The sequence below is a fragment of the Pseudomonas sp. UBA3149 genome (genome assembly GCF_002364655.1).
Lineage (GTDB): Bacteria > Pseudomonadota > Gammaproteobacteria > Pseudomonadales > Pseudomonadaceae > Chryseomonas > Chryseomonas luteola.
On record NZ_DEYV01000005.1, the window covers coordinates 226,044 to 283,714 of the forward strand.

The 57,671-nt window shown below is 57.8% G+C and carries 46 protein-coding genes and 2 pseudogenes (2 of these 48 cut by a window edge); 16 read left to right on the top strand and 32 right to left on the bottom strand.

Going from position 1 to position 57,671, the window contains the following annotated elements; all coding sequences use genetic code 11:
* Positions 1-470: the 5' portion of a methyl-accepting chemotaxis protein gene (locus B3729_RS24690; protein WP_404627791.1), read on the bottom strand. The gene continues 235 nt to the left of window position 1, outside the view; the window shows 470 of its 705 coding nt (coding positions 1-470); the start codon lies at positions 468-470; the stop codon falls past the left edge of the window.
* Between the two features lie 150 nt (positions 471-620).
* Positions 621-1,649: pseudogene (locus B3729_RS24695) on the bottom strand (HAMP domain-containing protein); the annotation flags it as partial.
* A gap of 355 nt (positions 1,650-2,004) precedes the next feature.
* On the opposite strand from B3729_RS24695, the gene B3729_RS02835 reads away from it, so the two are divergent.
* Positions 2,005-2,394 carry a hypothetical protein gene (locus tag B3729_RS02835; RefSeq protein WP_286786989.1) on the top strand — a complete coding sequence of 130 codons (390 nt, stop codon included), beginning with the start codon at positions 2,005-2,007 and terminating at the stop codon, positions 2,392-2,394.
* 621 nt (positions 2,395-3,015) lie between these two features.
* Here the strand turns inward: B3729_RS02835 and B3729_RS02840 are convergent.
* The 12 genes and pseudogenes from B3729_RS02840 to B3729_RS24705 all read right to left on the bottom strand — a co-directional run.
* Positions 3,016-3,888, bottom strand: coding sequence for a DMT family transporter (locus tag B3729_RS02840; RefSeq protein ID WP_286786990.1), 873 nt, complete (start codon positions 3,886-3,888; stop codon positions 3,016-3,018).
* A 107-nt stretch (positions 3,889-3,995) separates the two neighbouring features.
* Positions 3,996-4,124, bottom strand: a complete 129-nt coding sequence (locus B3729_RS02845; RefSeq protein ID WP_286786991.1) for a hypothetical protein — start codon at positions 4,122-4,124, stop codon at positions 3,996-3,998.
* Positions 4,125-4,196: 72 nt separating this feature from the next.
* Complete coding sequence (locus B3729_RS02850) at positions 4,197-6,161, bottom strand: hybrid sensor histidine kinase/response regulator (protein ID WP_286786992.1); 1,965 nt, start codon at positions 6,159-6,161, stop codon at positions 4,197-4,199.
* A 272-nt stretch (positions 6,162-6,433) separates the two neighbouring features.
* Positions 6,434-7,381, bottom strand: a complete 948-nt coding sequence (locus B3729_RS02855) for an ATP-binding protein (protein ID WP_286786993.1) — start codon at positions 7,379-7,381, stop codon at positions 6,434-6,436.
* 83 nt (positions 7,382-7,464) lie between these two features.
* Entirely contained in the window at positions 7,465-9,621 is a 2,157-nt protein-coding gene (locus B3729_RS02860) for a PAS domain S-box protein (RefSeq protein ID WP_286786994.1), read from the bottom strand.
* A 307-nt stretch (positions 9,622-9,928) separates the two neighbouring features.
* Positions 9,929-10,588, bottom strand: coding sequence for an ion channel (locus tag B3729_RS02865; protein WP_010797490.1), 660 nt, complete (start codon positions 10,586-10,588; stop codon positions 9,929-9,931).
* A 90-nt stretch (positions 10,589-10,678) separates the two neighbouring features.
* Entirely contained in the window at positions 10,679-11,602 is a 924-nt protein-coding gene (locus B3729_RS02870) for an SdiA-regulated domain-containing protein (protein ID WP_010797491.1), read from the bottom strand.
* Positions 11,603-11,719: 117 nt separating this feature from the next.
* A complete protein-coding gene (locus B3729_RS02875) occupies positions 11,720-12,598 on the bottom strand; it encodes a lipid kinase (protein WP_286786995.1) in 879 nt (292 codons plus the stop codon).
* Between the two features lie 201 nt (positions 12,599-12,799).
* Positions 12,800-13,216: a hypothetical protein gene (locus tag B3729_RS02880; protein WP_019366649.1), complete on the bottom strand. Its 417-nt coding sequence runs from the start codon at positions 13,214-13,216 to the stop codon at positions 12,800-12,802.
* Between the two features lie 76 nt (positions 13,217-13,292).
* Positions 13,293-14,297 carry an alpha/beta fold hydrolase gene (locus tag B3729_RS02885; RefSeq protein WP_286786996.1) on the bottom strand — a complete coding sequence of 335 codons (1,005 nt, stop codon included), beginning with the start codon at positions 14,295-14,297 and terminating at the stop codon, positions 13,293-13,295.
* Between the two features lie 130 nt (positions 14,298-14,427).
* Positions 14,428-15,198: a methyl-accepting chemotaxis protein gene (locus B3729_RS24700; RefSeq protein WP_404627792.1), complete on the bottom strand. Its 771-nt coding sequence runs from the start codon at positions 15,196-15,198 to the stop codon at positions 14,428-14,430.
* A 117-nt stretch (positions 15,199-15,315) separates the two neighbouring features.
* A pseudogene (locus B3729_RS24705) lies at positions 15,316-16,053 on the bottom strand (HAMP domain-containing protein); the annotation flags it as partial.
* Positions 16,054-16,243: 190 nt separating this feature from the next.
* On the opposite strand from B3729_RS24705, the gene B3729_RS02895 reads away from it, so the two are divergent.
* Positions 16,244-16,426, top strand: coding sequence for a hypothetical protein (locus tag B3729_RS02895; protein WP_010797496.1), 183 nt, complete (start codon positions 16,244-16,246; stop codon positions 16,424-16,426).
* Positions 16,427-16,480: 54 nt separating this feature from the next.
* On the opposite strand, the gene B3729_RS02900 is transcribed toward B3729_RS02895, so the two are convergent.
* The 10 genes from B3729_RS02900 to B3729_RS02945 form a co-directional block, all read right to left on the bottom strand.
* The gene (locus B3729_RS02900; protein WP_286786998.1) at positions 16,481-17,188 is read right to left on the bottom strand and encodes a DUF3053 family protein; all 708 of its coding nucleotides are present in this window, start codon (positions 17,186-17,188) and stop codon (positions 16,481-16,483) included.
* A gap of 156 nt (positions 17,189-17,344) precedes the next feature.
* Positions 17,345-18,079, bottom strand: a complete 735-nt coding sequence (locus tag B3729_RS02905; RefSeq protein WP_286786999.1) for a hypothetical protein — start codon at positions 18,077-18,079, stop codon at positions 17,345-17,347.
* A gap of 198 nt (positions 18,080-18,277) precedes the next feature.
* Positions 18,278-19,519, bottom strand: a complete 1,242-nt coding sequence (gene fucP / locus B3729_RS02910; RefSeq protein WP_286787000.1) for an L-fucose:H+ symporter permease — start codon at positions 19,517-19,519, stop codon at positions 18,278-18,280.
* Positions 19,520-19,537: 18 nt separating this feature from the next.
* A complete protein-coding gene (locus tag B3729_RS02915; protein ID WP_286787001.1) occupies positions 19,538-20,872 on the bottom strand; it encodes an MFS transporter in 1,335 nt (444 codons plus the stop codon).
* Positions 20,873-20,928: 56 nt separating this feature from the next.
* The gene (locus tag B3729_RS02920; protein ID WP_286787002.1) at positions 20,929-21,282 is read right to left on the bottom strand and encodes an L-rhamnose mutarotase; all 354 of its coding nucleotides are present in this window, start codon (positions 21,280-21,282) and stop codon (positions 20,929-20,931) included.
* Positions 21,279-22,055, bottom strand: a complete 777-nt coding sequence (locus tag B3729_RS02925) for an SDR family oxidoreductase (RefSeq protein WP_286787003.1) — start codon at positions 22,053-22,055, stop codon at positions 21,279-21,281. The genes B3729_RS02920 and B3729_RS02925 overlap by 4 nt, the downstream gene beginning before the upstream one ends.
* On the bottom strand, positions 22,052-22,927 hold the full coding sequence (locus B3729_RS02930; protein WP_286787004.1) for an amidohydrolase family protein: 876 nt from the start codon (positions 22,925-22,927) through the stop codon (positions 22,052-22,054). The genes B3729_RS02925 and B3729_RS02930 overlap by 4 nt, the downstream gene beginning before the upstream one ends.
* 100 nt (positions 22,928-23,027) lie before the next feature.
* On the bottom strand, positions 23,028-24,314 hold the full coding sequence (locus B3729_RS02935; RefSeq protein WP_286787005.1) for an L-fuconate dehydratase: 1,287 nt from the start codon (positions 24,312-24,314) through the stop codon (positions 23,028-23,030).
* Between the two features lie 150 nt (positions 24,315-24,464).
* A complete protein-coding gene (locus B3729_RS02940; RefSeq protein ID WP_125888767.1) occupies positions 24,465-25,313 on the bottom strand; it encodes an ureidoglycolate lyase in 849 nt (282 codons plus the stop codon).
* A gap of 39 nt (positions 25,314-25,352) precedes the next feature.
* Positions 25,353-26,093 carry an SDR family oxidoreductase gene (locus tag B3729_RS02945; RefSeq protein ID WP_286787006.1) on the bottom strand — a complete coding sequence of 247 codons (741 nt, stop codon included), beginning with the start codon at positions 26,091-26,093 and terminating at the stop codon, positions 25,353-25,355.
* A 180-nt stretch (positions 26,094-26,273) separates the two neighbouring features.
* Here B3729_RS02945 and B3729_RS02950 point away from each other — a divergent pair, with 180 nt between their 5' ends.
* Complete coding sequence (locus B3729_RS02950) at positions 26,274-27,041, top strand: FadR/GntR family transcriptional regulator (protein WP_286787007.1); 768 nt, start codon at positions 26,274-26,276, stop codon at positions 27,039-27,041.
* A 6-nt stretch (positions 27,042-27,047) separates the two neighbouring features.
* Here the strand turns inward: B3729_RS02950 and B3729_RS02955 are convergent, their stop codons facing one another.
* Positions 27,048-27,785 (bottom strand): SDR family oxidoreductase, encoded by a 738-nt coding sequence (locus B3729_RS02955; protein WP_286787008.1) that lies wholly within the window; start codon positions 27,783-27,785, stop codon positions 27,048-27,050.
* A 200-nt stretch (positions 27,786-27,985) separates the two neighbouring features.
* Between B3729_RS02955 and B3729_RS02960 the strand changes: the two genes are divergently transcribed.
* The 6 genes from B3729_RS02960 (at position 27,986) to rmuC (ending at position 42,568) form a co-directional block, all read left to right on the top strand.
* Positions 27,986-29,050: a glycosyltransferase family 4 protein gene (locus B3729_RS02960; RefSeq protein WP_286787009.1), complete on the top strand. Its 1,065-nt coding sequence runs from the start codon at positions 27,986-27,988 to the stop codon at positions 29,048-29,050.
* 20 nt (positions 29,051-29,070) lie between these two features.
* Positions 29,071-31,215: an amylo-alpha-1,6-glucosidase gene (locus tag B3729_RS02965; RefSeq protein ID WP_286787010.1), complete on the top strand. Its 2,145-nt coding sequence runs from the start codon at positions 29,071-29,073 to the stop codon at positions 31,213-31,215.
* A gap of 205 nt (positions 31,216-31,420) precedes the next feature.
* Positions 31,421-34,912: an exodeoxyribonuclease V subunit gamma gene (gene recC, locus B3729_RS02970; protein WP_286787011.1), complete on the top strand. Its 3,492-nt coding sequence runs from the start codon at positions 31,421-31,423 to the stop codon at positions 34,910-34,912.
* A complete protein-coding gene (gene recB / locus B3729_RS02975) occupies positions 34,909-38,610 on the top strand; it encodes an exodeoxyribonuclease V subunit beta (RefSeq protein ID WP_286787012.1) in 3,702 nt (1,233 codons plus the stop codon). The genes recC and recB overlap by 4 nt, the downstream gene beginning before the upstream one ends.
* A 131-nt stretch (positions 38,611-38,741) precedes the next feature.
* Positions 38,742-40,736 (top strand): exodeoxyribonuclease V subunit alpha, encoded by a 1,995-nt coding sequence (gene recD, locus B3729_RS02980; protein ID WP_286787083.1) that lies wholly within the window; start codon positions 38,742-38,744, stop codon positions 40,734-40,736.
* 245 nt (positions 40,737-40,981) lie between these two features.
* Entirely contained in the window at positions 40,982-42,568 is a 1,587-nt protein-coding gene (rmuC, locus tag B3729_RS02985) for a DNA recombination protein RmuC (RefSeq protein WP_286787013.1), read from the top strand.
* A gap of 42 nt (positions 42,569-42,610) precedes the next feature.
* On the opposite strand, the gene B3729_RS02990 is transcribed toward rmuC, so the two are convergent.
* Together B3729_RS02990 and B3729_RS02995 are read right to left on the bottom strand one after the other, a co-directional pair.
* The gene (locus B3729_RS02990; protein WP_074827716.1) at positions 42,611-43,924 is read right to left on the bottom strand and encodes an MFS transporter; all 1,314 of its coding nucleotides are present in this window, start codon (positions 43,922-43,924) and stop codon (positions 42,611-42,613) included.
* A gap of 620 nt (positions 43,925-44,544) precedes the next feature.
* Positions 44,545-46,467, bottom strand: coding sequence for an AAA family ATPase (locus B3729_RS02995; RefSeq protein ID WP_286787014.1), 1,923 nt, complete (start codon positions 46,465-46,467; stop codon positions 44,545-44,547).
* Between the two features lie 432 nt (positions 46,468-46,899).
* Between B3729_RS02995 and B3729_RS03000 the strand changes: the two genes are divergently transcribed.
* The 5 genes from B3729_RS03000 (at position 46,900) to B3729_RS03020 (ending at position 50,280) form a co-directional block, all read left to right on the top strand.
* A complete protein-coding gene (locus B3729_RS03000; protein WP_286787015.1) occupies positions 46,900-47,685 on the top strand; it encodes an SIR2 family NAD-dependent protein deacylase in 786 nt (261 codons plus the stop codon).
* A gap of 269 nt (positions 47,686-47,954) precedes the next feature.
* Entirely contained in the window at positions 47,955-48,584 is a 630-nt protein-coding gene (locus tag B3729_RS03005) for a helix-turn-helix transcriptional regulator (protein WP_019366625.1), read from the top strand.
* Between the two features lie 4 nt (positions 48,585-48,588).
* Entirely contained in the window at positions 48,589-48,981 is a 393-nt protein-coding gene (csgE, locus tag B3729_RS03010; RefSeq protein ID WP_125888758.1) for a curli production assembly/transport protein CsgE, read from the top strand.
* Entirely contained in the window at positions 48,978-49,400 is a 423-nt protein-coding gene (locus tag B3729_RS03015) for a curli assembly protein CsgF (protein ID WP_122043174.1), read from the top strand. The genes csgE and B3729_RS03015 overlap by 4 nt, the downstream gene beginning before the upstream one ends.
* Before the next feature lie 28 nt (positions 49,401-49,428).
* Entirely contained in the window at positions 49,429-50,280 is an 852-nt protein-coding gene (locus tag B3729_RS03020) for a CsgG/HfaB family protein (RefSeq protein ID WP_010797523.1), read from the top strand.
* Between the two features lie 41 nt (positions 50,281-50,321).
* Here the strand turns inward: B3729_RS03020 and B3729_RS03025 are convergent, their stop codons facing one another.
* The 4 genes from B3729_RS03025 to pobA form a co-directional block, all read right to left on the bottom strand.
* Entirely contained in the window at positions 50,322-51,395 is a 1,074-nt protein-coding gene (locus B3729_RS03025) for a glycoside hydrolase family 5 protein (RefSeq protein WP_312124441.1), read from the bottom strand.
* 484 nt (positions 51,396-51,879) lie between these two features.
* Positions 51,880-52,677, bottom strand: a complete 798-nt coding sequence (locus tag B3729_RS03030) for a hypothetical protein (RefSeq protein ID WP_150347813.1) — start codon at positions 52,675-52,677, stop codon at positions 51,880-51,882.
* 66 nt (positions 52,678-52,743) lie between these two features.
* Positions 52,744-53,592 carry a carboxylating nicotinate-nucleotide diphosphorylase gene (gene nadC, locus B3729_RS03035; RefSeq protein ID WP_286787016.1) on the bottom strand — a complete coding sequence of 283 codons (849 nt, stop codon included), beginning with the start codon at positions 53,590-53,592 and terminating at the stop codon, positions 52,744-52,746.
* A 98-nt stretch (positions 53,593-53,690) separates the two neighbouring features.
* On the bottom strand, positions 53,691-54,875 hold the full coding sequence (pobA, locus tag B3729_RS03040; protein WP_286787017.1) for a 4-hydroxybenzoate 3-monooxygenase: 1,185 nt from the start codon (positions 54,873-54,875) through the stop codon (positions 53,691-53,693).
* A 169-nt stretch (positions 54,876-55,044) separates the two neighbouring features.
* Here pobA and B3729_RS03045 point away from each other — a divergent pair, with 169 nt between their 5' ends.
* Entirely contained in the window at positions 55,045-55,941 is an 897-nt protein-coding gene (locus tag B3729_RS03045) for a helix-turn-helix domain-containing protein (RefSeq protein WP_286787018.1), read from the top strand.
* Positions 55,942-55,986: 45 nt separating this feature from the next.
* Entirely contained in the window at positions 55,987-56,844 is an 858-nt protein-coding gene (locus B3729_RS03050; protein WP_010797529.1) for a LysR family transcriptional regulator, read from the top strand.
* 41 nt (positions 56,845-56,885) lie between these two features.
* On the opposite strand, the gene B3729_RS03055 is transcribed toward B3729_RS03050, so the two are convergent.
* A protein-coding gene (locus B3729_RS03055; protein WP_286787019.1) for an HPP family protein crosses the window boundary here: on the bottom strand, positions 56,886-57,671 show its 3' portion. The gene runs 393 nt beyond the window's last position; only the last 786 of its 1,179 coding nucleotides appear in the window; the start codon falls outside the window, past its right edge; it ends in the stop codon at positions 56,886-56,888.

Genomic DNA, 57,671 nt, shown 5'->3' on the forward strand with positions numbered 1-57,671 from the left:
ACGTACGCCTGATCGGCATCCGCCACGCTGCGTTCAGCGAGATGACGGCTGTTGTCCATCCGGCTGACTGCATCCTGTGTTACACGCAACAGATTGCTGATAGTCGTCTGGATTTCCTGGGTAGACGCCTGGGTACGTTGCGACAGGGTCCGCACCTCGTCAGCCACCACCGCAAAGCCGCGACCCTGCTCGCCCGCCCGCGCCGCTTCGATCGCTGCGTTCAAGGCCAGAAGGTTGGTCTGTTCGGCGATACTCTGGATGCTGGTCAAGACGCTGGAAATGGACTGGGAGTGCTGGCTGAGCTCAGTGATGACCTGGGTTGTTTGCGCCACTTCCTGGGCAAGATCGGTAATGGAGGTCTGGGTCTTGCGAACCAGCTCCAGACCTTGCTGACTGCTTTCGGTAGACTGCTGCGCCGATTGCGCCGTACGTTCGGCATTGCCCGCAATTTCCTGGGTAGCCGAAGCCATTTCGGTGACTGCTGTTGCGACCAGCGTCAGCTCCTGCTGGAGACGACCCAGATCAGCGACCGACAGTGTGCTGTTGTTTAGCACCGTCGTGGACTCCTGGCCGATTTCCACCGCCTGATGGCGAATATGCGTAACCAGTTCATGCAGACTGGCCACGAACTGGTTGAAGTGCAGGGCCAGATGGCCCACCTCGTCCTGGCTCTGTTGAGGGATGCGCTTGGTCAGGTCACCATTGCCATGGGCGATTACCTGAAGTCCCTGGGAGACCACACCCAGCGGGCGTAGCAGCCAGGCGCACAGCATGTTGATGGCGATCAGCGACAGAACCAGGATAGCGCCGAATGCGCCCAGACTCACCCACAGTTGCTGATAGAGCGGGGCGGTCAGAACAGCGTCGTCCAGCGTCATGATGAGAATCTCTCCATCATGATCGATCGGGACAGCGTACAAACGCTCACCGTTATGGTCCAGCAAGTGCTGCGTACCCTTGCTGGCAGCCAATGACGCCAGGGTGGCAGGGGTGAGCTCCGTCATCAGGTCGCTGACCTTCTTGTCGAGCAGGGCCGTGTCCGTGTGGCCCAGAATAGTGCCGTCCTTGTCTACAAAGAAGGCCGAGCCATTGCCAGGAAGCTTGATCTGTTTCAGCTGCTCAAGGATCTCGGTCATGCTGACGTCAGCGCCCACCACCCCAAGCGTGTTTCCGCTCTGCTGCAGAGCGCGGCCCAGGGACAGCACGTGGCTGCCAGTAGCCGCTGCAATAGTCGGCGTCGAGATGTAGACCTTGTTTGGTGCGACCAGCGCCTGCTGGTACCACTTCCATTTGCGAGGGTCATTATTGTCTGGCGGCAGGGTTACACCGTTGGCGTTCACCTGGCTGCCATCGGCCCGAGCAAAAAAGACGTTGTCGAAACCGCCGGAAATCTTGGCCTGATTAAGAATCGACAGCATGGCAGACGGGTCGTCAGTGGCCTTCACAGCCTGGAGCACCACCTCCTTGCTTTGTAGCCAGTAACGCACGTTGGCGCTGAACGTCCTGCTGGCATTGCTGACCTGTTCTGCAATGTGGATTTCCAGGCTTTTCTGACTGTTCCAGAAGTTCATACCGGTCAGGCTGGCGCCCACCAGCAGTACCGCAGTGCTGGAGGATAGAGCAATCTTTTTACGCAAAGACCATTTCATAAAGACATCAAACCGACAGAGACAAATACGACACGGCAACCAATTGCCGCGGACTGATAGGAGGCTATCGGCCCAGCTTGATAAATCTGGAGCGCTATGCTCGTCTAGGTATCAATGGCCGATGATCGGTTGTACAGAGAGGCGCGGACATGGCAGGGCACTGCAGCAGTGCGGGCTGGATATGGCGACTCGCTCGTCTTTTTGGCTCACGAGAATGCTGGATCTGCTTGAGGATTCGACGTTGCCAAATGTCTGTGTCGCAGGCGGAGCCGACAGCTTATCTGCCAAGTTCAGCCTGTTTGAAGCAGCCAGCTATGCTTTAAGTAGTACAGCATTGCCCTGATGGAGTAACAGTATGGCTTTAGAAACCGACAGCGATCCGTTTGATCAGCGCCAGCAATTGACTTTGGCGGCCGAAGCCCTAGGTTGGAAGGTAATCGATTGGGCGCAGGACATACCCATCGTCAGGGATGAAAACGGCGAGAGCTTCCAGTGGCTGCCCCATCTCGACGATGGTGAGTCACGTCGACTTCAGATACGCCTGGGGATTCACCTGTCCTACAACCCCCACGAGAAAACCATGTGCGTCAGTTGTCCCCTGTGGGATGTAGAGGACCTTACCTTGGATTGCGAGGAGGCGGACGCTTTGGAAATGGCGCGCTACATGGTAGTGCTCTTCGCGGCGCTGTCCACCGGCGTGGAGATAAGCAGTCTGGATGCTGCGCAGGGGCTGTTGGGCTATTGACCTGAACACGTCTGAAAATAGATGTCTCAGTGAGAGAAGGGGGGCAAAAGAGCATGCGCCGCTTGTATACCCTCCTGTTTCGGTCCTGCCTGCCAGGGCCGGCTCTTTCAAAACCCTCGCTTCATGCAAAAACTTGCAAACATCTCTCGCTCTCTCTGCTCTGAAAAGTTTGATATATCTATGCGCCGTGCAGGAAGACAGGCGTCCTGAACCGTGACGCTTGCTTGTAGAGCCATCCTTGCATGAACGCTATGGCTCGCCGTTTGGCTTCATCTACCCGTGAAATCGTTGACGGGCAACTCTATTATTCAGTTTGAGAGACATGAACTCAGAATCTGCATATCCAGCTGTTTCAAAAACAAACCGCGGATATCCTCGTAAAAGACCCAGCTCTACGGCTTGGTTTGCCACACTTTCCACCTTGTTCGGTATCTTGTTGGTTGTCACGATCGCAATGCCCAACTAATGCTAGGCCGTCCTGCCGTTATTGAGTCTGATGCGTCGCATCCATTGCTTGTAAAGAGGAATGGAAAATACGCATCAGACCTGTTTATTACGAAACCTCAATGAATAAATCTGTGCCAGAAGGGCGATAGAGACCGTTCTTCTGGCACAGTTGCATCAGCTGTCGGCAGGCTTATTTTGACGGAATACCAATACCAGCCCTAAAAGAATGGCCACCATTCCCATTCCACCTTGTGCGTCGACCCGGTGACCAAGAATCAGGTAATCCAACAGCGTTGTCACAAGTGGCACCAGATAAAACAGACTGGTTACGTTTACCAGATTGCCGGTTTGTACGAGTCGGTAAAACAGGAGTTGTGCAAAAACAGAGATGACGACCGCCATCCAGAGAGCGGATGTCACAAGCTCCGAAGACAGCTCAAACGTGATGGGCTGGAAGGGGACGAAAAGCAGGCAGAGTACCAGGCTGATACCGACCTGCAACGGCAAGACGTCCGCTGGGGGCTGACTCAGGCCTTTCTGCAGAATGGCACCAATCGACATGCACAAGAGCGCTGCCAGCGCATACAGAATTCCACTCAAGGATAGATGCGCCATCGCCAGGCTGCGGTAGACGAGCAGAGACAGTCCACCCAGGGCCAACAGCAGGCCCGCTAGCCGACGGGGTGATAATCGTCTTTCAACCAGCACCAGGGTAAGAATGGGTTGTACACCCAGAAGGGTAGCCAGGACTCCCGGCGTAACGCCTTTATCCAGAGCCAACAGATAACAAATGCTGTAGCCGCCGATAAGCAGCGCTCCGGTGAGGGCTACCCGGCTGCGAGAGCCCGGCGATGGCAACCAGCGCCGCCGCCAGAGCCCCATTAGCAAGAGCACTGTAAACGCAATGAAGAAGCGTAACAGCAGGAACGCGAATGCGGGGGCGTGGGTAACACCCACGTGAGCGAATAACGCGCCGCTGCTCCAGAGCAGCACGAACAACCCTGTGGCGCTATTGGCCACAAGCAGGTTTCTTAATGAACCTAACATTGTCATTTCACCTGTCAGTACGAAAAGCAGGCTCCAGCCAACGGCCTGTGGTAGGCAGTTCCGATCAAGACTGGAGAAAGAAAACGGCTGTAATCAGCCGAGCGTCATCAGGCAGCGACTACTGCCACGACAGCCGGAGGGGATACGACAGGTGGTGCGAGGGAGAAACGCGCATGCAGGCACGCCACGTCCGGTGCGGACGAGGAGGAGAACTGGCCTGTATGCAGATGATTCATGGTAGCGTCAGCCAACAGCTGGCAAATGATTAAGAAACATTAGCGCCTCCGCTGGCAGAGCGCAAGCCATAATCAATCTTCCAGAATAATTTCCTTGATCCGGCTGGCCAGCAACTCCATTGGGAATGGTTTGGTCATGACGTGCATGCCTGCCTCAAGGTTGCCATTTCCCACGGCTGCATTTTCTGCATAGCCGGTGATGAACAGTATCTTGAGATCAGGGCGCGCCTGGCGGGCCGCATCGGCCATCTGCCGCCCGTTCATGCCGCCGGGCAGGCCCACGTCCGAAATCAGCAGGTCCAGGTGCATATCGGAGAGCAGTATCTTCAGCCCCGAGGCGCCATCGGCCGCTTCGATGGCGGCATAGCCCAACTCTTCGAGCACTTCGGTGATAAGCAAGCGCACCATCGGCTCATCGTCAACAACCAGAACGGTCTCGCCGGTGCTTGCACGTGGGGCGCGCATCAGTTCAGTCTGCTGAGGCTCTGGTTTGCTCTCTTCCAGATGGCGCGGCAGATAGATCCAGACCGTGGTGCCTTTGCCAGCTTCGGAATAGATGCGTGCTTGCCCGCCGGACTGCTTGGCAAATCCGTAAATCATGGACAGGCCCAAGCCGGTCCCCATGCCGATGGGCTTGGTCGTAAAGAACGGGTCGAATGCCCGCGCTACGATTTCTGGGGTCATGCCAATGCCAGTGTCCATGACTGCTATGGCAACGTATTGCCCAGAGAGCATGTCCTGTTCATGGGCATCACGCTCATCGACCCAGATATTGGCGGTACGGATTGTCAGCTGGCCGCCGTCCGGCATGGCATCCCGTGCATTGATACATAGATTGAGCAGGGCGCTTTCCAGTTGGTTCGGATCGCACAGCGTTGACCAGAGGTCAGCGGACAGGCTAGTGGTTACCGTAATCTCCGGGCCTACCGTCCGGTCGATTAGATCCTGCATGCTCTCGATCAGCATATTGGCCTGGGTCGGCTTTGGATCGAGCGTCTGGCGACGAGAGAAGGCCAGCAGCCGGTGGGTCAGGGAAGCCGCGCGGTTGGCGGCCGTCTGGGCGGCGGTAATATACCGATCGATATCCGTAGCGCGACCCTGGGCCACACGCATCTGGATCATCTCGAGGCTACCGGAGATGCCTGTTAGCAGATTATTGAAGTCATGAGCGATACCGCCAGTAAGCTGACCTACGGCTTCCATTTTCTGGCTGTGTCGCAATAATTCTTCGGCGCGGTTGAGTGCTTCGCTTTGCTCTTTTTCGGATGAAATATCGCGCACGGTGGCATAAATCTGATCCCCTCGAGCCACGGCATTCCAAGACAACCAGTGATAGGTGCCATTCTTGTGTCGGTAGCGGTTCTCAAAGCGAAAGACCGTGTCGCCCCGTTGCAGCATGTGCAGTGCCTGGGCGGTGCGCTCTACATCGTCCGGGTGGACAAATTCACTGAAGGGCTTGGAATGCATCTCCTGGTCGGACCAGCCAAGCGTTTTGGTCCAGGCCGGATTAAGGCTTACAAAATAGCCAGCAGCGTTAGTTGTACACACCAAGTCAGGCGTTGTTTGCCAGATCTGGTCGCGCTCACGGGTACGTTCCTCTACGCGACGCTCTAGCGTGTCCATCAGATCGTTCAGGCGAATCAGGTTCTTTCTGAGTGCAGCGCACACCGCCACGATGCCGAAGTTAACCAGGATGAACAGGGCGTTGGCTGCCCACTGAAGCAGATCGAGATCGAACGTAAAGGGTGTAGAGACAAACAGATAGGCCGCTGCAAGGGCAGCAACAACGGTGGCGAACAGACCAGGCCCCAGGCCCAGCGTGAAGCCGATAATCATCAGAAGCGGAATGAACAGCAGGTACGGCAGGCCCAGGACAGGCAGGGCCAGACGAATGCCCGCACTGACAATGACAGCCGCCGCTGCAACAGCATAGCGTAGGGGAGTAGGCCATTCATGGCGTAACACCCACTGTTGCAGGCGATCGAAGAGCGTTTCTTTCTTTTGCTGCAAGGTTCCGGTACCTGATAACGGCTTCAAGCTCAAGTCTATGGCTCGGGCTTGCCACGCTAAGGATATAGAACGGATGTTACGGCGTGTGAGGGCACGCTCGTAAATGATCCGCAGTCACTCGTGTTGGACACACCGATTGCGATAAGGTCCCGACTCGTTCAGGTTGAGGCCGTAGCGTAATCCTGACAAGTGACAGAACGCTCTACCCAAACTGCAAAACGGTCAGGCATTGGCATATAGCGATTAGCGCCTCATTTTCTTGGGGTCGCGCTCAGGATAGTGCCTTTGGACGCAACCTTTCACCGCTTCTTGAGGATAGTGTCCAGGCGGGTTGCCAGCAACTCCATGGAAAAAGGTTTGGTCATGAGATGCATGCCATTCTCCAGATTACCATTGCCTACTACCGCATTTTCTGCATAGCCGGTAATAAATAGTACCTTCAGGTCCGGACGTTGATGGCGAGCGGCATCGGCCATCTGGCGGCCGTTCATGCCTCCTGGCAATCCTACGTCCGAAATCAGCAGATCGATATGTGCAGCGGAGGAAAGGATGGCAAGCCCTGACGCGCCATCAGCCGCTTCGATTGCCCTGTAGCCCAGCTCTTCGAGTACCTCTTTGATGAGCATGCGTACAGTGGGCTCATCATCGACGATAAGTACGGTTTCACCCTTTCCCGTGCGTGGTGCCTCCCCTGATCTAACTTGCTCCGCACCGGCCTCGACCGCACCTGCATAGCGGGGCAGGTAGATTTTCATGGTGGTACCCTTGCCCGGCTCCGAGAGGACACGTACCTGACCGCCGGACTGCTTGGCAAATCCATAGATCATGGACAGACCCAGCCCGGTACCCCTGCCGATAGGCTTGGTTGTAAAGAACGGGTCGAAGATACGCTCTATGATTTCCGGCGACATGCCTGTGCCCGTGTCGGATACTTCCGTCACGATGTACTGACCCGGATTCATGTCGCGCTCATGGGCGCTGGTCTCATCCAGGTAGCGATTTTCGGTTCGAATGAGCAATCGGCCACCATCCGGCATGGCATCTCGTGCATTGATACACAGGTTCAGCAGGGCGTTTTCAAGCTGATGGGGGTCACAGAGCGTGGGCCAGAGTGTTTCACTGAGATCGGTCGTGATACACACGGCTGGTCCTACGGTACGTGTAATCAATTCACGCATGCCTTCGATCAGCTGGTTGGCCTGGGTCGGTTTGGGGTCGAGCGTTTGGCGACGGGAAAAGGCCAGCAATCGGTGGGTCAGGGCCGCGGCTCGATTGGCAGAGTCCTGGGCGGCGGTGATGTATTTGTTTACATCGCTCAGGCGTCCTTGGGTCAGGCGCGTCTTGAGCAGGTCCAGGCTACCGAAATTCCGGTGAGCAGGTTGTTGAAGTCATGGGCTAGACCGCCGGTGAGCTGGCCCACAGCTTCCATTTTCTGGCTATGGCGCAACCGTTCTTCCGTCTGATGCAGGACTTCGGCCTGCGCCTTTATCGTGGTGATATCGCGTGCAATGCTGTGGAACAGCCCATCACGACGCTGGGAGTTCCAGGATAACCAGCGATAGCTGCCATCCTTGTGCCGGTAGCGGTTCTCGAAGTTTGACAAGACCTGGCCGTTGGCGAGTAGCCGCTTGGTTTGCACGGTATGTTCCAGGTCGTCTGGGTGGAGAAAATCCTTGTAGGGGCGTGCTTTCAGCTCTTGCTCCGACCAGCCTAGGGTTTCGCTCCAGGCAGGGTTGAGGTTGAGAAAGTAGCCTTCCGGACTGGCGGTGCAGACCAGATCTGGCGTGGTGCGCCAGATTTGATCGCGCTCGCGGGTACGTTCCTCGACACGTTGCTCAAGGGTCTCGTTCAGCTCCCTCAACTGGCTCTTGCTGGCCTTGAGCCGGTCTTCAGCTGCCTTGCGAGCCGAGAAATCAATGGTTACGGCAATAATAGAGCGGGGATTGCCTTCATCATCGTTCAGACAGGTCAGATTGCTATTGGCCCAGACGATAGTGCCATCGGGTCGGAGGTAGCGCTTGTCGAGGCGAGTCGGCTGTCGGGTGGCCAGGACATGTTGAAGCGCCTCGAGCGTCCTGGGCTGGTCTTCAGCCAGGGTAACGGTCTTTGCGGTTGTGCTTAGTATCTCTGTGCGAGAGCGACCCAACAGGCGGCAGAGCTCGTCATTGACCCGTAGAAAGCGGCCGTCGAGGCTGATCTCGGACAGGCCTACCGAGGCTTCGTCGAAAATAGAAGCCAGGCGGGTTTCGCTTTCCTTCAGCGCCAACTCAGCGCGGGTGCGTTCGGTGATGTCGCGGCCAATGGAGAGCAGTTTTTCAGGCGTGCCGTCTGCACCTGGTATGCAGGAAATGGCAATATCCCACCACTTGGGTTTTCCTGTGTGGGTAGGGCAGTAGCCCTGGAAACGTCCTGTCCCTCCGGCACGAGCACTTGCGATGGCGTTGCGTGCTGCCTCCAGATCCGCGTCTTTCCATACCCGGAGCCACGGCTTGCCCAGTACGGAAGAGAGGTCCGTAATCTCCATGGACTCTATACCGCCGGGGCTCACGAACTGGGTATGCCCTTCGAGATCCATGATCACGATGCAATCCTGACTCGAATTGAGAATAAGGCTGTTCATCTGGCGAGAGATGCGTAGCGCATTCTCGATAGAGTGATTCGCAGTAATGTCCCGCGAAATGGAGAGCAGCTTTTCAGGCCTCCCATGAGAGCCGAGGATAGGCGTGACCTGTACATCCCACCACTTAGGGGTTCCTGCCAGGGTATTGGCCTGCCCGATGAACCGGCCAACCTGACCCGCGCGGGCCAGCGTCATGGCCTCTTTCGCTTCCTGGCTCCCCTTGTCTTGCCAGAAAGTCGGCCAGGGGCAACCCGCAATGGCATTGAAGTCGCTGACTTCCATAGCGTCCTGGCCGTTTGGGCTCATGTAAAGCAGTTTGCCGTCAAGGTCGAGCACCTTGATGCAGTCATCAGAGGAGGCCAACACGCTGCGCAGGAACTCGGCATCGGCCTGCTGAGCTTCAATTACTTTTTGCTGCCGGGTCTGATCGCGCAGGATTTTCAGAAAACCCAGGTGGGCTCCATCGGCTGCCCGGAGCGGCATCATCTCGCCATTGGCCCAGAACAGGGCGCCGTCCTTTTTCTGGTGCCAACGTTCATCACTGGCGCGACCTTTTTCCAGGGCGCGTTGCATCTCGCATTCGGCGCGCTGCTGGAGTTGGTCCTCTACGGTGAAGAGGCGATTGATGGAGGTCCCTAGTATACTTTCGGCTGTCCAGCCAAAGACCTGCTCTGCGCCAGAGTTCCAGTGAGTAATGCGACCGCACTGGTCGGTTGTGATGATCGCAAAATCGACAGCACTGTTCAGAATATCCTGATGGCGCTGGTTCTGTTGGTAAGTCGTTTCGGCAACGGCCTTGAGCGCCGTATTTTCGGCTTCGAGTTCGGCGATACGCAGACGCAGATGTTCGTTTTCGATGGTAGTCATGCCGGTATAAAAAGAAGGGCGCGGTACATAAGGTACCTAGCGGTAGGGGCCAATGCCTTGCCATGAATCCGGCAGCGCACAGGCACAGCTTCGCTCACGATCAGGTCACGAATGAATGAGGTTGGAAAGGTAGGGGATTAGTGAACGACCCAGTCTATCCAGCACTTGAGAGACTGTCTATCACGCCGGCTGTCCAACCGTCGGCCTGTCTGGGTAACAGGTATGTAGGCGGGATGATATCGATGGGCTATCGGGGTGTCAGGTGCTAAAAGCCGGACTGTCATTTGCAAGGGGCGACCGGTTGGTTCTAGCGTTTGATGACTGTCAGGCTGATCAGGCGAGCCACTACCAATGTGATATACATGACGCCTGCAAACTCTTCGAGCATTACCAGCCCGCGGGCAAGCGGTGAAATAGGCAGAACATCACCCAGCCCTACGCCGGAAAGCGTGGTAAAGCTCAGGAACAGCAGTTCCATCCAGGTCCGTGGTGCCTCAGGGTTCTGCATGGCGGTAAAACTGCCTGGCAGAAGCAACTGGCAAACGGTAAAGGCATAGGCAAACGCCCAGGCCAGCAGAGTAAAGGTTGCGCCTACGGCAAACAGCTCATCGGTCGATGCGCGCTGATCCTCCATCATGTAGGCAATCAGGCTGGCGGCTGCGTAAAAGTAAAAGGCGCCTTCCAGCAGGGCGGAGGCAACCGTAACGGCCTGGTTGGGCCAGATCTCGCTGACGATAGCCAAGCACAGGATGAGCGCGGCCAGAATGAAGGCAATCGAGTGGAGCATTGGACTGCGGCGAACCATACGCAGGGCAGCAACCAGTACGATGACGCCAAACGCACCAAAGACGGCTCGCCCACCCGGCATGTTCTCCATGAAGGGATAGAGCACGATGCCCAATAGCTGGATAAGTAACAGGCTTGCAGACGGGTAGCGAACCAGATACGTAACGAGGGTGACTTTCATTCAGGGCACGGGCAGGATGGAAACGCCGTACAGCGTAACCCGGCAGCGCAAGGCTCACCAGAGCCTTGCGGATAAAGAGCTCGACTAGGCCTATGACTTCTTCTTGAAGGCGTAGAACAGGTTAGGCTCACTTATCACATACAGGTTGCCCTGATCATCCATTGTCATGCCCTCAGCCTGGGGAACATCCTTGGCAAGCCCCTGATTACCACCCCTCAAGCTGAAGGAGCTGACCGGCTTACCGTTGGCATCCATTTCCACGATCATCTTGGATTCATCAGACAAGGCCAGCAGATGGCCTGTACTCGTATCATAGTGAAGGCTGGACAGGTCGGTCACAAACAAATCCCGGTCGCGCTGTGCGTTGACATGCACGTCGATGTCGATCGGCTGGTCGGGCGAGGCGGTCAAAAAGCCGTTGATCTCGAAGATGCGGACCGGGTCCTTTTCCTTGGCAACAAAAAGGCGCTGCTCCTTGGGGTCGTAGGCCAGGCCCTCGAAGCCTTTGTTATTATTATCCGCCGCGCTGAGTGAAAACTGTTTGGCATTGGCTGGGTCGGCAATATCGATGACCTGGGTCTGATCATTGACATGCACTTCGATCAGACGATGGTTACGTTCCTCTGTAATCAGGAGGACGCCGGGACGAACGTATTCGATCGCTTCCGGATCACCGAAACCCCGGAGCGGAATACGACGCAGTACATCACCGGAGAGCGAAAGCTCGATAAGGTGCGAGTCCTTGTTGGTCACCGTAAAAAGCGTTTGGCGGCTGGCGTCGAAGGTCAGCGCTGACATGTTTTCGTCATTACCCAGTGGCTTGGCATCGATTGTGACATGGTAGTCAGGCAACCATAGGGCTTGCCCTTGGGCCTCCTCGGAGCTAAAGCGCTGTTCCAGACGGAACCAGACCTGCTCAAACAGGCGCTGCTGGGCACCTGCGGTTATCGCGGCTGCCACTAGCAAGCAGGCCAAGGCCGTTGCCATCGTTTTGGAGGAGAGAGCGTTCTGCATGTTAGGTCAGGTTCAAAATTCTGAGCGTATAGCCTACGGGGGTTGGGCTTAACTGAAGCTGAATAAGGCAGGTGCGAGTGTTTCCGATTCTTTCACCCATGGTTCGATAGGTGCGCTCTACGGACGATAGATCCTGAGCGCTTTGGGTTTGATAGAAAAAAGAGCGGGCGTGTAGGTGGTCAGCTCACCATCAGTATTGATAGGCATGGGTTTGCGGGTGTTCAGTCGGATAGCGGTTGTCTGAAACGCCCTGACCTTATCTGCCTTGCCATGGGTGCCCTTGCGCAGGCTGGGCAGCAATGCGATCAGTTCCCACCAATGCCTGACCTCAAGGCTATAGAAATCCAGGCGTCCATCGTCGGCGGTTGCGGATTCTTCCACCGTCATGCCACCGCCATAGTGACGGCCATTGCCCACGGATGCCTGGACCGTTCGGACCTTTTCCACCTGTCCGTCATGTTCGATATACAGGGTGAAACGGCGAAAGCGGCGCAGTAGCCGAAAGGCGGTCAGGCCATAGCCGAGGCTGCCCCATTTCTTCTTGATATCCGCGGTCAGCTGATTAGCCAGATCGGCACTGAAGCCAATGCTGGCGACGTTGAGAAAGACATGATCGTTGACGACGCCTACATCGATGGCTCGCAGCTGCCCCCGCACAATGATGTCGACGGCCTCGAGCGGATCCTGAGGAATATTCAGTGTCTTGGCCAGGTCATTGGCAGTGCCGAGCGGCAGGAGGCCGACGGGCAGGCCAGCCTCAATCAGGGCGGGAGCTGCGGCGTTCAACGTGCCGTCGCCACCGCCGACAATGATCAGGTCGCATCCCTTGGCCTGTCTGATCTTCTCGCTGATGGAAAGGTTTTCCCCTCCGGTAGGTTCGACTACGGTTATTCCGCCCTGGCTGAGCTTTTCAACGATAGGCGTGTAGGATTCACTCCCACGGCGGGCGCGTTTATTGATCAGCAGAAGGGCGCGGCGGGTTTCGGTAGCGGTCATTGCGTCTGAGATCCCCTATGACTTGTTTATCTCTGACACTTCACGTGTAGGTCTGTCCGAGGGATGGAATGCGAGAGTGCCCCGTTCTGACAACTGCCTGCGAGGCGGAGTTGTTTCAAAAGATCAATGAAGCCTTACGTTGCGTGATCATCCGCTCAGACTGACGTTAAAAGCATAACTAGCAGGCAGGACCCGACGGTTTCAGGCGCGAGGGCTGACACGGGCGCTTTTGAGCAGCCGGTAGTCCTGCCACAGGATCACGGCCGCTGCGGCGGCGTACGCAAGGCAGGGTGCCCAATAAGCAGGATTAGCCAGCGCTTCGCTCAGGCACATGACCGCACTGATAGAAGTAAATAGCCACGACGGCACTCGCAGGACACACGCCATTGCGCTGGCCCAGAAGCGATCCCTCAGAAAGCCTAGGGGAACGCAGGCGGCAATCTGCATGACTACCAATACGAAGGTCGCAACAGCAACGGTCAGCACCACCTGATTGTCGGGCGTTTGTGCGTCACGAATAGGGATGAGCAGCGTGCCCAGGCGGGTATGGCTCAAGGCGGTATAAGCCAGGAGCAGCAGGGCGCTGGAGAAGATGATGCGGGCTGGTATCGAGTTCATTGAGCGTCGCGTTACAGGAAAAGGCGCCTATATTACCTGAGCCCGGCGCCTGTTCATGAATACTGTCCAGACAGGTTCAACCCGACGGTGTCTGTTCGGCCAAGGTATGAATAGCGTCGAGTACTGCCTGCGGTGCCAGATGATGCAGCATATGCCCGGCGCCCTCGATGACACGGAAATCCATCTCCGGCAACTCGGTATGCAGCCTGCCCGAGTGCACATGGGTATGAACCAGCCGATCCTCGCGTCCCGCCATGATGATGGAAGGTACTGTCAGCGTCTTGTAACGCTCCTTGAGTTGTAGCGTTGCGGGAATGATCAGGGCTATTTCGGCTGCGCTGGCATGAAGCTGCACAGGACGAAAGGCCATCCAGGCCGGAAACCGCTTGAAGCGGGCGGGCACTTTGGCGGGTGCAAACATCCGCTTCATCATGAGTGGCCATATGCTGCGATACAGCAGCGGTGAAACGGAGTGGCACATGAGGTCACCCACGCCGGGGATGGCCGGCAAAGCCGCCATGGGAATATCAGGGCGAACGGTCGGGTAATAATAGCCGGACAGCAGCACAAGGCCTCGGACAGACTGCGGGAAGTCGAGCCCCAGCACCATGGCCACCAATGCGCCCCAGGAATGGCCGAGAACGATAGGGCGGTCGATACCCATTGCGGCAAAGGCTCGATTGAACAAGTGGGCCTGTTCGAGCGGACCCCAGACAATAGACGACGGGCGCTCGCTGTAGCCATACCCTGGACGGTCAAAGATGATGACCCGATAGGTGCGGGCTGCGTGTTCGACTAGCTCGCTCAACTCGAAGTCAGTACCCATGGTCGTGTTGCCATGCAGAAGCACAAGGGGCTGTCCCTCGCCATATTCGACGTAATGGAGCCGGATACCATCCACCTCGATAAACGTGCCTGCCGGTGGGTGCTGCTTTTCCGCCTGACGGCTGCAATGGCGGACCAGCATGGCTGATGCCGCGACGGCCAGGGAGCCCCACACAAGCGGGCCGGGGCGGGAGGGTAAAGGCGTGGTTTTGCTGGGCGTAACGTGTGCGCTGTCGGTATGCCGGAGATTTTTCATGCCAGGGCTCCCGCTAAAGACAATTTAGAGTAGTCCACGGGAAAGCCGTTCGCGGTAGGGACGAATGGCACGTTTGGCTTTTACCTGAAACCAGCCATCCGCCTGCAGGGGGCGGATGGCTGTAAGTCAATCAGGCTGCGCCCAAGCGCTTGGTCAGCTCGGCCAGTCCCTGGGACAGGTTTTGCAAGTGCACCGCAGCGTCCTGGGTCTTTTCAACCTGGGCCTGGTTGGCGCTGGCAATGGCCGTAATTTCAGTCAGGTTACGGGCAATGTCTTCACTGACGGATGTCTGTTCCTCTGCTGCTGCCGCAATCTGGATGTTCTTGGCGCGCATCGAGTCGACCGAGACCGAGATGGTGTCCAGAATCGCGCCAGCTTCCTTCACCTGCGTGACGCTGCGCTCACTGATGCTCTGACCATTCTGAATGGCCTTGGCCGCATTGGCAGTGCCGGTCTGAACGTTGGCAATGATCTGGTTGATCTCGTTGGTCGAGTCGGCTGTGCGACGCGCCAGGTTACGGACCTCATCGGCCACAACCGCAAATCCGCGACCGGCCTCACCGGCGCGGGCGGCTTCGATGGCCGCGTTAAGCGCCAGAAGGTTGGTCTGTTCAGCAATGCCGTGGATGACTTCCATTACCTTGCCGATGCGCACGCTGTCTTCTTCGAGCTGATTGATGACAGAGGCCGTACCGGCAATCTCGTCGCTCATGTCGACAATGGTCTTGATGGTGCCCTGCATGACGACGCTTCCGCGCTGAACAGCCTGATCGGTCTCGGTAGCAGCAAGGGAGGCTTCGCTTGCGTGACGTGCGACTTCCTGGGCAGTAGCCGACATTTCATGCATGGCGGTCGCCACCTGATCGGTACGGGAGAACTGCTCGTTGCTGCCCTGAGCCATTTGGTTGGCAATGGCGTTCAGGTCACGGTTGGCAGAGTCCAGGTCCTGGGTGCTCTGCTTGAGGCGTGTGGATGTATCGGACAGGAAGTTACGCAGAATGCTGGCGGCTCCCGCCAGGCGGCCGAGTTCATCCTGGCGGCTGGATTGGATATTTACGTTGAAGTTGCCATGACTGAGCTGGTTGATATGGCCGATGAGCTCACTGATCGGTACGACCAGGCGGCGATTGACCAGCCACAGGCTGATAACAAGGATGGCGACACCGCCCCCAATCAAGGCGATCAGGCCTGTCAGGAAGGTGGTGTCAGCCTGCGCGCTAATTTGGGCGGACAGTTCGTCACTGTGCTTGTGCAGTTTGGTGACAAGATCGGCCATCTGGGCGGTGGCGCTACGGTCGATACCTTCAACAGCCTTGTCGCCTGCCTCTGGGTCAAAACCGGCAGCCCTGAAGCGCTCGAAACCTGTGCGATAGGCTGTACCCAGCGTCTTGTGCTCGGTCTCCAGGCTTTGAATGGCTTGTGCGATAGAGCTGTCTGACCACGGTTGCTTGCTCAGGTCAGACAGCAGTGCCTGAACCTTTTGCTCTTCTGCCTGGAAGGCATTCCAGTGTTTTTCGCGCTTGGCGTCATCCTTGCCGCGCAAGAGGGCGTTTTTCCATTCCTGAACTTGGGTTTTAAAGTTCAGGTTGGCTTCGTCGATCAGTAGAACATTACGGATCTCATTGGCCAGAAGACCTTGATAGCGTTGAACGCTCCCGGAAAGAAATTTGAAGGAAACGATTGAAATAGCCATGAGCAGCAAGAGACTGCCGCAGAGCAAGGCAAGAACTTGAGCACGCAGGGAACGGTTAAGCATCACAGTGTCTCGAGAGAGGGAGGTACTCGTCACTGTGTCGTTGAAATAGCAAAAAACTTAATGCGATAAATATTCTATCGGCTTGATAAATTAATGAATTTTTTGTGACAGGCGTCTGGCTCGAACATTTGCCGTGAACGGCTATCCAACAGAGTAACATTCATTAACAGATAAGAATGCGAGGTGCATTATGAGTGATGAACTGCTGGCGTCCATTCACGCGATGGATCCAAGCCCGATCAACCCAGGCGGTGGCCAGGAGTCGCCCTGGCCCGATGAGCCAGTAGGGCCTGATGGGATCATTGATCACCCGGATGACGTGACCGATAACCCTGACGTGATTGATCCGGATACTCCGCTTGTCCCCAGTTGATCCATGAGAAGGCTGGGCAGAAAACCGCTGTCCAGCCTTTTTTCACCGACTTTCCTATCCGCGACCGTAAACGACCGCTACCATCTTGCGTTGAGCCTGCATGGTCGCCTGGGCCTTGGTGTTCAGGGCCTGGAGACGGGTGTTCAGCTCTTTCTGGATAGCGGGGTCGGATACTTCGATCATGGCACCGTTGACCTTGATCACGTCCTGATGGGCATTGATGTAATCAAGCGCTTCGAGCGTTGCCGTCAGGGTCTCGCTGGCAACCGGCATCATGTTTTTCATGGCTTCGGCCGGCTGGGTGACAACTCGATCATAGGCCTTGTCATAGACAGCCTTCAGATCTTCCGGCTGCTTGAAGGATTTACGCGCTTCATCCGCCTTCGCCTGTTCTTCGCTGATCAGCGCTGGCAGCTCGTTCAGTGTTTTTTGGGCAGATTGAATATCCTCGCGGCGCTGAATAGCCTGTCCCATCGAGCTGATGTTCATCTGCTTCATCGCCGTGGTCAGCGAGTCTTCGGTTCGCTTGTTGAGGGACTCGTGAAAGTGCTGCATCGCCGCATACTGGGCGCTGTATTCGCCAAAGAGGTTCTTGTCTTCGTCCCGAAGAACCGGAACGTGTACGCCGGGCTTATCGATGATGCGGGTTTGCAGGAATTCAATGAATGCCTTGCGCTGCGCCTCTTCGTTGGAGCAGGCGGACAGCAGGCAGGCGCATATCAGGGTGAAAAACAGGGCAACCGTGGAGTTACGCTTGAGCATGAGATCTCCCTATGAGCTCAAATGGAGTAGAGCCGACCTGCAACCAGAGGTCAGCCGGCGCACCGTATATAGGGGATTGGAAAGCGTGGCGAGCGGGATCAGCCGAATTGGTGAACGGGTTCTGCTTATGAGGCGGGCTTTAAGTCTCAGGCAGCGTTAGCCCATCGGATCGAAATGGCTTTTGGCCGAGCAGTACCGTTCTTCCATCCACTTGCTCTTGTTCTGCTCATCCTTATCGTGGCGGACGCGCCAGTCCTGGCACTTTTGTCTGAAATATTCCTTGGCGCCCTTGCGGCATTCGCTATAGCCGACCGAATCCTTGCGGTAGTTGCCGCATACGCTGGTGTCGTCGATGCGGTTGTTAACAATCTCCCAGGCCGCCAGATAGCTTTCACTGCTGCCCCATGCCTCAACCCAATGCTGCTCGCTTTCTCGTACCGGGTCGGCCGGATAGATGAGCGCCCGTGGCAGGTGATCATGGTGGGCGCGGTAGGCTCTGGGGACCGCCCCTTGATGAGGGTATGGTGGCTTTCCCAGATGACAGCGAATGATCGAGTCATCGGTCTCGCCGTCGCTTCGCATACAGGTCAGGTCAGCAGAAGAAGCAATTTCGGTCTGATCCAGCGAAAGATCGACAAGACCCTGGGCCGAAGGGGGAGTATCGATACCGTCAGCGGGCTCAAGCAGCGTGACAGGGGCTTGCAGCTGTTCAATGTCCTCCAGCGCATTCCAGGCCAGCAGGCTGGCAAACAGCAGCAACGCCAGCCACAGAAGTTGAGCCAGGGTTAATGTACGGCGGCGCTTGAATGGTCGGGTGACAGGATTTGGTTCATGCACAAGCATGGGCTTGTGCCCATCGTCTTGCTGTTGACCGCGGTCGTGTGTGCCCATGATGCTTCCTTGCAGGACTCGAAACGACGGTACTGACGTTGAAGATGCGTGATGAATTTCACGTTACATAAGGGTATCCAGACCAGGCGGATAAATCCAGCAGGCGGACCGTGCTTGAGCCGTTCAACCGATTGAGCAGAGATAAAAGGCAGTAAGGAGGCGATGAAGCGGACCAGGCGTACCTGGCCCGCTCGGTGGTCAGGCGCTGCGCTGCTGCGAGGCGCCGTACCAGATCACTAGGGCAAAGCAGAGCATGGGCAGCGAGTAGGCATACGCTGTGCTGCTGATATCAGCGATGAGTCCCATGAAATAGGGCATGATCGCGCCACCCACGATAGCCATGATCATGAAGGAGCTGGCGCGCTTGGTGTGTGGGCCGAGGTTCTTCACACCCAGCGCAAAGATGGTAGGAAACATGATCGACATGAAGAAGAACACGGCGATTAAACCCACCACGGCAATGCCGTCGAATCCGGCCACCACCAGACCGCACAGGAAAAAGTTGATCACGCCATAGATCATCATCAGACGAGCCGGCGCGATGAATCCCATCAGCCAGGTGCTGAAGAAACGGCCCAGCATGAAGCACAGCATGGCAATGGACAGCATGAACGACGCGGACTGGCTGGAAGTGTCGGACCAGTGCTCGGTTACGTAGTTGATAAAGAAGGCACCCACACCTACCTGCGCCGCCACGTAGAAAAATTGGGTGATGACACCGCCGACGAAATGCTTGTGCTGCCAGAGTGTGCGGCTGTCCTGACGGGCAACGGCTTCCTCCTGATTGCGAAGGTCAGGGAGAGTGGTTTTGGCAAAGAGCACGGCAATCATCAGAACCAGCGCTGCGATACCCACATAGATCATGCTGACCGAGCCCAGGCTGTCGGAGGAGGCGGTACCTGCACTATTGGTGGCCGAAAAGAACAGGGTGCCGCCCAGGATTGGGCCGGTGAACTGACCGAGGCCGTTGAAAGACTGGGCGAAATTGAGGCGGCGCTCGGCTCCGTTCGGATCGCCTAGAACCGTGGCATAGGGATTGGCTGCCGTTTCCAGGCAGCCCAGACCGCAGGCGATCACGAACAGGGCAAAAAGAAACATGGCAAAGCTGGCTGAAGACGCTGCCGGAACGAATAGCAAGGCACCGAGGGCATACAGGCACAACCCGACCAGGATGCCGGCCTTGTAGCCGCGCTTGCCCATGAAGATCCCGGCGGGCAGGGCAACGATAAAATAGGCGCCGAAGTACGCCGCCTGAAGCAGGCCGGACTGCGCCTTGGTGACGTGCAGCGTTTCCTGGAAGTGTTTGTTGAGTACGTCCAGCAGGCCATACGACAGGCCCCACATGAAGAACAGGCTGGTGACAAGGATGAATGCCCATTGATAGCCCGAGCGTTCCTGGCTGGCAACGGGTGTGGCCGTTCTGGTTTGGTTGACTAACATGACAGCTCTCCGTGGTTCTTATCGTTGTGCAGCGTTGAGGTCATTTGGTGGTACAGCAAAACCGGCGTCCTGGCGTTGAACGGTGGTTCCCCCGAGGGCCAGCAGGCCTGCGCCAAGCAGGGCGACAGTTGCCAGGGTGTACATGCCGGCGTGGGGATTGGCGAACGTCTGTTCCATATAGGTTTTAAGGGTGGGCGCAAGAAAGCCGCCCAGGTTGCCCAGCGCACCGATCAGGGCAATTGCGCTGGCTGCTGCGACACCGCCCAGGTAGCGGGTGGGAAGCGTCCAGAAGAGCGGCTGAACCGTGATAAAGCCGGCAGCCGCGAGGCAGAAGGCAAACAGAACGGGCACGATGCTCTCGATAACCGTCGATCCTGCTATGCCCACTGCGGCGAGCAGCAGCATGGCCACTGCCAGTTGGCGATGCTTGCCGGTGCGGTCTGCATAGCGAGTCACCATGAACAGTGCACCCAGGGTGAATAGCCAGGGAATGGCCGTCAGCATGCCAACCTCAAAGCCGATCTTGGTGCCGAGCAGCTGAGCGATGCGCGCCGGAAGATAAAACAGGACGCCGTAAACGCTTACCTGGATAGTGAAATAGATCAGTACGAAGTACATGACCTTTGGGTTGACGAGGGCTGCCTTCCAGGAGGAAGGGCTATGTTCCTTCTTGTCTGTCTCCTCCTGTTCGATAGCCTTGTGCAGTGCCGTTTTCTCGTCCCGGGTCAGCCATCGTGCATCCCGCGGGCGGTTCGGCAGGTAGAAAAACGCAATCACGCCAATGACCGAGGCAAGCAGTCCTTCCACCACGAACATCCATTGCCAGTTGCGCAGGCCGAATACGCCGTGCATTTCCAGCAGCCAGCCGGAGACAGGGCCCCCCAGCAGCAGCGAGGCCGGTACGCCAAAGTAATAGAGCCCATACGCCGCACCGCGGTGGCGATGAGGGAACCAGTAAGTGAGATACAGGACGACACCTGGCGACAGGCCTGCCTCGGCCACGCCCAGCAGAAAGCGGAGGATATAGAAGGACATTTCGCTTTGAGCAAACATCATGGCAGCCGAGACAAGGCCCCAAGTCACCATAATTCGGCTCAACCAGATCCGTGCACCGATACGATGAAGGATCAGGTTGCTGGGAACTTCGAAAAGCGCGTAGCCGATAAAGAAGATTCCCGCGCCGAGAGCAAAGGCCGCATCGCCGATCCCTGTGTCGGCCTGCAATGCGAGCTTGGCATACCCAACGTTAGAACGGTCGATAATGGCCATGGCAAACATCAGGGCCACGAATGGAATAATTCGGCGACGGCTCTTGGTCAGGGCACTGTCGAGCGGGGCGGTAAGCGTAGACATGAATGACTCCAGTTATTGTTGTTTTCTAGAGCGCTCACACATCAAGCAGGACGTTGCTAATCCGGGGCCGGTTGCTCAGCCAGCGCGAAGATTCTTTGCATCGGAATCCATTTGCTGCCCTGCGGCGTCCAGGGTGTCGGTGTCTGGTATCGCCACATCAGCGCTTCCCATTCCTGCACCTTGGGATTGGCCGCGGCGGCGGCTTCGAAGGCATTTACACTGAAGTCAGCACTGACATGCATGATCATGAACAGGCGCGTGCCGAGGCGGTAGATCTGCATGTCCTGCACACCGGCGTTACGCAGATGGGTGGTGATCTCGGGCCAGATACGCGCGTGCAGCTGCTCGTATTCGGCAATGAGCGCAGGGTCATCCTTGAGGTCCAGCGCCATGCAGTAGCGAGTGCTCATGTGAGTGCCCTGTCCAGATGCATATAGCCGCCATCGACCGTGAGCCATTGCCCGGTGGTATGGGCAGCGCGAGGTGATAGAAGGAAGACGACCGTGTCGGCAATCTCCTCGGGAGTGGTCATGCGCTTGCCCAGCGGAATCTTGCTGACGATTTTGTCCAGTTTGTCTTTAGGATCATCAAAGGTGTTCAGCCAGTTCTCGTACAAAGGCGTCATGACTTCGGCCGGGATGACTGCATTCACGCGGATGCCATCAGCCAGCAGCGAGGCGGCCCATTCTCGAGTAAGGGACAGTTGTGCGCCTTTGGCGGCGGTGTAACCACTGGTGTTGCCCTGGCCGGTGAGTGCGGTCTTGGAGCTGATATTGACGATGCTGCCCTTGCTATCCCGAAGAGCGTCGAGGCAGAGATGGGTCATGACGTAATAATGAATGAGGTTCTTTTCCAACGATTGGATAAACGCCTCGCGTCCAGCCTCAAGACTGACCCCGTCGTTGACCCCGGCGTTGTTGACCAGTCCGTCCAGGCGGCCGAATCGGGTCAAGGTTTGCTCGACGGCTGCGCGGCAAGAGATTTCATCGCACAGTTCAGCCTGGATAAAGAGTGTCTGTGGCTGAAGCGCGTCCAGCTTGGCTGCGAAGTCATCTTCCAACGGTGTGCGGCTGACAATCACTGGGATAGCGCCTTCGTCAGCCAGACCGAGGGAAATGGCGCCGCCGATCCCTGAGCCGCCGCCGGTTACGATAAAAACTTTTCCATCCAGATGCAGGTTCATGCGGCGTGCTCCTGTGCATTGACCGTAAGGCCATACAGGCGAATTGCATTGCCGCCCATGATGGCGGACTGCTCGGCGGATGAGAGGGGCGCGATGGCCAGCTGAGCCAGGGCATGGACATGGTCGTACTCGCCCGCCAGCCGGCACACCGGCCAGTCCGATCCGAACAGCACGCGCTCCGGGCCGAACAGCTCCAGCGCCTGGCTCATATAGGCGACCAGATAGTCCGGTCGCCAGGTTGTCCAGCCAGCTTCGGTAATCAGGCCGGACAATTTGCAGTACACATGGGGCAGGGCGGCCAGTGGCGCGAGCTGCTCGGCCCAGGTTTGCAGGTTGCCGTGTGCGATATCGGGTTTGCCCAGATGATCGAGCACCAAAGGCTGCCGGTCATGCCTTCGGGCAAAGGCGTACGCGGCCTTGAGCGAGGGGGACTTGATAAGGATTTCATAGAGGTAGCCGCGGGCCTGAATAATGGCCACACCCTTGTTGAATGCGGTGTCGGCGAGAAAGGCATCCGGGTCCGCTTCGTCCTGGATCTGGTGGCGAAAGCCACGCAGGCGCGGCTGGCCTTGCCAGCGATCGAGCGACTCAAGCAGGTTGGGCGCTTGTAGATCTACCCAACCAATAACGCCGGCAATCCACGGATGTTTCGCAGCCAGCGCCAGCAGTGCGTCAGTCTCCTCCTCGCATTGCCGGGCCTGAACGGCAATGCATCCCGCCATCTGGTGTTCTTTAAGAAGCGGCTCGAGATCCGAGGGCAGATAGTCGCGCTTTAACACCGACATGCTGTTGTCGATCCAGCGGTACTGATCCGGCTCGTAATGCCAGAAGTGTTGATGTGCGTCGATTCTGGGTATTTCAGGGCGTGTCATTGTTATTGTCTCCTGAAAGCAGTGGGCGGCGGGATCGGTGAGGCTGGTCCCTCCGATATGCTCGTTGAGTAAAAGGGTAGGCCCTCTACTCAACCTGCCGCTAAGTGTTACGGGGAAACCGATAATGCTGGCGCGAGGCCGGTTTCATGGTGATCGAAAATCCTGGTGCCTGGGGCGGCAGGTAGGCGGGGCCCTTCATGACGCAGGGGTCTTCGAAATGCTCATGAAGATGATCGACATACTCCACAACGCGACCTTCATGCGTGCCCGCCACGCACAGGTAATCGATCATCGAGATATGTTGCACGTATTCGCACAGCCCAACGCCGCCGGCATGGGGGCAGACAGGTAGCTCGTACTTGGCGGCCATGAGCAGCACAGCAAGCACTTCGTTCAAACCACCCAGGCGGCAGGCATCGAGCTGTACCACGTCGATGGCGCCACGCATGATGAATTGCTTGAACAGAATACGGTTCTGGCACATCTCGCCGGTAGCCACCTTGACCAGGTTAATACCCTCTTTGATCGCGCGATGACCTTCTACGTCGTCCGGGCTGGTGGGTTCCTCGATGAACCAGGGCTTGGCAAACGACAGCTTGTTTACCCAATCGATGGCCTCGTTGACTTCCCAAACCTGGTTGGCATCGATCATCAAGTGTCGGTTCGGGCCTATCACTTCACGGGCAATGGTGACGCGGCGGATATCGTCCTCAAGGTCACGGCCGACCTTGAGCTTTACATGAGAGAAGCCGGCATCGATGGCCTCCTGACAGAGGCGGCGGAGTTTGTCATCCGGATAGCCAAGCCAGCCGGCAGAGGTGGTGTAGCAGGGGTAGCCATGGGCCTTGAGCAGGCCGATGCGTTCTTCCTTGCCTTTGGCGCGCTCCGTGAGTAGTTGTATCGCTTCTTGCGGTGTGATGCAGTCGGTGATGTAGCGAAAGTCGACGCACCGTACGAATTCTTCCGGCGACATGTCGGCGACCAGCTGCCAGACCGGCTTGCCAACCTGCTTGGCCCATAGGTCCCAGGCCGCATTCACGACGGCACCGGTCGCCAAGTGGATGGCGCCCTTGTCCGGTCCGATCCAGCGCAGTTGGCTGTCGCTGGTCATGTGGCGCCAGAAGCGGCCCATGTCTGCCGTGATCCATTCCAGATCAAGCCCTTTGATCTGACCTTCCAGTGCCTGAATGGCCGCACAGCAGATCTCGTTGCCCCGGCCAATGGTAAAGGTCATGCCGTGGCCTTCGAGCCCAGCCTGGTCGGTTTCAAGAATCACATAGGCGGCAGAGTAATCGGGATCGGGGTTCATGGCGTCCGACCCGTCCAATGCCTGGGACGTAGGAAAACGAATGTCCTCTACGCGAAGACCGGTGATTGTTATTGTCATATCGGTTCTCCGGAAGCCCTTGATGCCGGGCTTGTCAACGCTGTGTTGGAGGCCCGCTCAAAAGCTCTTCATATGCGAGCGTATGTTGAGCGGGCGCTTCTCCGGGCGTGCGACGCGGTTAAACGTCCCAATCACCCGAAGGGCATGGTTTCAGTCAGCCTGAACCGTGCGCTGCTTCTGCTCGCCCAGGCCCGCGATGCCCAGGCGCATTTCCTGGCCGGGCTTCAAGTAGACTGGTTCGGGCTTGATGCCCAGACCTACTCCAGGCGGGGTACCCGTGGAAATGACATCCCCCGGTTGCAGGCTCATGCAGCGGCTCAGGTAGGCGATCAGCTCTGGCACCTTGAACACCATGGTGCGGGTATTGCCGTTCTGGTAACGCTTGCCATCCACTTCCAGCCAGAGGTCGAGCGCGTGCGGATCGGCTATTTCATCTTTGGTGACCAGCCAGGGGCCGAGCGGGCCGAAGGTGTCGAATCCCTTGCCCTTATCCCAGGTGCCGCCACGCTCGATCTGCCACTCACGCTCGGATACATCATTGATTACGCAATAGCCCGCTACATAATCCATGGCGTTGGCTTCGTCGATGTAGCGCCCGGCCTTGCCAATCACCACGCCCAGCTCAACTTCCCAATCGGTCTTGGTGGAGCCACGCGGGATCTCTACGTCGTCGTTCGGGCCACAGATGGCGCTGGTCCACTTGTTGAAGACCACCGGCTCCTTGGGGACGTCAAGACCGGACTCGGCCGCATGGTCGGCGTAGTTAAGACCGATACAGATAAACTTGCCGACACGGCCGACGCAGGGGCCGAGGCGAGGGGAACCGTTCACAACGGGCAGGCTGCTCGGATCAATGTTCCTGAGCGTGGCGAGTCCTTCAGCAGTGATGGCCTGACCGGCGATGTCATCAATATGGCCAGAGAGGTCACGAAGCTGACCCTGAGCATCCAGCAGGCCCGGCTTCTCCTGACCTTTTTCTCCGTAACGCAGCAATTTCATGAGCGGTTTCCTTGTGCAATAAGAGGGTGTGCGGTGGCCTTAAGCGACCCAGCCGCCATCGATAACGTTGATGGTGCCCGTTGTGAAGCCTGAAGCCTCTGATCCCAGATAGAGCGCCAATGCGGCGATCTCCTCCGGCTTGCCGATTCGGCCCATGGGTTGGCGGGACACAAACGCAGCATAGACCTCATCTTCGGCTCGGCCTTCCTGCTGGGCTTGCGCCGCAATACGCTGGCGCAGGGAAGGCGAGTCGACCGTGCCGGGGCAGATCGCATTGCAGCGAATACCCTTGGCGACGAAATCAGCCGCTACGGATTTAGTCAGGCCGAGAACAGCGGCCTTGCTGGCGCAGTAAGCAAAGCGATTCGGGACGCCTTTTACGCTGGACGCCACCGAGGACATGTTGATGATCGAGCCGCCGCCGTTTTCGATCATGGCCGGTAGAAAGGCACGAATCATCCGGTACATGGCGGTAACGTTCAGATCGAAGGAGAACTTCCAGGCATCCTCATCACAGTCGAGAATGGTGCCGCTGTGCACGTAACCGGCGCAGTTGAAGAGCACATCAACAGCGCCTAACTCACTGGCAAGTGTCTGGATAGCATCGGGCTGAGTGACATCAAGAACATGGGTACGAACATTGGGAAGCTCGGCGAGGGCGGTAGCGTTGATATCGACCGCAATGACGTCAGCGCCCGCTTCGGCAAAGGCCAGAACGCTGGCCCGGCCAATTCCTTGAGCAGCGGCGGTGACGAGGACACGTTTTCCAGCAACGGACATGAGAGCCTCCTGTTTTTATTATTCGTATGCATGACCCGCTTGCGTTAACCGCTGCTATGCTGGGGGCATATCGAGCGGCTAATGGTCAGGCCATTGGTCCTCTGGTTTAGCAGTGAGTCAGCGGCTGCGCAAGTTTTTTCTGTAGCGCAAGCGACGCGATGTATGCCAGCGGGATACGTGATGCCAATACAAACAATTGAAAATCCAAGGCTTTATCGTCAGATCGCCGATCAGCTGCGCAGCCTGATCGACAGTGGCGAATTTCCTCCTGGGAGTCGCCTGCCGGCCGAGCGGGAGCTGGCTAAGCAAATGGGTGTAAGCCGGGCCTCGGTACGTGAAGCGCTCATTGCACTCGAAGTCATTGGCCTTGTAGATGTGCGGGTTGGTAACGGCGTACTGGTTTGTGCTGGCGCCCAGCGCCCGGCGGACGATGCGCCGGTGATGGAGCTGGCGGCGCGCGGCCAATGGGTAGGGCCTGATCCTGAGCTGGATGTGCAGGTGGATTTCAATGCCGAAATCCCGCCGTTCTCGCTGCTTCAGGCGCGGCAGCTGATCGAGCCGGAAGCGGCGGCCCTGGCTGCAATCAATGCCAGCGAGGAAGAGTTGGCCGGTATTCAGGCGGCCTATGAGCGCAATGTGCAGGACAACCGCGAGGGCTCGACGACCCATCCCGGCGATCGCCTGTTTCATATCCGCATCGCCCAGGCCAGCGGTAATCCGGCCTATGCCCTGATGATCCAGCACCTGCTGGGACATCGCTATGGCTCGATGTTTCAGCGCTTGCAGGCACACTATACCCCTGAGGACATGCCCCATCGCTCTGAGGACGAGCATCTGCGTGTACTGAAGGCATTGCAGGCCCGCAATGCGCAAGAGGCACGCTCCGCCATGCGGGCGCACCTGGATGAGGTGATTCGGATCTTTTCCCGCGGACAGGAGGCGGAGTAATCGCCTTTATTCCATGGCTGTCGGCCTGAGCAGGATTTCATTGATATCGACTGCTGCCGGTTGACCGATGGCAAAGGCAATGGACTGGGCGACCGACAGGGCAGGGATAGCCATCTCATGAATGTGCCGCACGCTTTTGGCAACGTCTTCGTCCGTCACGCTATTGGGCAGCTCCGTATCGACCGGGCCGGGTGAAATAATCGTGCTGCGGATGTTGTAGGGCGTCATCTCCATGCGCAGCCCTTCGGCAATCGCGCGTACGCCGAATTTGGTTGCCGAATACACGGCACTGGTCGGGCGCACCCGATGGCCGGACAGGGACGAGACATTGATGATGTGTCCGCTCTTCTGCTGCTGCATGATCGGCAGGACCGCCGCAATCCCGTAAAGCGTGCCCTTGAGGTTGATATCGATCATGCGCTCCCAATCTTCGACCTTACGCTGATCGAGTCGCGAGTTGGGCATGATGCCCGCATTATTGATCATCACATCGACCCGCCCAAAGGCCGTAATGGCTGCCTGGATAAGCGCCTCGACGTCATCCCGCTTGGCCACATCCATCTGCACCACCTCAACGCGACCGCCAACGGTTCGCAGCCTCTCGGCAATGGCGTTCAGTTTATCCAGCCGACGGGCACCCAGGACGACCGTCGCGCCCTCTGAACTCAATAGCCGTGCGGTGGCTTCGCCAATGCCACTGCTGGCACCGGTAATGACAATGACCTTGCCTTTTATGTTGCTCATGGCTGTTACCTGAATCGACTGGTTTACGAGGGAGTGCCTGAACGCAGGGAGGTTCCAGGCATTGGTCAGCAGAGCGGCTTTTGCCACTCGGCAGCGCTTGAAATTTATCGGCTGATCCTTACATTTTTCCGCGGCATTTTTGCCAGCGAACATTCGCACCTTTCTGGCCTTGTTCATCCTTTTTTCAAGGAGATTAATTGATGAAGATCGCGCAGATTGCCCCCTTGTACGAGGCCGTTCCGCCAAGTCTCTACGGCGGAACGGAAAGAGTGGTGGCTCACCTGACCGATGCGCTGGTCGAGTTGGGTCATGAAGTCACTCTGTTTGCATCCGCTGACTCCCGCACATCAGCCCAACTTGTGCCCGGTTGCGAGCGGGCGCTACGACTGGACCCTGCACCGCTCAAGTCTGATATTGCCAGTCACTTGAGTATGCTGCACACGTTGCAGGAGCGGGCCGATGAGTTTGATGTCCTGCATTTTCATGTGGATCTACTGCATTTCCCCTTGTTCGAGCCCTTGGCCGAGCGGACTCTGACTACTCTCCACGGGCGGCTCGACCTCAAGGGATTGCCGGAAGCCTACCGGCGTTGGCACCGGTTTCCGCTGGTGTCCATTTCTCACCATCAACGCACGCCACTGGCTTTTGCCAACTGGCACGGCACGGTGCACCACGGTCTGAATGCGTCCACGTACCGGTTCCATGAGCAGATGGGTGAAGGGTACTTGGCATTTCTGGGCCGCATTTCTCCAGAGAAACGGCCTGATCGGGCGATTGCCATTGCACGGCAGGCAGGTGTTCCCATCAAGTTGGCGGCCAAGGTGGACAACGCCGATCGCAAGTACTTCGAACAGGAGATCAAGCCGCTTCTGGATGATCCGCTGGTGGAGTTCATTGGCGAAATTGGTGACAGTGAAAAATCCGAATTTCTGGGTAACGCGCGGGCGCTGCTCTTTCTCATCGACTGGCCTGAGCCGTTCGGGCTGGTGATGATCGAGGCCATGGCCTGCGGGACGCCGGTGATTGCCTGGCACTGTGGCTCGGTGCCGGAAGTCGTGGAACCGGGCGTGACCGGGTATATCGTAACGAGTGAAGAGCAGGCCGTGGAGGCGGCGCGGCAGGTCCTGACCTTGGATCGACGTCGGGTTCGCGAGGTGTTCGAGCAGCGCTTCTCCGCCACGGCCATGGCCAGACACTATCTGGAACTGTACCGGCAGCTGCCGGGCAATCGGAACACTGAAGTCAACTTCAAGCAAACGGCGTAACGACCATGGGTGAAATCCTTATGTCTGATCAGTCAGCACAGCAAGGAAGCGAGGTCGAACAGGCGCGTCATCCCGAACGCCTGTTCGTGCTCATGGAGGGTGATACTTTTGTCGTGGCAGATGCCTATGGTGACATGGGTGGGCGGGACGATGGCTTGTTCCATAACGATACCCGCATCGTGTCCTGTTACCGATTGACCGTGGCGGGGAGGCGACCCTCGCTGCTGTCAGCGTCGGTCAGTCAGGATAATGTCTACTTTACCTCCCATCAGACCAACCAGCCGTTGCCGCGGCTGGGTGAAAGCACGACGCCCGAAGGCGTGATTCACATCGAACGCAAGCGCTTTGTCTGGAAGGGGTATGTGCATGAGCGCATCCTGCTGGCCAACTACAGTGACTTGTCTACTGAGGTGCCGCTGGAGCTTGAGTTTGGCGCGGACTTCCGAGACATGTTTGAAGTGCGTGGACAACAGCGTAGCCATCGGGGCGAGCAGGAGCATACCCAGATGGCCGAGCGCAGTGTCACGCTACGGTATCTTGGGCTCGATGAGCAGCCGCGCCGTGCTGCCATCAGTTTTTCCGAACAGCCTGTTGAGTTAAGCGAGCAGGGCGCGCAGTTCAGGGTGGCTCTGGAAGGACGTGGAAGCTGGGAGCTGTATATCGACATTGGACCAGAACCGGCTCAGCCTTCGCGGGCACGTTATCGGCAGGCCGCTGCACAAGCGCGGCGCAGTATGCGCAGGCGACAGCGGCGGGGTGCTCAGGTCAAGGCATCTGGCCGTCTGTTCCAGGCGTGGCTGGAGAAGTCCCGTGCGGATCTGGCGCTGCTCACAGCGGAGCTGCCTAGCGGGCCATATCCCTACGCCGGTGTACCCTGGTACTCAACACCGTTCGGCCGTGATGCGATCATCACGGCGCATCAGGTGCTCTGGTTGAATCCTGAGCTGGCCCGCGGGGTGCTGTCTTATCTTGCGCAACATCAGGCTCATGAAACGTCGAGCTTCCGGGATGCCGAGCCTGGCAAGATCATGCATGAGACGCGCAAGGGCGAAATGTCGGCGCTAAACGAGCTGCCGTTCGGTCGCTATTACGGCGGGGTGGATACCACACCGCTGTTCGTCATGCTGGCTGGAGCCTATGCTCGGCGTACGGGCGACCGGGCATTCATCCAGGAAATCTGGCCCGCACTGCAAGAGGCTATTCGCTGGGTTGAGGGTAATGCCGAGCGTAACGCACAGGGGTTCATCAGTTATGCCCGTGCAGAAGAGAGTGGTCTGGCCAACCAGGGATGGAAGGACAGCCATGACTCGATTTTCCATGCCGATGGCCGTACACCGGATGGTCCGATCTCACTGATTGAAGTGCAAGGGTATGCTTATAAGGCGTATCTGAGCATGGCTGAACTGTCGGAATGGCTCGGTGAGCAGGACAAGGCCGCGCACTGGCGCACACGGGCCGAGCATCTGCGGGCAGCGGTGGAAAAGCATTTTTGGCTGGAGGGTCGGCAGTTCTATGCTCTGGCCCTGGATGGCCATGGCGAGGCATGTGCGGTTCGAGCCTCCAATGCAGGCCACCTCTTGTTTACGGGGCTGCCTCAACTGGCGCGTGGTCAGGCCGTGTCGCAACAGCTTTTGTCCCGCGCTTTCAATTCCGGATGGGGCGTACGGACCCTGGTGCCAGACGCTGTACGGTTCAACCCCATGTCCTATCACAATGGCTCGGTCTGGCCACATGATGTGGCCCTGTGCGCCGCCGGTATGGCGCGCTACGGTGAGCGGGAAGGGGTGGTACGTCTGCTCGGAAACATGTTTGAAGCCGCGGCCCATTTCGGTATGCGTTTGCCAGAGCTCTTCTGCGGTTTCGAACGTGCGCCGGGCGAAGCGCCGATTGCCTATCCGGTGGCCTGTCTACCCCAGGCGTGGGCCGCCGGCTCGGTATTTATGCTGCTACAGGCTTGCCTGGGCGTGGAGATCGATGGGCACACCGCAAGCGTCACGATCACTCAACCCCGCTTGCCGTTTGGCATCGACCGTATTCAGCTGAAACGGCTACGCCTGGGCGAGCAGGAAATAGACCTGACCTTCCAGCGGCTCGGCGAGCGTGTGGTCGCGTTTGTAGACGCTCAGTACGGGCCTCAGCCGGTCCGGGTTGATATACGTCTTTGAGTCGATGGCAGGGCTGGCCCGGCTGGCCCTGCCTGCTCAACAGACGAGCGGTAAGATGCCCGTCTGCCGTGGTATTGCTGAGGTCAAGAAAGCGCTATTCAGCACGAAAACCTTACCGGTGGCTTTGAACAGGTCTGGCTCTTGAGCCGTGATCTCCGTACGCTTCGCCTTTTTTGCAGTTCCAGATCTACCCAGAGGCTTATTCATGCAGGACGCGGCTCATCTGACGCCCGGTTTTATGGTCGTTCACGGCAATCGTCTGGAGGACCTGCGCAATCTGACTGTTGCCTGGATGCGCCATCATCCCCTCGCGCCTTTGGAAAACGAGCAGGTGCTCGTGCAGAGTAACGGCATCGCCCAATGGCTCAAGCTGGCCCTGGCCGAAGACCCGACGGAGGATGGCGAAGGCGGCTGCGGCATTGCGGCGGCTATTGATGTACAGCTGCCGTCGGCTTTCTTATGGCGGGTGTACCGACAGGTCTTGGGTCGCGATACCGTTCCAGCATCTTCCCCGCTGGATCGTACGCCGCTGACCTGGCGTCTGGTGCGGCTGCTGCCCAGCTTGCTTGAACGTCCAAGCTTTGCCTCACTGCGCCGCTTCCTCGATGAAGACAGCGACATGCGCAAGCGCTACCAATTGGCAGAGCGTCTAGCCGATCTCTATGATCAGTATCAGGTGTACCGCGCCGACTGGCTGGAAGACTGGGCCAATGGCAAGGATCAACTGAACAAGCTACGTGATGGCGCCGTACCGCTGCCGCCGATATGCCAATGGCAGGCAGAGCTGTGGCGTGCCTTGCTGGCGGATGTGGGCGATGACGGCATGGCGGAAAGCCGGGCGGGGGTGCATCAACGCTTCATCAGCACCATGAAGGCGCTGGAACAAGCCCCTTCGCACCTGCCGCGGCGGGTCGTTGTATTCGGCATCTCATCGGTTCCCGCCCAGCTCCTGGAAGCCCTGGCCGCCTTGGCGCGCTTCAGTCAGGTGTTGCTGTGTGTTCACAACCCGTGCCGCCACCACTGGGGTGACATCGTGGCGGACAAAGATTTGCTGCGCCACGAATACAAGCGGCAGCTGCGCAAGCCCGGCATGCCCACTGCGCTTGATCCGGACGAGCTGCATCAACATGGCCACCCACTACTGGCCAGCTGGGGCAAGCAGGGGCGTGACTACATTAACCTGCTGGATAGTTTTGATGAGCCGGACGGCTACCGTCGCCTGTTCCATGATGTAAACGGCGGACGGATCGACCTGTTTGAAGAGGTCGAGCCCCAGCACATGCTCGCCCAATTACAGGACGATATTCTCGATCTGCGCCCCTTGAGTGAAACCCGCGAGCGTTGGCCGGCCGTCAATCCCACTAAAGATCAGTCCATTCGTTTCCACATAGCTCACAGCCCGCAGCGCGAGGTGGAAATTCTCCACGATCAGCTTCTGGCGCGCTTCTCGGAAGACCCTACGTTGCGTCCGCGGGACGTCATCGTCATGGTGCCGGACATCGACAGCTATGCGCCCCACATTCGCGCCGTGTTCGGGCTGCTGGACAGCCATGATCCGCGCTTCATTCCGTTCACGTTAGCGGATCAGGGGCAGCGTGGTCGTGATCCGCTGCTGATTGCACTGGAACATCTCCTGCGTTTGCCGGAAAGCCGCTTTTCGGTGAGCGAGATTCTTGACCTGCTGGACGTCCCGGCCCTGCGCAAGCGCTTCGGCTTGAATGACACCGACCTGACGACTCTGCATCGCTGGATCGAGGGTGCCGGTATCCGCTGGGGTTTGGATGCCCGGCAGCGGGCACGGCTGGATCTGCCTGATGATCTCACCCAAAACACATGGCGTTTCGGTCTGCGGCGCATGTTGCTGGGGTATGCCGTGGGGCAGGGCGTGGCACGGGATGAAATCGAGCCGTTCGACGAGATTGGTGGCTTGGATGCTGCCCTGGTCGGCCCGCTGGTTACCTTGATGGATGCGCTGGACAAGGCCCATGACGAGCTGGCCGAGCCTGCCACTCCTGCAGTATGGGGCGAGCGTCTGCAAATGGTGCTGCGCACGTTCTTCGTGTCTTCCAGCGAACGTGACGAGTACTTGCTTGGCCAGCTGGAGCAGCTGCGTGAAGACTGGTTGGACACCTGCGAGGCGGTCCAGTTGGACGAAACGTTGCCGCTTACGGTGGTGCGTGAGGCATGGCTCGCCGGGTTGGATGAGGGCAAGCTGTCCCAGCGTTTTCTGGCAGGCGCAGTGAATTTCTGTACCCTTATGCCCATGCGTGCCATTCCATTCCGGGTGGTGTGCCTCCTGGGTATGAACGATGGCGATTATCCACGCGCCCAGCCGCCGTTTGACTTTGACCTGATGGGCAAGGACTATCGCCCCGGCGATCGCTCCCGCCGTGAAGACGACCGCTACCTGCTATTGGAAGCACTGCTGTCTGCCCGTGATCAGCTCTATATCAGCTGGATTGGCCGTAGCATTCGCGACAACAGTGAGCGACCGGCCTCCGTTCTGCTAGGCCAGTTGCGTGATCATTTGGCCGCAGGTTGGACGTTGATAGATGAGGGTCCTGATAAGGAAAAGGGTAAGGAGAGCGAGCGCTTGCTTGAGGCGTTGACTCAGGAGCATCCGCTACAGCCCTTTAGCATCCGCTATTTTCAGGGCGAGCCGGGCTTTTTCAGCTATGCCCGCGAGTGGCTTGCCGTGCACGACAAGCAGCCGTCGCGAGGCCAGGAACCCATACTTCCGCCCCATGAGCAGGACGAGCCGCTGAGCCTGAATCAGCTACAGGATTTTCTGCGCCATCCGGTGCGGCATTTCTTCTCCCAGCGGCTCAAGGTGCATTTCGAAGAAATTGCCATTCCGACCCAGGACAAGGAACCCTTTGTACTCGACGGCCTGACCCGGTATGCCTTGAGCGAAAGCCTGCTTGATGCCGCCTTGAAGGCACCGGAACGCGCCGAAGAGGCGCTGCGTGCCCAAGGGCAGCGGTTGCAGCGCAGCGGTCTCTTGCCACTGGCAGGCTTTGGTGAGCTGATGCAGCAGGAGCTGATCCAGCCACTGCCTGACTTGCTTGAACGCCATACCGGCCTGCTGGTGGCGTGGCCGGAAGAGGTGGCAGGTGCACAGCCGCTCAGCTTCGAACACAAGGGTCTACGCCTGGAGGGTTGGCTTGAGCGGTTACGTCGCCGCTCGGATGGCAGCCTGATTGCAATTACACCTGTTCCGAATGAAATCGGTTCGGCCAAAACACGTAAGTGGTATCGCCTGATCCGACCGTGGATCGTGCACCTGACGGCCTCCGCCTGTGGTGTGCCGCTTACGACAGCCTTGGTGGCTACCGATGAGACCCTGATGCTCGCTCCGCTGGAAACCGCTCAGGCCGCCGCTGCGCTACGTGATCTTTTGCTCGCTTGGCAGCGTGGCATGTATTGTCCACTGCCGGTCGCGGTAAAAACGGCGTTTGCCTGGCTCAATGCCGAGCAGGACCCCGTCAAGGCGCAAATGGCGGCTCGTAAAGCCTATGAAGGTGATGGTGTAAACAGCCTGGGCGAGCGAGCTGAAAGCCCAGCCTTGATGCGTCAATACCCGGACTTCGCTAGGCTGACCGCCAGCGAGGAGTTCGAGGGTTGGTGTAATGCCTTGTATCGTCCAATGTTCGAGGCAGGTTGGTATGAGCAGCCAGCACAAGGAGCCGCCGCATGACTGCACAACAGGACCGGCCGCTTGCGTTGCGCTTCCCCTTGCGCGGTAGCCAACTGATCGAGGCGAGCGCAGGCACCGGCAAGACGTTCACCATCTCCGCGCTGTATGTGCGCCTGGTTCTCGGGCACGGCGACGAAGACACCCGCTTTAGCCGCGAGCTGCTGCCACCGCAAATTCTGGTCGTGACCTTTACCGACGCAGCCACTCGTGAACTGCGCGATCGAATCCGTGCGCGCCTGTTCGAGGCCGCCCGCTATTTTCGTGGCGAGATTAATGCGCCCGACGCGTTGATCGAAGCGCTACGGGCTGATTTTTCTGAAGAGCAGTGGCCTGGCTGCGCACGCAAGCTGGAAATGGCCGCACAATGGATGGACGAATCTGCCGTTTCCACCATTCACAGTTGGTGTCAGCGCATGCTGCGCGAGCATGCGTTCGACAGCGGCAGCCTGTTCAATCAGACCCTGGAGACAGACCACAGCGAGCTATTGGCTGAGGTCGTTCGGGATTACTGGCGGCGGTTCTGCTACACCCTGGACGGTGAATCACTGGCCTGGGTGCGCGAGCATTGGGTCAGCCCTGACCAGTTGGCAGAATCCGTACGCGAGCTGATCGTGGGCGAGACGCAAGGTATTGCCGACCAGGAGCCGGGCACGCTGATCGATGAGTGCCTGAGGCGCAAGCGAGGACTGCTCAAGGCGCTAAAGGCACCCTGGGCGGCCTGGGCTGAAGAGCTGCGCCTGTTGTGTGACGACGCCTGTGCCCGCAAAGTGGTGGATGGGCGCAAGCTCAAGGCGCAGTGGTATGTCCCCTGGTGCGAAAAGATCACCGCCTGGGCGCAGGATGAATCCGCTGAGCTGCTTGATATCGGCAAAGGCTTCGAGCGTTTCACACCCGAGGGCTTTGCCGAGGTCTGGACCAAGGCGACTGCCCCGGACCATCCCGCGCTGGCAGAAATGAACAGGCTTAAGGCCGCATTGGACAGCCTGCCCAAACCGGACGTTGAACTCCTGCAACACGCCGCGCACTGGATCAAGCAGCGCTTCATTCTGGAAAAGCGCCGCCGTGCGGAAATGGGCTTCGATGACCTCCTGGCCCGTCTGGACGTTGCCCTGCAAAGTGACGGGGCAGGAGAGCGTCTGGCTGAACTGATCCGCGAACAGTTTCCGGTGGCCCTGATCGACGAATTCCAGGACACCGATCCGGTGCAGTACCGCATCTTCGAGACGATCTACCGGATACAGGATAACCGGCAGGATATCGGGCTGTTCCTGATTGGAGACCCGAAACAGGCCATTTATGCCTTTCGCGGCGCGGACATCTATACCTACCTGAAGGCACGCTATTCCACCGAAGGACGCCTGCATACGTTGGATACCAACTATCGCTCCAGCGAGGCCATGGTGGCTGCCGTCAACCAAGTATTCGAGCAGGCCGAGCAGCATGAGGAAGGGCGCGGTGCCTTCCTGTTCCGCAAGGACGATGAAAATCCATTGCCGTTCCATCCCGTCAGGGCGCAAGGTCGCAAGGAGCGCTTGGTGGCCGAGGGGCAGGGCATCCCGGCGCTCACCCTCTGGCACCCCAGCGAGACCGAGCCGATTTCCAAAACCGCTTACCTTGCACAACTGGCGCAGGTGGCGGCCAGCGAGATCGTGCGCCTGCTCAATCTGGGGCAGCAGGACAAGGCCGGTTTCGAGCACCCGGAAAAAGGCCTACGTGGATTACGCCCGGCGGATATCGCCGTGCTGGTGCGGGACGGCATCGAGGCCCAGGCTATTCGCAGTCAGCTAGCGGCCCGTGGGGTACGTAGCGTTTATTTGTCGGACAAAGACTCGGTCTTCAACTCTCAGGAAGCACACTGCCTACTCTCCTGGCTGCGTGCGTGCGCCGAGCCGGATGTCGATCGTGTGCTCCGTGCCGGGCTGGCCAGTATCACGCTGGACCTGCCGCTGGCCGAGCTGGACAGGCTTAACCACGACGAGCGCGCCTGGGAGTCACGGGTCATGCAGTTCCGCCACTACCGGACCCTCTGGCGTACCCAGGGCGTGCTACCCATGTTGCGCCGTTTTCTGCATGACTTTCAGTTGCCGCAAACACTAATGGCACGGGTTGACGGTGAGCGTGTACTGACCAACCTCCTGCATCTGGCGGAGCTTCTGCAACAAGTGGCGACCGAGCTGGATGGTGAGCAGGCCCTGATTCGCTATCTGGCGGAGCACCTTACCGAAGGCCATACTGCCGAGGAGCAGATCCTGCGCCTTGAAAGTGATGAGGCACTGGTCAAGGTTGTTACCATTCACAAGTCCAAAGGCTTGGAGTATCCACTGGTCTTCCTGCCCTTTATCTGCTCGTTCCGTCCAGTGGACGGCAGCCGTATTCCGGTGCGTTATCACGACCTCGACGGCACACCCAAGATGACCCTGACGCCGGATGCCGAGGTGATCATAGCCGCAGATGAAGAGCGTCTGGCCGAGGATCTGCGCCTGCTGTACGTTGCCCTGACACGTGCACAACACGCCTGCTGGATGGGCGTGGCTGACCTTAAGCGCGGGCAGAGCAAGGAGTCGGCTTTCCACCGCTGCGCCTTGGGATATCTCACGACCGGAGGAGAGGTGCTGTCGTCCTCGGGTGTGTTGGCGGGCATGTTGGAAGAGATGACAGGTAAACTGCCGGCCATCTCGGTGGGGCCGCTGCCGGAAATCACCACTGCACGCTTCGCGCCTCGCGAAGAGGTGCGGCCTGAACTCAAGGCCTGCCAGCCACGGCGCGTAGTCGCGGAGCATTGGTGGATTGCCTCTTATAGTGCGTTGCGCATCGGCGAGCTGACTGACGAGGCAGAGACCGCCGTTCTGCATACCGACCTGTCACCGGAAAGCCCGGAAGCACAAAAACTGTTCGACGATGACCGCCTGGACGATGACGCCCAGCCCGCCACAGCTAGCAGCGGAGTCGACTTGCACCGCTTTCCCCGCGGTCCGGGGCCGGGTACGTTTTTGCACGGCCTGTTGGAGTGGGCAGGTAACGAAGGCTTTGCGAGTATTGCTGAGCAGCCCGCGCTGATTGAAGACACTGTAGCCCGCCGTTGTAACCGGCGTGGGTGGGAGGGGTGGATCGCTACTTTGAGTGATTGGTTAAAAGAGCTACTGACGAGGCGTCTGCCACTCGGCTCCACAAACTCGTCCGTCGCGCTGGCCCAGCTCACGCACTACCAGATCGAAATGGAGTTCTGGTTCTCCACCCATCGGCTGGAGGCGGAGGCCCTCGATCAGCGGGTTCGTCGCTATGTCATGCCAGGCAAGCCACGGCCCTCGGTTGAGCGAAGCCTGCTTAACGGCATGTTTAAAGGATTCGTTGACCTGACGTTCGAGCATGAGGGTCGCTATTACGTAGCGGACTATAAGTCCAACTGGTTGGGCGCCGATGATACCGCTTATACCCAGGAGGCCATGGCGGGCGCTGTGCTAGAGCATCGCTATGACCTTCAGTACGTCATTTATATGCTGGCGCTGCATCGCCAGCTTAAGGCGCGTCTTCCAGATTACGATTACGACCGTCACATGGGCGGCGCTCTTTATCTTTTCCTGCGGGGCAGTCGTGCTGCCAGCAAGGGCGTGTTCTTTACTCGGCCACCGCGTGAGCTGATCGAAGAGCTCGACCTGTGCTTTCAGGGAAGTCCTCAACTGACCGGGGAACACGCATGACTCAAGAACAGCTCTCCTTATTCGATATGGCTTTTGCCGACGAGCCTGCACCCGACAGTGCAGCCGCTGCGCCAGTCAAGACAGCTACTGCACCGGCGTCCCATACACCGGACTTCCGGCCGCTTGAGCGTATGGCGGATCTGTTTTTGCTGTTGGACCGCTGGGTTGAGCGAGGGTGGCTTAGGCCGCTGGACCGCGCCTTTGTATCCTTTCTTTATGAGCTCGACGGGCAGAGCCACCCGAGCGTGATGCTGGCAGCGGCGTTGACCAGCCATCAGCTGGGCCATGGGCATGTGTGTCTGGATCTAGCCGAAACCCTGGGCAACCCAGACATGGCCCTGTCGTTGCCACCGGAAGGTGATGAAGATCGGCAGCCGGTGCTGCTGCCTTCCGAGGTACTGACAGCTCTCAACGTAACGTATTGGCTGAATGCATTAGAGAGCAGCCCCATCGTGGCTATTGGTCAAGTGGATGACTGTCCACTGGTGCTTGATGGCCAGCGGTTATATCTGCGCCGCTACTGGAGCTATGAGCGCCGTGTCAGCGAATGCCTGCGGCTGCGTCTCTCTGGCCTGGGGTCTGTGCCGGATGACCTTTGCACACGCTTGGCTGCGCTGTTTCCCGAGCGTCCATTGATCGATGGCAAGAGCGTGACCGACTGGCAGAAGCTGGCCTGTGCCCTGGCGGCGCGAGGCGCGTTCAGCATCATCACCGGCGGTCCGGGTACCGGTAAGACCACTACAGTTGTCCGGCTTCTTGCGCTGCTTCAGGCTCCGGCTGTCGAGAAGGGAACGCCCATGCGTATCCGCCTGGCCGCACCCACAGGTAAGGCCGCCGCACGGCTGACCGAATCCATCGGGCGGCAGGTGCAGTCGCTGGGTGTAAGCGAGACCGTTCGGCCGCATATTCCCGTGGACGTTACTACGGTGCATCGGCTGCTTGGCAGTCGCCCGGATACCCGTCACTTCCGCCATCATGTCAGTAACCCGCTGCCATTGGATGTGCTGGTGGTGGATGAGGCCTCCATGATCGACCTGGAGATGATGGCCTGTCTGCTCGATGCGCTGCCACAACATGCGCGGCTGATCTTGCTAGGCGATAAGGACCAGTTGGCCTCGGTCGAGGCGGGCGCTGTGCTGGGCGATCTGTGCCGTGATGCCGAGCTGGGCTACTACACACCGGAAACTCGCGCGTGGCTAGAGGAAATCTGCGGGGAGTGCCTGAGCGACGAATCGCTGGAAGATGGTCACGAGGAGCATCATGCCCTGGCACAGCAGGTCGTCATGCTACGTCATTCCCGCCGGTTCAATTCCAGCAGCGGTATCGGCCAGCTGGCGCGCCGGGTAAATCTTCAGGAGGCCAGCGGTGCACGTGAGCTGCTGGTCAAAAAGACCTACGATGACCTGTTCTGCCTGCGGCTGCGCGATGCCGAAGACAGGGCACTGGAAAAGCTAGTGCTGGATGGTCACTCACCCAAGGGGCCCCACGGCTACCGGCATTATCTGAGTATGATGCAGGCGCTTCGGCCCAGTTACGACCTGCCAATGGATGATCCTGTCTGGGAAGTCTGGGCTAAGGACGTGCTGGATGCCTTCGATGAGTTCCAACTACTCTGTGCAGTACGTAAAGGACCGTGGGGTGTGGAGGGACTTAACCAGCGGATCGCCAAGTCGTTGCTCAGTGCCGGGCTTATCAGCCAGGACCAGGGCTGGTACGAAGGGCGCCCGGTGCTCGTGACCAAGAATGACTACAGCCTGAACCTCATGAATGGCGATATCGGCATTGCCTTATGTATGCCAGAGCCTGCCAATCGATCAGGCAAGGCAATTCGTGTGGCCTTCCCGCGCAACGACGGTAGCGGCGGCCTGCGCTTCATTTTGCCGAGCCGGTTATCTGCCGTGGAAACCGTGTTTGCCATGACAGTACACAAGTCCCAGGGCTCCGAGTTCGCGCATACGGCGCTGATCCTGCCGGATACGATCAGCCCAGTGCTGACCAAGGAGCTGATCTATACCGGTATCACCCGGGCCCGGGACTGGTTCAGCTTGATCGAATCTAAAACAGGCGTTTTTGAAGAGGCGGTGTCCCGCCGGGTCAGGCGCTTGAGTGGGTTGATGCTGATGTAAGCCCGTTCATATGTAAAACGTATCGGCCTTGGCCTCGGCGTGGAGCGCCTTACCCAATCTGTATGCGTTGCAGGTTGGGTGGGGCAGGCTTGGGAGTTATCGCTGACGTGGCGGCTGGCGGTACAAATGCTACCAGGCTGTTCTACAAATAATCCTTTCGCGCTAAAACCGGGCCGTAGGCACTGGACGGGCTCATCCGGCCCACATAAGGTGCGAGCTTTGATGTATCCGTCGTGAGGCTGGCTATGAATTCGCTGAACCTGATCTCCCTGGTGTTGCCGCTGGCGGCTCTGCTGGGGTGGGGCGTCACGGCAGCGTTGCTGGTCAGACAGCAGCAAGGTTTGCAGGCGCGCCTTCAGGAAACCCAGGAACTGATCGAGGCAGAGCGCAGTGAGGCCCAGCGGTTGGAAGTGGCCAACAGTCGGCAGGCGGTTGAGCTGAATGCCGAGCGTGACCGCATAAAGCAGCTGAAAGAGCAGATCGAGATGCTTCGGCAAAGCGAGACGGAGCTGCGTGGTCAGGCGCGTCAGGCGCAGTTAGAGATGTCGGATCACCGTGCCGCGGCTGAAGCGGCGCGCGCGCAGCTGGACGGCCTGCAGCAACAGCTTGCCGAGCAGCGCACCCAGCAGAGCCGTGAGCAGCAGATGCTCCGAGAGATGCAGACACGGCACGCCCAACTGGTGGAAGACCATGCCACCTTGCGGACCACGCTTGAGCAAAAGGAACAGCATTTCCTTGAGCAGACTCAGCTCCTGAAGGAAAGCCGCGAGCAACTCAAGGCCGAATTCGAGCAACTGGCCAGCCAGATCTTCGAGACGAAGGGGCAGACCTTTTCCCAGCACAGCCAGCAGTCGCTGGATGCATTGCTCAAGCCGTTTCGCGAGCAGATCGAAGCGTTCCGCCACAAGGTTGAAGATATCCACCACAAGGACACCCAGCAGCAGGCCGCTCTGGCACAGCAGCTGTTCGATCTAAAAGAGCTTAATCGGCAGATCACGCAGGAGGCCCATGAGCTGGCGACCGCCCTGAAAGGCCAGAAGAAAGCTCAGGGCAACTGGGGTGAGCTGATTCTTGAAAACGTGCTGGAGCGCTCCGGTTTGCGTCAGGGCACCGATTTCATGCGTGAGGTCAGCTTTACCACCGAGACAGGTCGTCGTCGGCCGGACGTCCTGGTGTATCTGCCCCAGAACAAGCACCTCATCATTGATGCCAAGGTCTCGCTCAACGCCTATACCCGCTACATCAATTGTGAAGATGAGGCCGAGCGCCGGATCGCTCTGGCAGAACACGTGCGCGCGGTAGGAGAGCGCATCCGCGAGCTATCGGATCGTGAGTATTTCAAGCTGCCGGGACTCAATGCACCCGAGATGGTTTTCATGTTCGTACCCATCGAGTCGGCATTTGTCGAGGCCCTCAAGGCAGACGAGACCTTATTCCAGCGGGCCATCGAACAGAATGTGCTGGTCGCAACCCCGACCACTCTGCTAACCAGCCTCAATATTGTCCGGCAGCTCTGGCGCTTCGAAGACCAGAGCCGGCACACCGCCGAACTGGCTGACCGTGCCAGCAGGGTATACGACAAGCTACGGACCTTTCTGGGAAGCATGGACGGTATTGGCAAGAGCCTGGAAAAAGCCCAGGAGGCTTATCACAAGGCCTGCGGGCAGCTCGTTAGCGGGCAGGGCAACCTGGTCAAGCAGGTCAACGATTTCCGTGCGTTGGGTGTGTCCGTCAAAGCCGAGATCGATGAGCAGTGGGCAGAGCGGGCGGACCTTGAACTGAACCTGATTTCCCTTGAGGGGGAGTCGGTGTTTCAGGAACGAGAGGTATAAAAAAGCGCGGCACAGGCCGCGCTTTTCCATTCAGGAGCAGGCTCAGCTCTTGGCTGGTTCGGCGCCAGTGAGTGTCTGGTTCGCATTAGCCGGCTGCGTGTCGGTCAGGTGAGAGCGGTCGGTTGCCACGTTCCAGACGATCAACGCCGCCACGATGTCGAAAATGGCTAGCACGATAAACAGTGGGCTGTAGCCTACCTTGGTCACCAGCACGCCGAAGACAAACGTGAACGCCGCGGCGCCCAGGTAGCCGAACATGCCGCCCATGCCGGTAGCCGTCGCCACTTCATTCTTGCCGAATGCGTCAGCAGTCACCGAGTACAGCGCTCCTGAAAGCGTCTGATGGGCAAAGCCACCGATGCAGAGCAGGGCAATCGCAGTGTACGGGCTCGCCACAAGGCCAGTACAGGCTGGTGCGATCATGCAGAAGGCACCCAGCATCAGTACGATCTTGCGCGAGGTGAACAGCGAGACCTTGAGGTGCTTATGGAAGAAGGGGCTCATGTAACCGCCCAGCACGCAACCGATGTCTGCCGCCAGGAAGGGAAGCCAGGCAAACAGAGCCACTTCCTTAATGTTCATGTGACGTTCGGTCATCATGTACAGCGGAATCCAGGCGTTGAAGGTCTGCCAGGCCGGCTCGGATAGAACGCGCGCCGCTCCAATGGCGAAGAAGTTACGGCTGGTCAGAATCTTTTTCCAATTGGCTTTGGCAGGCGTTTCATCCTTGTGCTGGGCTTCCTGGCCCGAAAGAATGTAGTCCCGCTCGGTGTCGGACAGCAGTTGCTGCTGACGCGGATGTTTGTAGAACACCAGCCACAGGGCGCTCCATACAATGCCGAGCACGCCCACGATCAGGAACGCCAGCTCCCAGCCGCTCTGCAGGATGGCCCAGACCACCAGCGGCGGTGCCAGCAGGGCGCCTACCGATGAGCCGATGTTGAACCAGCCAATGGCGACCGAACGTTCCTTGGCTGGGAACCACTCGGAGGTAGCCTTCACCCCTGCGGGGATACCGGCCGCTTCTGTCAGCCCCAGTAGGCCCCGGAAAAACGCAAGCCCTTGCCAACCGTTGGCCATGGCCGCTGCTGCGCACGCCACCGACCAGGCAATGGCGAAAATCGCAAAGCCCAACTTGGTACCAATGGCATCCAGCAAGTAGCCTGCAATAGGCTGCATGAAGGCATAGCAGAGCTGCCAGGCGATTACGATGTGAGAATACTCTTCGGCGCCAAAATCGAGCTCTTTCATCATGGTGGGCGCTGCCACCGACAAGGTATTACGGGCCAGGTAGTTGACGATCAGACCGCCCGTGACAAGGGCGACCATCCACCAGCGGATTCCTTTTATTTTCATGACACACCTTTAATTGTTCTTAATGGTTGAGCTGTGCTGCAGGGCAGGGCTAAAGCGTTGAAACGCCGCAATGTGTAATCAAATGCTGCGTTCGAAACAGGACACACAAGGCGAGCAACGGGCTCGAAGCGTTCGGCGTGATATCGCCATAAAGGGGCTTAAACCCGGCCAACGAATAACGAAATGATGCGGATCGGAGGAAGCGTGCATGCGGCACGATGAATTCAAGAGGCGGATGTATGACGTCTTTGATTTGACGCCGGACCTGCAGGTGATGCCAAGCAAGCGTGACAGATGTAGGCCTGTCAACAGGCTTACAACCGCGCTAGCAGGCGGGTTTACCTCTGCGCGATAAGTAGTCGGTGCCACACGGTTTCGAATAGGTGTAATCGCTGCGAGGGCCATAGCGCTACATATCCATTTGTTATGATTGTTGTGTCATACGTCGTCATACAACTAGAAATATTATGTAACGTTCCTTTGTTACTTTGTCAATTCAGACTATCGGCGAAAGGCAGACGGTTTTGCTTTCTACGGTAAGAAATTGCAGATTTTTCCCAATAAAAAAGCCCGCGGTGTTCACCACGGGCTTTTGGGATCAGCGAGAGCTGCGGCGGAAATTAGTCCAGCGTCCAACCGCTCATGGCTGCGTTCTGGGCACGCTCGGGATCGGCCTTGATGGCGCGATTGAGTGCCTTGACTGCCTCGCTACCGCCATGGGCAGCCAGAGCCTGCATGACATCCTCGCCCGGGATCGTCTCGTGCTCGAGCAGACCTTGGGTAATGCTGTCCAGGGCCGGACGCAGGCGCTGCAACAGGGCCATGCATTGATCGTTCAGGCGATGCAGGAGCTCATCTGCGGCCTCGATGGACATATTTGCATCGTATTCAATGCCGGCATCACGCAGTGCCTGAATGCTGATCAGCGAACCTTTCGGTCCCATACCCAATGAACCCACCATCGACAGGGCCAGCTTGGAGGCTTCCTGCAGGTCCTGGGCCGCGCCCGAAGATACTTCATGGAAGTAGATCTGTTCGGCACAGCGGCCGGCGAGCAGCATCTGGATACGAGCCTTGAGTTCAGACTCCAGATGCAGACGCTTGTCTTCCACCGGTGTTACCAGTGTCACACCCAGGGCCTGGCCACGGGGCAGGATGGTCACCTTCTCGACACGCCCAGTGTTGAGCGCCGCTGCTACCAGGGCATGGCCGGCTTCGTGTACGGCAATACGGGTCCGCTCGGTATCGCTCAGCGGCGTGACAGCAGTAGGCTGCTCACCGATACGGCAGGTCTCGATCGCATCCACAAAGTGGCTCATGCTGACCTGAGTGCAGTTCTCACGTGCTGCCAGCAGCGCCGCATGGTTGGCAATGTAGGCAATGGCAGCAGGTGTCAGGCCAACGGTGTTACGGGAGAGGGCCTCGAAATCCAGATCACCCTGCACCTGAATTTTCTTGGCGTACAGGCGGAAAAGCTCGATACGGTCCTCCAGGGTTGGCAGGCCGACCGCAATGGTCCGGTCGAAGCGGCCTTCACGCACTAGTGCCGGGTCCAGCGAGTTGGCAAAGTTGGTCGCACCCAGGACAAGCACGCCGCTGGAACCATCGAAGCCGTCCATCTCGGTCAGGAACTGGTTGATGATGCGGTTGGCTTCCGCGTCGCTTGAGCGGGACTGCTCGGCACGCTTGCCAATACCGTCGATCTCGTCGATGAAGATGATGCACGGTGCCTTCTTGCGCGCTGTACGGAACAGAGACTTCACTTTCTGAATGCCCACTCCAAAGAACATCGAGGAGAAATCACTGCCCGTCACCTGGATGAAATGCGCGTTGCATTCCGTAGCCAGTGCCTTGGCCAGCTGGGTTTTTCCTGTGCCCGGCTCACCAGTCAGCAAGACACCCTTTGGCGGACGTGCGCCCAGTGCCGAGAAGGCGGCAGGGTTACGCAGGCAGGTAGTGATGTCCTCCAGTGCACGCTTAGCTTCATGGGCCCCAACGACATCCTCGAAGGAAACATTCGTGCCCTTGCGCTGGATCTTGAAAGGGCTCATAGCGCGGAACGCCAGCGGTACGGCCAGCAGAAGCAGCAGCAGATAGGTGGGCAGGTTGGCCAACAGGCTTTCCATGACCGGACTGCGCTCAGCCGATTCGGCAAAGGTCGCAACCGGGAACAGGGTCTCGCCACGGTTCGAGTAGTCACGCAAAACCAGATCGCCGACCCGGCCAGACGGATCGGCTACCGTGTAGTGAGCATTGGCCGTGGTAGTGATATACACCGCTTTTTCGCCAATCACAGCACCTGCAATGGCGTTGCTGCGCATGTCGTTGACCAGAACGGACAAGTCCTGCGGATGGTCTGTCCACGGTTGTGGTGCCGTGCGGACCGTATCAAGCATCGCTTGAACCGAGCCGGGGGCTGCTGTGCTGACAGTTGCCTGACCAGACGTCAAGCTCCAATAACCGATACTGCCAGCAATTACTGCAGCCAAGGCCAGCGCGGGAATAACAGTGAAACGATGCTTACTAAAAAAGGATTTCTTCATGGCGATTCCGGTGAGGCGAAACGTCAGCAAGAGAAAAATACTCTCGCTCGAAGGGAACTTCCGGATTATCGGCATGTAGCGCAGCGAGTGAACCCGCTCTTGTCGAAATACGATGAGTGGCGGCACCGTCGGTCGAGTTTGAAAACGATAAGGTATCTGTTGGTAAAAGAAAAATGAGAACTTTGAGCAATTGTGTAGCGTATTTACACAAGTGCTCTGGCATGCACTTCCCATTAAAAAGGTAGCGCCTGCCGCAAAAACTGGTTACGTTTCAACTGGCAAATTCATATTAATTGGCTACAACTGGATAAGCATTTCATATTCAGACAAGACCGTTTTATTCACCAATAGGACTCCTGGTGAAAAAAGACCGGAAAGGCCTCTTTATAAAAGCAGGATCGGCCCACTCATGGAAAGATTGGAACAGATGTTATGAGCCAAACCCCATCCTCTACGTCCCTGGCGTTAGATGAAGCGCTGAAACACTGTATTCGCGATGCACAGCACGTGGTGTTCTTTACCGGTGCAGGCGTATCGGCCGAAAGCGGCATTCCCACCTTTCGAGATGCACAGACCGGACTCTGGGCAACGTTCGATGCCACCGAACTGGCAACCCCCGAAGCCTTTGAGGCGGATCCGGCCCTCGTCTGGGGATGGTACGAATGGCGTCGTATGAAGGTGCTGAATGCTCAGCCCAATCCGGCCCATCTTGCCATTGCCCGTCTGGCCCAGCACTTTCCACGCGCTACCGTCGTTACCCAGAATGTCGATGATCTGCACGAGCGTGCCGGGAGTGCCGATGTACTGCACCTGCATGGCAGCCTGCATCAGCCGCGCTGTTTTGCCTGCGGCACCGGCTATTCGTTCGAGCGTGAAATACCGGTTGAACCAGATCAAGGTCGTCGTGTCGAACCGCCACGCTGTTCCAGGTGTAATGGCTTTATTAGGCCGGGCGTCGTCTGGTTTGGCGAGTCGTTACCGGTACAGGCCTTGCAGCAGGCATTTGATGCGGCAGCCCAGTGTGATGTCCTATTTTCCGTCGGTACATCCGGTGTGGTCTACCCGGCCGCTCAGATGCCTCATATTGCGCGTGATGCCGATGCCGCGGTCGTTCATATCAATCCACAGCCGGTTTCAGGAGTACATTCCGATGACTGGACGTTGATTGGTGCAGCAGGTGATCTATTACCTAAGTTGGAAAGAGAAGTCTTTTCCTGATGTATCTCGTTACGTGAATACAGTCCTGTTTCATAAAGTGTTCACGTTGGTTCTTGAGAATTCTGTTGTTTCAATCCAGCCTGCTGAATATTCAATCGTCATCAGGGAGTGATGCCAAAAGAATCTCAATATATCGCTGTGTTTAATTTCTCATTTGTTTGAGGCGAAATGGTTTCAGGGGCTTTTTTGTTTGTGATCGCAAGATCGTTGGATAGCCTACCGACATTAAGAATAACCGAGGCTTAAAGTTGAGTTCAGCAGACGCCATTATGGCAACAGGCCGCCCGCCACTTACCGTCAAACTACTGACCAAGAATCAGTTGTTGGGGCAGTTGTTCCAGCACTTTCTCAATCAGCAGACGGAATTCGAGTTATGCGTGGGTGACTTCAATGGATTGGAAAAGGCCAGGGCATCTCTGTGGCTGCTGGATGTCGGTAGTGTCGCATTCGAGCAGTGCTCGGCTGTGCTGGATCAGTTGATTGGTCAGGCACCGGTTGCGCTGGTCAATACCTCGGATGAGCAGGCGCAGCAGCTCATCGAAAAGCATCCCGAGATCAAGGGAATCTTCTACACCCATACCTCCCGAGAGCTTTTGCTCAATGGCATACAAGCCCTGCTGATGGGACGGGACTGGTTGCCACGTGATGTCATGGAGCGTCTGATCGAGCGCTATCGGCGGATGCAGACACTGGAAGAGGAGGCGGTGGACCTGACCGGGCGCGAGCGTGAGATCCTGAGCCTGGTTGGCAAGGGTTATTCAAACGCGGAGATTGCCCATCAGCTCTGCCTGAGTACACACACCATCAAGAGTCATATTCATAACCTGCTTCGCAAGATTGGCGCCTCCAATCGTGCAGAGGCCGCGCTGAAGTTTTACGAAAAGAGTAAAGGACATTAACGCAATGAAGCGCTGGGGCGTCGGACTGCTGGGGATGATGATGCTGATGTCGGCACAGGCTGCCGATGATGAGGAGAATATCCAGGGCTTTATCGTCGACAACACGATCTCCCGCTTCGGTCACGACTTTTATCGCTATTTCAGCGATCGGTTGGTCGATACCAGCCAACTGGATTTCAACTTGGTAGTACGCGAGAGGCCTTCTGCGCGTTGGGGAAGTTTGGTCTGGGTGGAGCATGACCAGCGAGTGGTTTACCGACAGTTCATCCAGCCTAATGTCTCGGAGCTCAAAGGCACGGCCTATGCAGCGGCGGACATGGTCAAGGACACAGTCGCTAAACAAAAACTGGAAAATCTTTTATATGACACCTTCGACATGGACAGAGACGAGCTATGAAGAATAAGAACGTACATTCAGCAACGATGCTAGGGCTGCTATTGCTAGGTTCCGTCTCGTCGCTCCAGGCCACTGAACTGGTCTATACCCCCAAGAACCCTGCTTTTGGCGGCAGCCCGTTGAACGGCTCGTATCTGCTCGGTAACGCGCAGGCCCAGAATGACTATGATGATCCCGATGCCACGTCATCCAGCAGTATGTCCGCTATTCAGCGTTTCACCAGCCAGCTTCAATCGAGTTTGCTTTCGCAGGTATTGACTAATGCCCGTAACGGCAAGGCAGGCAGCGTTACAACGGATGATTTCATCGTCAATATTCTCAATGACGAAACAGGGCAGCTGGTCATCCATATTACGGATCGGGTGACAGGCGAGGTCTCTGAGATTGCCGTAAACGGATTGGCCGGAACGACTTACTAAGCGGCACGCTAAACCAGGAATAGCCATTATGAAACGACTCATGATGTCGTCAGCGTTGCTGTGCGCGATGCTGATGCAGGGATGTTCTGTGCGTGACCCCATGCCCGCCGAACAAAATGCCCAACCTACACTGACCCCACGGGCTTCTACCTATTACGATCTGCTGAATCTGCCAGCACCGCGAGGCAAGCTTGTTGCGGCCGTCTATGGGTTCCGTGACCAGACCGGCCAGTACAAGCCCAGCCCGGCCAGCTCGTTCTCTACCGCCGTCACCCAGGGTGGCGCCAGCATGTTGGTCGATGCACTCCAGGCCAGCGGCTGGTTCGTGGTGCTGGAACGTGAGGGGCTGCAGAACATTCTGACCGAGCGCAAGATCATCCGGGCGACCCAGAGCAAGCCCAACACGCCACAAAACATTCAGCAGCCGCTCCCTTCACTGCAGGCAGCCAATATCCTGCTGGAGGGTGGCATCGTTGCCTACGACACCAATATTCGCAGCGGCGGCGAAGGCGCTCGCTATCTGGGAATCGGTGCGTCCCAGGAATACCGGGTCGATCAGGTGACGGTCAATCTGCGCGCCATCGATGTACGTGGCGGACAGGTATTGGCCAACGTGATGACATCCAAGACCATCTTCTCGATTGGTCGCTCGGCGGATGTCTACAAGTTCGTCGAGTTCAAGAAGCTACTAGAGGCAGAGTCTGGCTATACCACCAACGAGCCGGCTCAGCTTTGTGTGCTGTCGGCTATCGAAGCGGCTGTCGCACATCTGATTGCCCAGGGGATCGAGCGTAAATTGTGGGTCGCCTCCGACGTTCATGCGCTGGATGACAATGAAGTCCTGAGCAAGTACGTGACCTCGAAAACGATGCCCAAGTAAGCCAATGGGGCCTCAAGCAGGCCCCATTTCCATAGGCCCGATCAATTCGGGCCTATTTGTATGCACTGACTAGGTGTGCTCAGGTATTTCTTGAGCGTCGGCCATTGCGGGCGTTCCTGTCCATTCACGGGCTCAACCGCCAGGTTGTAGTTACCCCAGCCAGGACCTGCCGCCCAATAGGTTGCCGGGATACAGTTCTGTCTGAGGTAGGCCAACATGTTGTCCATCAGTACCAGCCAGCGAGGATCATTGTCCGGGACGCCAAACTCGCCGATATAACCCTTCTTGCCATGCTTTTTCAGCCACTCTACGAACGGCTTCACGCGCGCCACACCATACATGGGGTCCAGTGTGCTGACGTCCACGGTCTCGTAGGTGCCACCGGAGTTGTTATCGAAATAGGTGTGCGCTGAGAAAATCAGATTGTCGGACGGGTCTTTCAGATTGAGCAGCGAATCGTTCCATTGCGCCCAGCGGGTTGCCTCCGCCCAACCATTGCCTTCGACAATGATGGGCTTGACCTTGTCCACTGTACGCACGCCATTGATGCCGTGCTGTGCTGCGGTCGGCCAGTAATCGAGCGCACCGTTGGGTTCATTCATGATGTCGTAGGCGTAGAGGGCAGGGTGCTTGGCCCAACGAAAGGCGATGCGGTACATCACGTCGTGGTAGGCCGCATACGGCACGTTCTTTGTACCGATCAGCTCACCGCGATAGCGCGCATAGTTATGCAGGTCCAGAATGACGCGCACATTGTATTTCTGTGCATAGTTCATGGTCTGCTGGATCAGCCCTACATAGTCTGGATCGAGCATGTTGTAGAGCTTGGGCTGTAGGCGCTCCCAGATAATAGGGAAGCGAATCAGGCGAACGCCTCTCTCGCTCCAATCCTTGAAATGGGTTTCCGTAGGGAAAATGTAGTTGCGGTTGTTGAGGCCGGGTAGAACATGGGCCGCAAACCCTGCGCCCGACATGTTCAAGCCAACCAGACCGACGCTTAAATCATCCGCCTGGGCTGTAGTGGACAAGGTAGCTACAGAAGCAGAGAGCAGCAGCCCCTGTACTGCACCACGGAAGAGGCGTCTGAGTCGTGCGATGGATTCAAAGCGGTTCATGAAAGTTTCCCCAATATTGAATAAATCAATTACCAGCTGCTGTGTTGCGCTGGATAAGCCGTGACAGTCGTTTAAGCGCCGAGGTGATTTCTGCGGCGCATGCTGTCGTTGTGCTTGGCGTATCGACGGCTTAGCGTTTGGCTTGAGGAACGAAATGGCAGTGAAAAGGCCGTCATAGAGCGGCGATTAGTCGCAATAATGGCTATTTGGAATGATTGATTCAGGGCTGTCAAAAATATGGCGAAAGCGCTTATAAAAATAATTGGCGCGGCTAAGTGACAATGAGTCAACGATTAACCGGAGCTATGAATGATGTTCGGGACAGATATTTTCGTGAACGAAAAACGCACAGGAAGCGCGAGGCGGACCAGCGAAGAGGATTTGAAGCATTTACGGCTAAAGTTCTAAAGTGTGAGCTTGATCAATATATCGGTGGCCTCTGCCGCTGCTGCAGAAGCCACCGATTCCAAGGGCATTCCAGACGTTAATGCACGGATTGGGCGCCTACCTTGCTGAGCACTGCAAGGGTCTGCTTGAGCGCGGCGAAGGCAGCGTTAGTATTCTCATCCGTACTCAACAGGCCGTCGAACAGGCTGGCAATCAACACGTTATCCCGCTGCGTAAAGGTTTCGATAATGGCCGTTGCGTTCACCTTGGCAGCCGTACCGGTTGCCTGGATATGCTCGACCAGCAGCGAGGCAAGCAGGGCAACATAGCGGGCTGCCAGAGGGTAGGCCTTGAGAAACACACTGTAGGGCGCGTCAAGCAGGCTTGGAGAGAACCCTTTGGCGAGACCACGTTGAGCCGTAGCGGCTGCCAGGTGAATGGCTGCCTCACGGTCCTGAGTAACGGCAGGATTATCCTGCAGCGCCTTGCTCATATGGGTAATAAGTGTGTTGAGAAATACCTTGCGGTTGGCCAGGTATTCGTCTTCGATATCCAGCAGGTTCTTGTGGATGTATGCCAATTGCCGGGCTTCTTCTTCGCCTTCGGCGGCAATCGTCGCGTTAAAGGCTCGCGTCAACGGCGCGGCGAGGATGCTGGGTTTGCGTCCTTCCAGCTCGGCCTGAAGAATTGGCCCGCTGGAATCTGAAAAGAAGATGCGATCCTTGTACTGCTTGAACAATCCGTTGCGGGCCGTTACCCATTGCTCGGGTTGAAAGAGCTGTACGGCCGTGCTGTCGGAAATGATGACACGGTTCTTGGGACGCGCGGACAGGTAGGCTTCCAGCTGTGGGCTGGTGAAGGCGCTGCTATCGATGACAAGGTAGCGATGGCTCACAAAAGTTCCTTGATAAAGCCTGCGGGCCAGCGAACCGGCCTGCAGTGAACAACAGGAGGCATATGATTAAAGCGCCAGGCGCATGGAAAGATCCAGTGCCTTGACGTCTTTGGTCAGCGTGCCTATTGAAATATAGTCGACACCGGTTTCGGCGATTGGGCGAATGGTCGTGTCGTTGATGCCGCCCGACGCCTCCAGCTTGGTGTGGCCCGCATTGATTCTTACGGCCTCGCGCATATCCTCAAGCGAGAAATTGTCGAGCATGACGATTTCAGCGCCTGTGGCCAGGACCTGCTCCAACTCAGCGAGGTTCTCGACCTCTACTTCAACCGGCTTGCCGGGGGCGATACGACGCGCCGTCTCGACCGCCTGGGCAATACCGCCGCAGGCCGCAATATGGTTTTCCTTGATAAGAAAGGCATCGTACAGACCAATGCGGTGATTATGACAGCCGCCACAGGTAACGGCATACTTTTGTGCCAGCCGCAGGCCGGGTAGGGTCTTGCGCGTATCCAGCAGGCGGACCTGAGTACCGCTGACCAAGTCTGCGTAGTAACTGCAGCGAGTCGCTGTGCCTGACAGCAGTTGCAGGAAGTTGAGCGCTGTTCGCTCGCCCGTCAGCAGGGAGCGGGCGGGGCCTGACAGGGTAAAAAGAATCTTGTCGGCCATGACCCGTTCCCCGTCTCGAACCTGCCATTCAACCTTTACGGTGGAATCGATCTGGCGGAACACCTCATCGACCCAGGCGGTGCCGCAGAGGGTGGCGTCTTCACGGGTAATGACAGTAGCCCTGGCGGTGCGGTCGGCAGGGATGAGCTGGGCGGTGATGTCGCCGGTTCCTACATCTTCAGCCAGCGCAGTGCGGACGTTGGCCTGAATTTCCTGAGGTAATTGTTCTAGGTAGGTGCTGGGCATGGACAGTCCTGGCGTGCAGCGTAAAACGCAGCCGAGTGGATGCGCTTTACGGGCGTGGGTCAAGACAGCCAGATTACCAGAGCTTGGCTGCCGTCGCCTTACTCGATCGGTTCATAAGGCAGACCGACATAGTTTTCGGCAATGGTTTTTCTACCGGCCTCAGAACCCAGGAAATAATCCAGCTCGGTCTGCTGGATGCGGTGGCCAAAGTCATCCGTATCAGGAAAGCGATGGAGCAGGGAAGTCATCCACCAGGAAAAACGCTCGGCTTTCCAGACGCGGCGCAAACAGACCTCCGAATAGCGTTGTAGGAGATCCGTACGGCCTTCGTGATAGACCTTGGTCAAAATCCGGTACAGGGTGCAGACATCGCTGGCCGCCAGATTCAACCCCTTGGCCCCTGTGGGTGGAACGATATGCGCCGCATCGCCGACAAGGAAGAGATGACCATACTGCATGGGCTCGACCACAAAGCTGCGCAGAGGCGCGATGCTTTTCTCGATAGAGGGGCCGGTAACAAGTCTGGCAGCGGTTTCGGCCGGCAGGCGTCGTTTGAGTTCATCCCAAAAGCGTTCGTCGGACCAGTCCTCGACCTTCTCGTCAGCGGAAACCTGCACGTAATAGCGGGTACGCGTCTTGGAGCGCATGCTGCATAGGGCAAAGCCGCGCTCATGGTTGGCATAGATCAGCTCTTCGTTCACCGGTGGGGTGTCGGCCAGGACGCCCAGCCAGCCGAAGGGATACACCCGTTCGAACGTCTTGAGCGCGTCTGCCGGAATCGACTGGCGCGAGATGCCATGATAGCCATCGCACCCGGCGATATGGTCGCAGTCCAGGCGTACGGTTTCGCCATTCTTTTCAAAGGTCACATAGGGCTTTTCGCCTTTCAGCTCGTGAAGCTGTACGTTGCTGGCTTCGTAGACACTAAGCGCACCACTGGCCTTACGTGCCTCCATCAGATCTCGGGTGACTTCGGTCTGGCCGTAGATCATGACCGTCTTGCCACCGGAAAGCGTCTTGAGGTCGATGCGCTCTTGGCGGCCTTCGAACGCCAGCTCGAATCCATCGTGGACCAAGCCTTCCCGATCCATACGCTCGCTGACGCCAGCCTCGCGCAAGAGGTCGACCATGCCTTGTTCGAGGACGCCGGCACGAATGCGGCCCAGCACGTAATCAGGACTCTGACGTTCGAGGATAACGGTGTCGATGCCAGCGTTGTGCAGCAGCTGACCCAGGAGAAGGCCGGATGGACCGGCGCCGATGATGGCGACTTGTGTCTTCATTGTTATGGTCTCTCGCTTATTGTGTCGTCACGTCCGGCAAAGGGGTGGCCAGCGTGCGTTCTTATCTGCGTCGCCTGTATTTTTGGTTGATCATTGCCGGGTGAGAAGGCACTTTACGTAGGAAGTTCTGGACTTTTATAAACACCCTTGCATAAGAATGAGGTCCACCATGAAACCGCCCGTGCCGAATATTCCGGTGTTCATGCTCTATGGCGACCCATTGGAATGGCCTACACCGGACCTGCTGCACTGCGAGTCCATTCCCAAGCGCAGCAGCCTGCACGATTGGGAGATTCAGTTGCACCGGCATGCCGATCTGGTGCAACTGCTCTATGTGCGAAAGGGATGGGCCGAGCTTAATGTGGATGGGCAGCAGACCCTGATCGATGATGCCGCCATCCAGGTGGTGCCTGCCTTTTGCATTCACGGATTTCGGTTCTCGGAGGACATCGACGGTTTTATTCTCACCCTGGCGATGCCCCTGGTTTCCCGGCTGCAGGAGCATCTGGGCGGGCAGACCCAGACCTTCAGCCAGCCTGCGCTTTATCAGGTCGGACGAGAGCGGCGTTACATCCACACGCTGTTTGCCGCGATCAATAATGAGTACAGCTCCTCGGCGCCGGCGCGGGACCTGCTCCTGCAATCACTGGTTGGGGTGTTGGCGGTATGGTTGGGGCGGCAGGTGATGGTGCGCGACGCCCAGGAGCGGCCCGAGCGGGGTCAGTCCTACCTGACTGCGTTTTCCCAGCTGGTAGAGGCGAATTACAGCAATCACTGGCCTATCGAGGCCTATGCCAAGGCGTTGGGTATCACACCGGCCTATCTCAATGGGCTTTGCAGGCGGCTGCGCGGACAGACCTCACTGGGCGTCATCCATCAACGGCTGTTGCTTGAGGCTAAGCGAAACCTGATCTACACGGGCCTTACGGTTAACCAGATTGCGGATCTGCTGGGCTTTTCCGAACCGGCGTATTTCACGCGGTTCTTCAAGCGGCTGGCCGGGGTGTCGCCCTCGGTGTTCCGCCAGGAGTCCTCCTCGCGCGAAGCAGAACTGCATACAGCCTGAGTTCATGGCTACACTGACGGCTCGCTTATCGATAATCGGATACCCATGGATCTTGAACTGGCCCGTACCTTTCTTGAAATTGCCCGGACTGGAAGCTTTCTGGCTGCGGCGGAACGGCTGCATGTGACGCAAACCGCGGTCACGGCGCGGGTACAGAATCTGGAAGCTCAGCTTCAGTGCCGGCTGTTTGTGCGTAACCGGGCGGGTGCGAGGCTGACGGCAGATGGTCAGGTGTTTGCCGGATATGCCAGTCAGCTGGTACAGACATGGGACGCTGCGCGACGTGACCTGCCGCTGCCAGAGGGGTTTCGCAATCTGCTTACGGTAGGCGGGGAGGTCAGCCTGAGCAATCCATTGATCCTCAATTGGGTAAAGCGTTTGCGGGAGGCATTGCCTGGCTACGCGGTACGGGCTGAGATTGCCGACAGCAGTCGTCTGCAACAGCAGGTAGAGCAAGGCGTGCTAGATGCGGCACTGGTCTATCAGCCGGAATACTGGCCAGGAATGCAGGTCGAGCAGGTGCTGGAGGAAAAGTTGATTCAGGTCTGCTCGGTAGCTCAACCTGAGCCCTACATCTACATTGATTGGGGCGAGGCCTTTCGCAAGCAGCACGACGCAGCCATGCCCGAAAAGGCGAAAGCAGCGCTTTCTTTCAGTCTGGGACCTCTGGCCTTGCAGTACCTTGTACAGAATGGAGGTGCAGGATATTTCAGGACGCGCGTCGTCCAGAGCTATCTGGATAACGGTATTCTGCAGCGGGTAGAACGAGCACCGGAATTCACCTATCCCACGTATCTGGTGTACTCACGGGACAAGGAAACGCCCGTGCTTCAGGATGCGATCCAGTTGCTGCGAGACGTGATCGGTGAGGACGCAGACTGGTCCCAGCGTTGGGAGGGATGAATCCAGGAGGACGCATGGCGCTTAACCATGCGCCCTCTGAATCAAGCGGCGCTTTCCTCGGAGGCGCGCTGATTGGCCGCCTCACGGTGAGTCAGTACGTTCTTCAGCCAGCGTTGGTAGAGCGCAGCGATCAGGTCGGTCTGGCTGATGATGCCGACCAGGTTGCCCGGCTCATCCAGGACAGGCAGGTAATGCAGGCCCTTGTCTGAAAGCAGTGACACCAGCTCCACGATATGGGTGGTATCCCGCACACATTGCACATGGCGTGTCATAAAGCGCTCAAGCGGGATATCGCCTGGATTACCCTGCGCGTTCGGCGAGCCCGGCTCGATGGCCTTGAACAGGTCGGCCAGGGTCACGATGCCCACCAGATGCTTTGCCTCATCAAGAATCGGCAGCGCTTTCAGGTGATGAGACTCCAGCAGATTCCAGGCATCCTGTAGCCGCGTGTCAGGATGGGCGATCTGTAGGTCCCGCGACATGATCTGAGCGGCGGTGATGGCGCCCATGCTACGGCTCAAGGCGTGGCGCTCGGTCTGACGGACCAGGGACTCAAGGTCGTCTCGAGTGATGTCGACAAAGCCACCAAACTCCTTCATGGCAAGCTCAAGATCTGCCGTCGTAAAGCCCGCGCGCTGCGACGGAAGCGGGTCTCGCGTGTTATGCGGATTGGCGGCTGGCGCTGGAGCTTTCGGGTAAGGCAAGCGAGTCAGGTTGTTATAGATCAGGGCACCTGCCAGGACGATTAGCGAACAGAGCGCCACCGGCAGCATGATGTACAGACCGAGCTGTTGAAAAGCCGGCCCGCCCAGGCTGACTGCCACGAC

What these genes read in the sequence shown, in the direction of transcription:
- B3729_RS02835 (WP_286786989.1), top strand. Translation starts at nt 2,005, where the DNA reads ATGGCTTTAGAAACCGACAGCGATCCGTTTGATCAGCGCCAGCAATTG.
- B3729_RS02840 (WP_286786990.1), bottom strand. Translation starts at nt 3,888, where the DNA reads ATGTTAGGTTCATTAAGAAACCTGCTTGTGGCCAATAGCGCCACAGGG.
- B3729_RS02845 (WP_286786991.1), bottom strand. Translation starts at nt 4,124, where the DNA reads ATGAATCATCTGCATACAGGCCAGTTCTCCTCCTCGTCCGCACCGGAC.
- B3729_RS02860 (WP_286786994.1), bottom strand. Translation starts at nt 9,621, where the DNA reads ATGACTACCATCGAAAACGAACATCTGCGTCTGCGTATCGCCGAACTC.
- B3729_RS02865 (WP_010797490.1), bottom strand. Translation starts at nt 10,588, where the DNA reads ATGAAAGTCACCCTCGTTACGTATCTGGTTCGCTACCCGTCTGCAAGC.
- B3729_RS02870 (WP_010797491.1), bottom strand. Translation starts at nt 11,602, where the DNA reads ATGCAGAACGCTCTCTCCTCCAAAACGATGGCAACGGCCTTGGCCTGC.
- B3729_RS02875 (WP_286786995.1), bottom strand. Translation starts at nt 12,598, where the DNA reads ATGACCGCTACCGAAACCCGCCGCGCCCTTCTGCTGATCAATAAACGC.
- B3729_RS02880 (WP_019366649.1), bottom strand. Translation starts at nt 13,216, where the DNA reads ATGAACTCGATACCAGCCCGCATCATCTTCTCCAGCGCCCTGCTGCTC.
- B3729_RS02885 (WP_286786996.1), bottom strand. Translation starts at nt 14,297, where the DNA reads ATGAAAAATCTCCGGCATACCGACAGCGCACACGTTACGCCCAGCAAA.
- B3729_RS24700 (WP_404627792.1), bottom strand. Translation starts at nt 15,198, where the DNA reads ATGGCTCAGGGCAGCAACGAGCAGTTCTCCCGTACCGATCAGGTGGCG.
- B3729_RS02895 (WP_010797496.1), top strand. Translation starts at nt 16,244, where the DNA reads ATGAGTGATGAACTGCTGGCGTCCATTCACGCGATGGATCCAAGCCCG.
- B3729_RS02900 (WP_286786998.1), bottom strand. Translation starts at nt 17,188, where the DNA reads ATGCTCAAGCGTAACTCCACGGTTGCCCTGTTTTTCACCCTGATATGC.
- B3729_RS02905 (WP_286786999.1), bottom strand. Translation starts at nt 18,079, where the DNA reads ATGGGCACACACGACCGCGGTCAACAGCAAGACGATGGGCACAAGCCC.
- fucP (WP_286787000.1), bottom strand. Translation starts at nt 19,519, where the DNA reads ATGTTAGTCAACCAAACCAGAACGGCCACACCCGTTGCCAGCCAGGAA.
- B3729_RS02915 (WP_286787001.1), bottom strand. Translation starts at nt 20,872, where the DNA reads ATGTCTACGCTTACCGCCCCGCTCGACAGTGCCCTGACCAAGAGCCGT.
- B3729_RS02920 (WP_286787002.1), bottom strand. Translation starts at nt 21,282, where the DNA reads ATGAGCACTCGCTACTGCATGGCGCTGGACCTCAAGGATGACCCTGCG.
- B3729_RS02925 (WP_286787003.1), bottom strand. Translation starts at nt 22,055, where the DNA reads ATGAACCTGCATCTGGATGGAAAAGTTTTTATCGTAACCGGCGGCGGC.
- B3729_RS02930 (WP_286787004.1), bottom strand. Translation starts at nt 22,927, where the DNA reads ATGACACGCCCTGAAATACCCAGAATCGACGCACATCAACACTTCTGG.
- B3729_RS02935 (WP_286787005.1), bottom strand. Translation starts at nt 24,314, where the DNA reads ATGACAATAACAATCACCGGTCTTCGCGTAGAGGACATTCGTTTTCCT.
- B3729_RS02940 (WP_125888767.1), bottom strand. Translation starts at nt 25,313, where the DNA reads ATGAAATTGCTGCGTTACGGAGAAAAAGGTCAGGAGAAGCCGGGCCTG.
- B3729_RS02945 (WP_286787006.1), bottom strand. Translation starts at nt 26,093, where the DNA reads ATGTCCGTTGCTGGAAAACGTGTCCTCGTCACCGCCGCTGCTCAAGGA.
- B3729_RS02950 (WP_286787007.1), top strand. Translation starts at nt 26,274, where the DNA reads ATGCCAATACAAACAATTGAAAATCCAAGGCTTTATCGTCAGATCGCC.
- B3729_RS02955 (WP_286787008.1), bottom strand. Translation starts at nt 27,785, where the DNA reads ATGAGCAACATAAAAGGCAAGGTCATTGTCATTACCGGTGCCAGCAGT.
- B3729_RS02960 (WP_286787009.1), top strand. Translation starts at nt 27,986, where the DNA reads ATGAAGATCGCGCAGATTGCCCCCTTGTACGAGGCCGTTCCGCCAAGT.
- B3729_RS02965 (WP_286787010.1), top strand. Translation starts at nt 29,071, where the DNA reads ATGTCTGATCAGTCAGCACAGCAAGGAAGCGAGGTCGAACAGGCGCGT.
- recC (WP_286787011.1), top strand. Translation starts at nt 31,421, where the DNA reads ATGCAGGACGCGGCTCATCTGACGCCCGGTTTTATGGTCGTTCACGGC.
- recB (WP_286787012.1), top strand. Translation starts at nt 34,909, where the DNA reads ATGACTGCACAACAGGACCGGCCGCTTGCGTTGCGCTTCCCCTTGCGC.
- recD (WP_286787083.1), top strand. Translation starts at nt 38,742, where the DNA reads ATGGCGGATCTGTTTTTGCTGTTGGACCGCTGGGTTGAGCGAGGGTGG.
- rmuC (WP_286787013.1), top strand. Translation starts at nt 40,982, where the DNA reads ATGAATTCGCTGAACCTGATCTCCCTGGTGTTGCCGCTGGCGGCTCTG.
- B3729_RS02990 (WP_074827716.1), bottom strand. Translation starts at nt 43,924, where the DNA reads ATGAAAATAAAAGGAATCCGCTGGTGGATGGTCGCCCTTGTCACGGGC.
- B3729_RS02995 (WP_286787014.1), bottom strand. Translation starts at nt 46,467, where the DNA reads ATGAAGAAATCCTTTTTTAGTAAGCATCGTTTCACTGTTATTCCCGCG.
- B3729_RS03000 (WP_286787015.1), top strand. Translation starts at nt 46,900, where the DNA reads ATGAGCCAAACCCCATCCTCTACGTCCCTGGCGTTAGATGAAGCGCTG.
- B3729_RS03005 (WP_019366625.1), top strand. Translation starts at nt 47,955, where the DNA reads ATGGCAACAGGCCGCCCGCCACTTACCGTCAAACTACTGACCAAGAAT.
- csgE (WP_125888758.1), top strand. Translation starts at nt 48,589, where the DNA reads ATGAAGCGCTGGGGCGTCGGACTGCTGGGGATGATGATGCTGATGTCG.
- B3729_RS03015 (WP_122043174.1), top strand. Translation starts at nt 48,978, where the DNA reads ATGAAGAATAAGAACGTACATTCAGCAACGATGCTAGGGCTGCTATTG.
- B3729_RS03020 (WP_010797523.1), top strand. Translation starts at nt 49,429, where the DNA reads ATGAAACGACTCATGATGTCGTCAGCGTTGCTGTGCGCGATGCTGATG.
- B3729_RS03025 (WP_312124441.1), bottom strand. Translation starts at nt 51,395, where the DNA reads ATGAACCGCTTTGAATCCATCGCACGACTCAGACGCCTCTTCCGTGGT.
- nadC (WP_286787016.1), bottom strand. Translation starts at nt 53,592, where the DNA reads ATGCCCAGCACCTACCTAGAACAATTACCTCAGGAAATTCAGGCCAAC.
- pobA (WP_286787017.1), bottom strand. Translation starts at nt 54,875, where the DNA reads ATGAAGACACAAGTCGCCATCATCGGCGCCGGTCCATCCGGCCTTCTC.
- B3729_RS03045 (WP_286787018.1), top strand. Translation starts at nt 55,045, where the DNA reads ATGAAACCGCCCGTGCCGAATATTCCGGTGTTCATGCTCTATGGCGAC.
- B3729_RS03050 (WP_010797529.1), top strand. Translation starts at nt 55,987, where the DNA reads ATGGATCTTGAACTGGCCCGTACCTTTCTTGAAATTGCCCGGACTGGA.